Raw genomic sequence first — 56,896 nt, forward strand, 5'->3', positions numbered from 1 at the left:
CACCCCCGCCGATCTCGCGCTGCTGCAATATACCGGCGGCACCACCGGGCGGCCCAAGGGGGCGATGCTGGGGCATGACCAGCTTTCGGTGAACGCCCAGCAGGTCGCCGCGATCAATCCTTTCGGCGATCCGGCGGGCGAGGTGTTCATGGGGGCGCTGCCGTTCTTCCATGTCTTCGCCAACACCGCGCTGCTCAATCACGCGATGGTCACCGGCGCCTCGATCGCGATGGTGCCGCGGTTCGAGACCGCGCAGGTGCTCGCGACGATCCAGAAATACCGCTGCACCGGCTTTCCCGGCGTGCCGACGATGTTCCAGGCGATGCTCGATCACCCCGATCTGGCCAAGACCGATCTTTCCAGCCTCAAGGTCTGCATCTCCGGCGGTGCGCCGATGCCTGCGCCCGTGCACCTCAGGTTCGAGGAGGTCACCGGCGTGCGGGTGTGCGAGGGCTATGGCCTGACGGAGAGTTCGGGCGTGGTCTCGGCCAATCCCTATGAAGGCACCCGCAAGCGCGGCACCATCGGCCAGCTGGTGCCGGGGACCGAAGTGATCCTGCTCGACAAGGGCGACCCGTCGCAACTCGCTCCTGAAGGCGAGCCGGGCGAGCTGGCCGTGTGCGGCCCGCAGATCATGCGCGGTTACTGGCAGCGCCCCGAAAGCGATGCCGAGACCTTCGTCGAGCGCGATGGCAAGCGTTACCTGCGCACCGGCGATGTGGCGCGGATCGACGCGGACGGCTTCCTCGAGATCGTCGACCGCATCAAGGACATGATCGCGGTGGGCGGCTTCAAGGTCTTCCCCAGCGTGGTCGAGGACGTGATCCTCGAACATCCGGCGGTGAAGGAGGCGCTGGTGATCGGCGTGCCGGAAGAATACCGCGGCGAGGTGCCACGCGCCTATGTCACGCTGAACGAAGGCGCCGCGGCCACGGCTGAGGAACTGGCGAGCTGGCTCAACGCCCGCATCGGCAAGCACGAACGGGTCGATCAGGTGGTGATCCGCGAAAGCCTGCCCAAGACGATGATTGGCAAGCTGGACCGCAAAACGCTGCGCGCAGAGGTGCTCTAGGTGTGCCCTTTAGGTCGCGCCAGACCCCCTCTAGACCCGGTTTAGGCCGCGTTTAGGCTGTGGCCGCCCAATGTTTCACGTGAAACATTGGCGGCAAAAGGCTTACTCGGCCGCCTCGACGCTGGTCGGCACGGCCTTGACCGGCTGGCGGGCGTTGGGGGCAAAGCGCCCGTCAACCTGCGCGCCCTGTTCGATGGTCAGCGCGTCATAATGCACATCGCCTTCGATCACCGCGCTCTTGAGGATCACCAGTTCCCGCGCGGTGATCGACCCCTTGACCTTGCCGGCAAGGCGGGCGCTTTCGGCCACCACCGCGCCATTGAGGCTGCTCTTCTCGCCCTGCACCAGCGCAGCGCACTTGATGTCGCCTTCGATCGTGCCGTCGATATGCAGATCGGCCGAGGCAGTGATGTTGCCGGTGATCACGACATCCGCGCCAATCACCGAAAAGGTCGAACCGGAAGCCATGCTGCTGCTCCTGTTAACGGGCCGGGGCGAGGGTTGCGGCGCGGTCTGGTCGCCCGCTGCGGACTTCCTTGAGAACATCGGGGGCGGCCTCCAGAAACGGGCGCGGATTGACCGCGCGATCATTGATGCGGACTTCGAAGTGCAGGTGCGGGCCGGTGGAACGCCCGGTGTTGCCGAGCCCGCCGATGGTCGCCCCGGCAGCGATCGGCTGGCCGACCTTCACCCCGATGCGCGACAAGTGGGCGTAGCGGGTCAACATTCCGTTACCGTGCGTGATCTCGATCGCCTGGCCATAGCCCGATTTCCATCCGGCAAAGGTCACGCGGCCATCGGCAGCGGCGAAGATCGGCGAACCTGTGGCGCCCTTGAAATCGATCCCGGCATGCATCGCCCCGCGCCCGTTGAAGGGATCGCGGCGATAGCCGAAGCCGGAGGTGATGTTCTCGACACTCGCGGGAACCACCTGCGGGATGCCGTCCAGCGCACGCTCCAGCACCGCCATGCGCGCAAGGCTGAGGCCGAGGCGCTCGAACCGCGGGTCGATGTCTTCGCCCTCGCCGAGAATCGCCTCGAACGGACCACCCATGGCCTCTTGCGTCTGGCGGCTGAGAAACTTGGGATCGAGGTTCAGCTTGCGCATCGCAGCCTCGGCACGGCGGGCGCGGGCATCGGCGAAGCGGGTGAGGCGTTCCACGAAAGCGAGCTGGCGGGCCTCGATCTCGGCGAGGCCGCGGGCTTGCGGGATCAGCGCGCTGACTTTCTTTACGGTCTCGCTGGCTTCGGCGGTGGAATCGGTAACGGTGCCGCTGGCCGCGCCTTCGGCGACCATGTCCTCGGGCAGCATCCGCGCCATTTCTTCAAGGAATTCCTGCCGTTCCTGCAGATCATCGACGACCTTGTCGAGATTGCCGCCATAGGCGTTGAGCCGTTCGCGCGCGGTGGCGACGCGGGCTTTTTCCTCGGCGAAAGAGGCGAGATCGGCCTCGGCACGATATTGCCCCCAGGCCATCACCGCGAGCGACACGAGCCACACCAGCGCCAGCGCAACCGCGCCTGCGGCGACGCGCATCTGGAGCTTCGAGGAGATCTTGATGAAGCGCACCTGACCATCGGCACGCATGAAGAACTCGCGGTCGGGGAACCACTGGCGCAGCCGGTCGCCCCACTTCAATGCGGTATTGGTGTCTGACAAGCGCGGCCCCGATGTATGTTATATTCGACCCCGCAGCGCCGGTATCAGCACCCCTGCCCCCGGTCGAATCCCGCTTTTGCCAGTGCAGGTGAAACGAAGCGGATTCGCGGTGAGTTGTGCAATCGTTCACAGGTGTTGCACTGCGGGGTTCTACCGAGGCCGGATTTACCGCCGCGCAGCAGCGAATCGCTTGCGCTGACAGCATCGGACAGCGGTGCTAAGGCGCGGGGCATGACTGCCTCCCATGCCCCTCTTGCGCCGGTCGATTCGGTCGATCCTGTCGCGCTCGTTAATGGTCTTGCCACGGCGGCGCGGCAGGCCCAGCGCCGCCTTGCAGGCCTGCCGGGCGAGGCCCGCGCGGGTGCGCTGCACCTTGCCGCACAGGCGCTGCGCGATGCCATTCCGGCAGTGATTGCCGCCAACGCGCAGGATCTTGCCGCAGGCGAGGCGCGGGGGCTTTCGGGCGCGATGCTCGACCGGCTGCGGCTCGATGAATCGCGCCTTTCGGCCATTGCCGATGCGGTTGATGCGGTGGCCGGTCTGCCCGATCCGACGGGGCAGGTGATCGATTCGTCCGAGCGGCCCAACGGCTTGAAACTCCGCCGGATTCGCGTGCCCATCGGGGTGATCGGGATCATCTATGAAAGCCGCCCGAACGTGACCGCCGATGCCGCCGCGCTGTGCGTGCGGGCCGGCAATGCAGCGCTGCTGCGCGGGGGGAGCGAGGCGGTGCATTCGAACCATGCCATCCACGCCGCGCTGACCCAAGGGCTGGTCGCGGGCGGGGTTCCGGCAGAGGCGGTGCAACTGATCCCGACGCAGGACCGCGCTGCGGTGGGCGCGATGCTGGCGGCAGCAGGGCTGATCGACATGATCGTGCCCCGCGGCGGCAAGAGCCTCGTCGCCCGCGTGCAGGCCGATGCCCGCGTGCCGGTGCTCGCCCACCTTGACGGCATCTGCCACACTTATGTCCACGCCGCCGCCGATCCCGACATGGCGGTGTCGCTCGCGCTCAATGCCAAGCTGCGCCGCACCGGCATCTGCGGCGCGATGGAGACGCTGCTGATCGATTCGGCGTTTCCGCAAGGCCCCGCGCTGGTCGCCGCGCTGCTCGACAAGGGCTGCGAGGTGCGCGGCGACGGGCGGGCGCAGGCGCTTGACCCCCGCGTGATTCCGGCGAGCGCGAATGACTGGGACACCGAATATCTCGATGCGATCCTGTCGGTCGCGGTGGTCGACGGGCTGGACGCGGCGCTGGCGCATATCGCCCGCCATTCCTCGGCCCATACCGACGTGATCGTCACCGCCGATGCTGCCGTTGCCGAACGCTTCCTTGCCGAAGTCGACAGCGCCATCGTGATGCACAACGCCTCCTCGCAATTCGCCGACGGGGGCGAATTCGGCCTCGGCGCGGAGATCGGCATTGCCACCGGACGCCTGCACGCCCGCGGCCCCGTCGCGCTTGAAGGGCTGACGACCTACAAGTGGCAGGTGCGCGGGCAGGGGCAGGCGCGGCCCTGACAGCCTTGAATTTGCCCGCCACCTATACCGGCCTCCTGGGCGGCAGTTTCAACCCCGCGCACGGCGGGCACCGGCGCATCAGCCTGTTTGCGGCCTCGGCGCTCGGGCTGGACGAGGTGTGGTGGCTGGTCTCCCCCGGCAATCCGCTGAAGCCGAAGGCGGGCATGGCACCGCTCGCCGCCCGGCTGCGATCCGCGCAGATCGAGGCCCGCCGCGCGCCGATCGTGCCCACCGCGATCGAGCGTGCGCTGGGCACCCGCTACACCGTCGATACCCTCGCAAAGCTCGTGCGGCGCTATCCGAAGCGGCGGTTCGTGTGGCTGATGGGAGCCGATAACCTCGCCGAATTCCACCGCTGGAAAGACTGGCGCCGGATCGCCCGGACAATGCCGATTGCGGTTATCGCCCGCCCCGGCTATGATGCAGGCGCCATGACGAGCCCCGCCATGGCCTGGTTCAGGCGCTATCGTGTGCCTGCTGCCAGTATTCGGAAACGGGGGCAATGGAGCGCACCGGCCCTGGTGTTATTGCGTTTCGATCCGGATCACCGCTCGGCCACGGCCATCCGCCGTGCCAATGCCGGGTGGGCCGAAGCTTTGCTTGGCCCGGATGGAAATGTGCCGGTTCGTGATCAGCTGACATTCCGCAGCATCCGCCCGGGCGAGCCCGCATGAGGCGCTGTCGCAGCGCTTCGGCACGCCCGCCCGCCGGACTGCGTGCTGCCGCTTTCCATCGCCCCGAAGTCTGGAGATACCCGATTGCCGATTACCGAGGCATTTGTTGCATCCATTCCGCTCGCTCCGGCCCAGGCCGCGGCGAATGCGGCCCAATCGCTTGTGCGCACTGAGATGGGCAGCGACACGCTGCACCAGCTGGTGCTCAAGCAGCTTGATGACGATCAGGCGCAGGAAATCGTCACGATTCCGCTCGAAGGCAAAAGCTCGATCGCCGATCACATGGTGATCGCCAGCGGCCGTTCGACGCGGCAGGTCGCCTCGATGGCGCAGAAGCTGGCCGAAGAGATCAAGAAAGCCGGGTTCGGCCATGCGCGGGTCGAAGGCCTGCCCGCTGCCGACTGGGTGCTGATCGACGCCGGCGACGTGGTGGTGCACCTGTTCCGCCCCGAAGTGCGCAGCTTCTACAACCTTGAACGCATGTGGTCGTTCGAGGGGTCGGAAACGTCGATGGCCGGCAGGAATTAGTTTGTTTTGCGCTCGCCCCTCCGGGCGAGCGTCCTCAGTGATTTTTGTGTTCCGCAGCCCATCCGGGCTGCGAAATCCTCGCTCACGCGGCCTGAAGGCCGCATCGCTGCGGGCGGCCGGTCGGCCTTGCGGGCCTGCGGCCCGTTCCAGTCCGTTTCATCGGGGTTGTTCCTATCCTCCTCCACATCATCGCGCGCGGGAAGATTGGCCGGTCGCCGGAGGGCGAGCTGGTGGAGCGTTATGCCAAGCGCCTGACCTGGCCCTGCAAGATCACCGAATGGCCCGATACCGGCGCGGGCAAGGTGGGTGAGGCGCTCACCCCCTGCCGCACCGTGCTGCTCGATGAACGCGGCAAGGCCATGACGTCAGAGGATTTCGCCGCCCTGCTCGGTCGCTGGCGCGATGACGGCGTGCGCGAGACGCGCTTCATGCTCGGCGCGGCGGACGGGCATTCCGAGGCGGAGCGCGCCTCGGCCGATCTGCTGCTCGCCTTCGGCCCTGCCACCTGGCCGCACATGCTCGCCCGCGCCATGCTGCTGGAGCAGCTCTACCGTGCCACCACGATTCTTGCAGGCCACCCCTATCATCGGGCAGGATAGCTGCCGATGAACCGTGCGATCAGCCTTGCCGTCATTGCCGCATCCGTAACGGCGGGCCTGCTCGCCGTGCTGCCCGTCGTCCGGGCGCAGAGCGCGGTGCAGCTGATCGAGCCGGACGAGGCCGAAGCCGCGCTCGCCCGCGCCACCCGCGAAAGCCGCCGCGCCGAAGCCCGTGCCGCCCGCCTCACCGGCGAGGCCGAAGCCGCCACCGAAGCCGCGCAGCGCACCGCCAGCGAAGCCGCCGCGCTCGCCGCCCGGATCCAGCAGGCCGAAGCCGATATCGAAGCCGCCCGCGCCCGCTATTCCATCGCCCGCAGCCAGCGCGCCGCGCTTGCCGCCCGGCTGGCGGAAAAGCAGGAGCCGACAGCGCGGCTCGCCGCAGCCTTGCAGACCGCCGCCCGCCGCCCGCTGGCCCTGTCCGCCTTGCAGCCCGGCTCGCTGAAAGATGTGGTGCACGTGCGCGCCGTGCTCGACAGCGCGGTGCCGCAGATCCGCCAGCGCACCGCCGTGCTGCGCAGCGAACTCGACCGCGGTCGGGCGCTGGAGCAGCAGGCGGCCGCCTCGCTCGACCAGCTGCGTGAGAGCGAAGGGGCCTTGCGCGAACGCCGCCAGAGCCTCGCCGCGCTGGAAACCCGCCAGCGCATTGCCTCGCGCACGGCCCGCGGGGCGGCGCTGCGCGAGGCCGAGCGGGCGCTGGCACTGGCCGAGGAAGCCCGCGATCTCGACGGGCTGGTCGACCGGCTCGACGAGGTGGCCGCCCTGCGCCGCGATCTGGCGGCCTTTCCGGGGCCGGTGCTGCGTCCGGCAGACCTTTCTGCCGATCTGCCTGCTATCCCCGATGGCATACCCTCGCCCGCCGCCAGCGCGCCGCCGCCGCGTGATTTCCAGCTGCCGGTGCAGGGACGCACCCTTGTGGGGTTCGGGGCGAAGCGCGACAGCGGGCTGGCCAGCACCGGGCTGACGCTGGCACCGGTCAAGGGCGCGCAGGTTGTGGCGCCCGGGCGCGGACGGATCGCCTTTGCCGGGGCCTATCGCGGCTTCGGACGAATCGTGATTATCGAGCACGATGGCGGCTGGACCAGCCTCGTCACCGGCCTTGCGCGGGTCGATGCCGCGGTCGGCGACAGCGTAATCGGCGGCAGCCCGGTGGGCATCGCCGATGGCGGCGAACTGCCCGTGACAATCGAATTGCGCCGTGCCGGAGAGCCGGTCAACCCGCTGCAATTCCTGCGCTAAGTCGCACGCAGCCGGTGAAAAACCGGCGGATTCTGTCGCAGCATGGCACGCGTTGCGTTGCCGTCACCTCTCATCTGGCGTTCAGCCTTGCGAACCTATACACTCGGCCCCCGAAGGAGCCTCTCGCACCCATGAAAATCGCCGCTCTCCTACGCAGCGCCGCTCTTGTCACCGCTGTCGCGCTGATCCCAGCCACCACCGCCACCATGGCGCAGGTCGATGGCCGCGCCGGCCCCGAATTTGCCAAGCTGTTCGCGGTGTTCCAGCGGGTGAAGGCCAGCTATGTCGAGCCGGTCGAGGATGAAAAGCTGATCCGCGGCGCGATCGACGGGATGCTGGCGGCGCTCGATCCGCATTCGGCCTATCTCGACGGGGGCGATTTGCAGCGCCTCGAAACCATGATCGACGGGCAATATTCGGGTCTTGGCCTCTCGGTCGTGCTGGAAGACGGCGCGGTGAAGGTGATTTCCCCGTTCAAGGGCAGCCCTGCCGATGGCGCGGGGATCAAGGCGGGCGATTTCATCACGCACCTCGATGGCAAGTTGATCTATGGCGGCAGCCTTGATGATGCCGTGGCGCAGATGCGCGGGCCTTCGGGCACGTCGATCCGGCTGACCATTTTCCGCCCCGGGCGCGACGAGCCGCTCGAAGTCGATGTCACCCGCGGCGTGATCGAGCTTGAGCCGGTGACCTATGAGCTGGCGGCTGGCGGGATCGGGATGATTTCGGTCAACGAATTCTCGGCCAATGTCGGCGCGGATGTCTATGCTGCCTGGCAGGCGATCAAGAAGCAGGCGCCGGGCGGGCGGGTGAACGGGCTGGTGCTCGACCTGCGCAACAATCCGGGCGGGAGCCTCGATGAATCGGTGGCGCTGTCCGACCTGTTCCTCAGCGATGGCCGGATCGTCAGCCAGCGCGGGCGGGCACGGGGCGAAACGATGCTCTACGATGCCGAATCGGTCTATCGCGGCGACATGGCCGAAGGTGTGCCGATGATCGTGCTGATCAACGCGGGCTCGGCCTCGGCCAGCGAGATTGTCGCCGGAGCGTTGCAGGATCACCGCCGCGCGCTGATCATGGGCGAACGCAGCTTCGGCAAGGGTTCGGTGCAGTCGCTACTGCCGCTCGGCACCGATGCCGCGCTGAAGCTGACGACGGCGCGCTATTTCACGCCCTCGGGCAAATCGGTGCAGGAAGGCGGGATCAAGCCCGACATTGCCGTGCCGCAGATTTCCGACCCCGATTTCCTCCTCCGCGCCAAGTATCAGACCCGCGAAAGCGACCTGCGCGGCCACCTGATCAACGAGCTCGGGATCAAGGACGAGGAAATGGAAGCGGACAAGATCGCCGATCCGCGCTTCCAGCTGACCGCGGCCCAGCTGGAGGAACAGGGCGTCAAGGACTTCCAGCTGCACTACGCGATGGAAACCCTGCGCCGCACCACCCGCAGCACGGTGGCGCTGCGCCCGGCGAAGCGCTAGGGCATCAGCCATGGATAATCCGGCCAAGGCGCGGTGGCTTGCCGTGCTCGTCCCTGCTGGCTTGCTCGGCGGGGCCTATATCGCGCAATATGTGTTCGGCCTGCCGCCGTGCGAAATGTGCTGGTGGCAGCGCTATCCGCATTTCGCCGCACTCGGCATCGGGGTGCTGGCGTTTTTCCTGAAGCCGCCGCAGGTGTGGACCGCGCTGGCGGGGCTGGCGATCCTCACCTCCGGCCTGATCGGCGGGTTTCATGCCGGCGTCGAATATGGCTGGTGGGAAGGGATTACCGGCTGTTCCACCCTGCCGTCCAATATCGACGTGATGGACCCGGCCGCCGCACCGCTGATCCGCTGCGATGTCGCCCCCTGGACGCTGTTCGGCGTTTCGCTGGCGGGGTTCAATTTCCTGATTTCGGGCATCGCCGGTGCAGCCATTGTGGCGCTGTCCGCGTATAGGAAGTAAGCCGCAGGCGAAGGAGCAGACGATGCAGCGCGAAGAACTCCACCGCATGATCCGCGTCGATCAGGCCGGCGAATTCGGTGCGACGCGGATTTATGAAGGCCAGCTTGCCGTGATGGGCGATCGCGGGCCGCATTCCGCCGAAATCCGCCACATGGCCGCGCAAGAGGCAGAGCACCGCGCCAAGTTCGATGCCCTGCTGGCCAAGCGCGGCGTGCGCCCCACGGCGCTGCATCCGTTCTGGTCGGTCGCGGGATACGCGCTGGGCGCGGGCACGGCATTGCTCGGCCCCGAAGCCGCGATGGCCTGCACCGCGGCGGTCGAGACCGAGATCGACAAGCACTATTCCGAACAGCTCGAAAAGCTGGCGGAAAGCGGGGCCGATCCCGAACTCGCCGAAATGATCGAGGCCTTCCGCGAGGATGAGCGCGAACACCGCGACGCGGCACTCGCCAACGGCGCCGAACGCGCACCCGCATATCCGCTGCTGTCCGGCGCCATCCGCCTCGGCTGCCGGATCGCGATCAAGGTGAGTGAGAGGATTTAGTTTTTCGCACCCGCCTCCGCGGGTGCGTCCTCGGCGCTATTCCTTCGCTTCGCTACGGGCGCCTGCGGGCGGCCTTGCAGGTGTGCTTCGCACGTCTGCGCCTTCAGCTTCGACTCCGCCCTTGCGGTCGCTGCGCGACCGGGGCCTACCTCCATAACTTCCCTCACAAACTCCAATACACCAGTTCGCCCGGCAGCGCGTCGCGATCGAGCGCGCTCTTGACGTCCACCAGCACCCCGCCTTCGCGCACCCGCGCCACCAGATCGGCGGGGTTGGCGAGGAAATGGCTGTGGCTGACCGCCAGCACCAGCGCATCGAGCTGGGTCAGGTCTTCGGGCGGACTGAGGGTGATGCCGTATTCGCGCTGCGCCTCGCCGGCGTCGGCCAGCGGATCGCTGACCAGCGCATCAATGCCATATTCGCGCAGTTCGGCGAGGATGTCGGGCACCTTGGAATTGCGGATATCGGGCACGTCTTCCTTGAAGGTCAGTCCCATGACGCCAACCCGCGCACGGCAGGGCGACACGCCATTGCCGATCAGCAGCTTCACCACCTTCTGCGCGATCGCCTGCCCCATGCTGTCATTGATCCGCCGTCCGGCAAGGATCACTTCGGGCCGGTAGCCGAGCCTTTCCGCCGCTGCCGTCAGGTAGAACGGATCGACCCCGATGCAGTGCCCGCCAACGAGGCCGGGGGTGAAGGGCAGGAAGTTCCACTTCGTCCCCGCTGCGGCGAGCACATCACGCGTGGGAATATCCATCCGGTCGAAGATCAGCGCGATTTCGTTCATCAGCGCGATGTTGAGATCGCGCTGGGTGTTCTCGATCACCTTGGCAGCCTCGGCCACCCTGATCGAGGGCGCCTCGTGCAGCCCCGCATCGACAATCGCGCCGTAGACGCTGCGCATCCGGGCGATGGCAGCGGGGCTATCGGCGGCGATGATCTTGATGATCGTCTCCAGCCGGTGGACATGATCACCCGGATTGATCCGTTCCGGACTGTAGCCGAGTGCAAAGTCGCGTCCCTGTTCCAGGCCTGAATGCGCCGCCAGCCACGGCCCGCAGATATCTTCGGTCACGCCCGGGAAAACGGTCGATTCGAACACCACCAGCGCGCCCTTCGACAGGCGCGGGCCGATGGTTGCGCAGGCCTTCTCCAACGGTGTGAGGTCGGGGCGGCGCTCGTCGGTGATCGGGGTCGGCACGGTGACGATGATCATGCCGGCGCCTTCCAGCACCGCCGGATCATCCGAGACGGCAAGGCCGCATGACGTCAGCCGTTCGCCGGCGATTTCGCGGGTGCTGTCGTGGCCGGCCTGCAATTCGGCCACGCGGGCAGCGGAAATATCGAACCCGGTCACTTTTACGCCCGCGCCGCCCAGCCTTTCGGCCAGCGCCACCGCGACCGGCAGGCCGACATAGCCAAGTCCCACAACTGCAATCATTTTATCCATGCGCGTCCGCGTAGCAGCGCAGGACTCAATTTTTCGCTAACCATGCGCTGTGTGCTTGCAGGCCGGGCTTCACCCGCGGTTCAGCCCTGCGGGCCTAGACAAGCTGGTCGAAGACAGGGCATGGCATTGCCATCCGCCGCGCCCGCAAAAGGATCACCCGCGATGAAGCACCTGCTCGCCCCCGCAACCGCCCTGCTCGCCGCGCTTGCTGCCGCCAGCCCCGCTGCTGCACAGAGCGCCAACGAGAAGATCAACATGGTGATCGCCTATGATGCGTCCGAATGCCCGGTCGCCAAGGAAGGCGAAGTGGTGGTCTGCGAAATTCTGGTCGAGGCCGAGCGGTATCGCATCCCCTCCAACCTGCGTTACAGCGACAATCCGCAGAACAAGGCCTGGGCGAACCGGGTCGAGGAAATCAAGTATGTCGGCGATTTCGGCGCGATGAGCTGCTCGCCCGCGGGCGCGGGCGGCTTCACCGGCTGCACCCAGAAGTTCGTCGAGGCCGCCTACAAGGACCGCGCCGAGGCGGACAATGTGCGTTTTGCCAAGCTGATCGAGGCCGCCCGCGCCGAACGTCTCTCCACCATCGATGCCGAGGCTGCTGCCGAACAGGAGCGGGTCGAGATGATCGAGCGCGAATACATGCAGCGGCTCGAGAAGGAACGTCAGGCCGAACTTCCGGGCGAAGGCGCGCTGCCTCCGCCCAAGTAAGCCCGCCTATACGCCGTAGTAATCCCGGTACCACGCCACAAACCGCGCCACGCCCTCGCGGAACGGGGTTTGCGGCGCATATCCGGTCAGCGAGTGGAGCAGCGAGGCATCGGCCCATGTCGCGGGCACATCGCCCGGCTGGATCGGCATGAAGTTCTTCACCGCCGCGCGCCCGCATTCGGCCTCGATCGCCTCGACGAAATCCATCAGCCGCACCTTGTCGCCATTGCCGATATTGACCACCCGGAACGGCGCGACGGGCGAAAGACTGTCTCCGGGTGCAATGTCCTCCGGGGTTTCGGGCCGCACCGGCGCGGCGTCGACCAGCAGGCGGATGCCACGCACAAGATCGGTCACATAGGTGAAATCGCGGTACATCTCGCCGTCATTGTAGATGTCGATCGGGGTGCCTTCGAGGATGCCGCGGGTGAACTTGAACAGCGCCATGTCCGGCCGCCCCCACGGGCCATAGACCGTGAAGAAGCGGAACATCGTGGTCGGCAGGTTCCAGAGGTGGGCATAGGAATGCGCCATCGCCTCGTTGGCCTTTTTGGTGGCGGCGTAGAGCGTCAGCGGCGTATCGACCTTCTGCCCTTCGTCGAACGGCATCTCGGTGTTCGCGCCATAGACTGACGATGTGGACGCCATCAGCAGATGATCCACGCCCAACTCGCGGGCGCATTCCATCACGTTGAAGGTGCCGATCAGATTGGCGTCGATATAGGCGCGCGGGTTTTCGAGGCTGTAGCGCACCCCCGCCTGCGCCGCGAGGTGGACGATCACATCGGGCTTCTCCGCCAGCGCGAGGGCATGGAGGCGTTCGAAATCCTCCAGCATTCCCTCGGTGCAGGTGAAATGGGGGTGTTGCAGCAGCATCTGGTGGCGGCGCTGCTTGATCCGCACGTCGTAATAGTCGGTCATCCCGTCATAGCCGATGACGCGGAAGCCCTCCTCCAGCAGCAGCTGCGAGAGGTGGAAGCCGATGAATCCGGCCGAGCCGGTGACAAGAACGGTGCGCATCGGGCCCTATTGCTGGCCAATGGCTGGCGATGCAATCGGATTGGCGCGGGCCGATTGCCGGGCGCGGGCACTTTTTGCTTGTCTGTCCAGCGATCTGCGTGGATTGCAGGCGCAACAGAGCAGCGGCGGGCCAGACGGGCCTGTGCACTCGGCGGCAACAGGCATGGGCAATCCGGCGATTCATCCCCAGCATCCCCGACGATCCGGCAACGTGCTGCGGCGCGGGCGGCTGGTCGTGCCGGTGCTGGCGGCGCTGATTGCGGGAACGCTGGCGCAGGCGCAGACGGCCACCAATCAGCCGGCCTATGGCCCGGTCGCAGGGCCGGACAGCACCGAACCCGTGCAGGCCGTGCCGCAGGGCATTCCCCCGGCGCTCGCGCAGCTTGCCGATCAGGCGCTGGATGACAACCCGCAGGTCATCGCCAGCCGCGCCGCGCTGGCGGTGTCCGAGGCCGATCTCGATGCGGCACGCTGGCTGCGCTATCCCAGCCTTCAGGCCGAGGCGCTGGCCGCGACGCGGGGCTCGAACGTTGCCGATCGTGACGGGCTGGCGATCAATGTCGCGCTGGAACAGCCGCTGTGGGCGGGCGGGGCGATCGACAGCCAGATCGAATCCGCTCGCGGCTTGCGCGATGCCAGTGCCGAAGGCCTGCGCGAGGCGCGGTTCGGCCTGCTTTCGGGATTGATCGAGGCATGGTTCGGCGCGCTGCGGGCTGACGAGCGCGCCCGTGCGCTGGAAGCGGGGCTCGCCGATCACCGCGCGCTGGTCGCCTCGATCGAGCGGCGGGTGGCGCAGGAAGTCTCGCCGCTCGCCGATCTTACGCTGGCGCGTTCGCGCACCACCCAGCTGGAAATCGAACTGGCGGCAGTGATCGAGGCGGGCGACAATGCCCGGCTTCGCCTGCGCGAGCTGGCGGGCGTCGTGCCGGATGCGATTGCCCTGCCGGACGCGGCGATCTTCGCTTCGGTCCCGCCCGAGGGATTGGCCTATGACGAAATGGCCGCCTGCGCGCCCGCTTTCGGGCGCCTGAAGCACGAAATCGCTTCCGCCGAAGCCGATGTGCGCGGGGCCAAGGGGGCGCTGTGGCCGCGGCTGCTGCTTCAGCTGTCGCAGAACGAGATCACCGGAGCGCGTGCGGCATTGGTGGTACGCGCCCAGACCGGCAATGGCCTGTCGCGCTTTTCCGCGGTCGACCGGGCCGAAGCGCGGGTCGATCAGACAATCGCCCGGCTTGGCGCTGCCGACCGCGAGTTGCGGGCGCGGCTTGCCAATGAATATGTCGCCTTGCGCTCCAACCGCGCTCAGGCCGAGGCGGGAGCCTATGCCAGCAGCGCGGCGGCCGATTTGCAGGCCAGCTACCAGCGCCAGTTCGTCGCCGGGCGGCGCAGCTGGCTGGATGTGCTCAACGCCGCCCGCGAAGTCACCTCGGCGCGGATCGGCGAGAGCGATGCACGGGTGAATGCGGCGGCCAGCGCGACGCGCATCCTGGCCCTGTCTTGCCGCTGGCGTCCGGCGGGGCTTTAGAGCAAGTAGGCGCTGATGGGGTCCGAACTTCTTGCCGCGATCGAACGCTATGCCGATGCGTCGGGCCGCGCCTTGCCGCCCGGCTGGGCGAGCGGTTGCGATGCCGATGCCCTGCCCGAAGGCGTGGCGGCGCTCGAGGCCTTGCGCTCGGCGCTCGGCTGGGAGCCTCCGCAGGCGTTGGCGGGCCGCCCGCGTCCGGACGAATTTCCCGCGCTGGTGCACGATGCCGCGCAGGGCTGGCAGGTCGCCCAGCAATGGATCGGCGAGGATGAATTCGCGCTCGCAGGCGGTGGCAGCCTTGCCTTCAGCGCCTATGACCAGAGCTTCTACCGGCTCGACTGGCCCGACCCGTCGGGCGAGCGCGAAGCCAGCGCCTTCCGGATCTTCGTCCGCGCCATCGCCCGCCGCAAGAGCCCGCTGCTGCTGGCGGGGCTGGCGACGGTGTTCGCCAATATCCTGACGCTGGCCGTGTCGCTCTATGCGATGCAGCTTTATGACCGGGTGATCCCGCTCGCGAGCTTTTCGACGCTGGCGGTGCTGACCGTGGGCGTGCTGTTCGCGCTGCTGCTCGATCTGGCGCTGCGGGCCTTGCGCGGCGTGCTGATCGAGGCCGAGGCGCAGGCGATCGACCGCGAGGTTTCCGAGTTCTTCTTCGCCCGTACGCAGGCGATCCGGCTGGATGCGCGGCCCGGCGGGATCGGGACGATGGCAGCGCAGATCCAGGGGCAGGAACAGATCCGGCAGGTGATGTCGGCCAGCTCGCTGTTCGTGATGACCGATCTGCCGTTTGCGCTGCTGTTTATCGTCGTGGTGCTGGGCATCGGCGGGCCGCTGGCGCTGGTGCCGGTGATCAGCTTCCCGATCGCCATCGGCATGGCGCTGCTGTTCGCCCGGATCATCCGCACCAGTGCCGAACGCGCGCAGGTGACCGGCACGCGCAAGAACGGCTTGCTGGTCGAGATGCTCGATGCCTCGGAGACGCTGAAGGCCAATCTCGGCGGCTGGCACATGCTGGCGCGCTGGAACCGGCTGATCCGCGAGATCCATTTCTACGACGACCCGGTGAAGCGCGCCTCGGCCGTTTCGGGTGCGCTGTTTTCGACCATGCAGCAGGTCACCTATACGGCCGTGCTGGCCTTCGGGGCCTATCTCGCGGCGACGGGAGAGATCACCACCGGCGCGTTGCTGGCCTGTTCGATCATCGTCGGGCGCATCAACGGGCCGCTGATCGCGCAGTTGCCCGGCCTGATCGTGCAATGGGGCTATGCCCGCTCCTCGTTGAAGGGGCTGGACATGCTGATGCAATATCCGGTCGAGAAAACCGCCTCGCGCGGGGGGCTGCGGCCGGGGCGGCTGGCGGGGCCGCTGGTGCTCAGCGATGTGCGCTTTGCCTATCGCGGGGGGCCGGATGTGCTTTCGGTCGATCGGCTGCGGATCAATCCGGGCGAGAAGGTGGCGATTCTCGGCGGGGTCGGTGCGGGCAAGTCGACGCTGCTGCGGCTGCTGGCGGGGCTTTACTCCCCCACCGGCGGCACGATCACGCTGGGCGGGCTCGATCTGTCGCAGATCGCCGAGGAAACGGTGCGCCGCAATGTCGGCTATCTTTCGCAATCTGCGCGGCTGGTGCGCGGCACCTTGCGCGAAAGCCTGACGATGGGGCTGGGCGCTGTCAGCGATGACGAATTGATCCGCGTCGGTCAGGCCACCGGACTGGAGGCGCTGTTTGCGGGCGGCCAGCGCGGGCTCGATGCCGAGTTGCAGGAAGGCGGCGCAGGGCTTTCGGGCGGGCAGCGGGCGTTGGTGGCGCTCAACCGCCTGATCCACGCCGCACCGGCGATCTGGCTGCTCGACGAGCCCACCGCCGCGCTTGATGCGGCGAGCGAGAAGGCGGTGCTCGACACGCTCGACGCCAGTTTCGGCAAGGATGCCATCGTCGTCATGGCGACCCACAAGCTGCCGCTGATCGAACGCTTTGACCGGGTGATGGTGATGGCCCGCGGGACGGTTGTCAGCAATGAAACGAAAGAGGAATTCCTGCGCAAGATCAGGGATATGTCAGCGCAGGCACGGCCCGCTGGCGAGGGGCTGGTGAGCACCCGGATCAACGCGGGGGGCACTCCATGAACCGCATCATGCGCCCGTCAGGGCTGATCATCGTATCGATCTGCGCCGCGATCCTCGGTTTTATCGGCTGGTCCTTGTGGGCCGAGCTTGACCAGGTCGCCCGTGCGCCGGGTCGGGTGGTCCCGTTTGCGCGGGTGCAGGTGGTGCAGAGCGAACAGGACGGCGCGATTGCCCGCATCGCGGTGCGCGAAGGGGCGCGGGTCAAGGCGGGCGATTTGCTGATCGCGCTCGATACCGTGCAGCTCGAAGCTGCCGTGCGAGAGGCGCGGGTCAAGGTGGCCGCGCTGGAAAGCCGGATGGCGCGCATCAGTGCCGAATTGTACCAGCGCCCGCTCAGCTTCCCCGCATCGCTGGCGGATTTCCCCGAATTCACCGCCAACCAGCGCCAGCTGTTCACCCAGCGCCGCGCCAGCATCGATGGCGAGATTGCCACCCTGCGCAATCTGGCGCGGCTGCAGCAGCAGGAGCTCGATCTCAACCTGCCGCTGCTCGATACCGGCGATGTCGCCCGGTCCGAGATCATCGCCATGCGCCAGCGCGTGGTCGAGACCGAGGGGCGCATCTCGAACCTGCGGGCGCAATATGTGCGCGATTTGCAGGACGAGTTCACCTCGACCGAGGAACAGCTTGCCGCCGCCCGCGAACAGCTGGCCCGCGCCGAGGACAGTCTCGCCGCCGCATCGCTCACCGCGCCGACGGACGGGATCGTCAAGAACGTGCGCATCACCACCATCGGCGGCGTTGTGCGGGCGGGCGAGGAGGTGCTCCAGATCGTGCCCGCCGGGCAGAAGCTGATCGTCGAATCCCGCGTATCCCCGCGCGACATCGCCTTTGTGAAGGTCGGCCAGACAGCGCGGGTCAATTTCGATGCCTATGATAGTGCAATCTATGGCTCGGCCACGGGCAAGGTGGTGTTCGTCAGCCCCGACACCATCGTCGAAACCGCACAGGACGGCTCGTCCGAGGCCTATTACCGCGTCAATCTCGAAGTCGACCTCGCCACGATGGTAAAAGGGGCAGGCAGCGTCGCGGTCGATCTGCAACCGGGGATGACGACCAGCGCCGAAATCCTGACCGGCAAATCGACCGTGTGGAATTACCTTACCAAGCCGATTTTCAAGACCGTGTCCGAGAGCATGCAGGAGCAATAGGGCACGACGATTTTATACTATCCCAACCGCTTGAATGCCATTAAAAATGCTGGGGGGCCGCCAGGGAATCTCTCTGGTCAATACCAGAGGAATGACGATGGCGACGATTAACGGCACCCCCGGCGATGACGTGATCACCGGCACGCCCGAAGGTGACACCATTAATGGCGGCGATGGCAATGATACCATTACCGACAGCGGCCCGGGTGTCACGGTCATCAACGGCGATGCGGGCAATGACACGATCCGCTACCGCGATTTCGCCAATGGCCTGCTGAACGCCAACATCACCATTAACGGCGGCACCGGCAACGACACGGTGTTCTTCGACAGCCTGCATCTGGACGCGGCGAGCCGGGTCACGATCACGCTGGGCGATGGCAATGATGTGCTGCACATCGGCACGGCCACGCGGTTTGACGACCGGCCGTTCTGGTTCAGTTACGGCTATAGCCGCCCGTTCAGCATCAACCTTGGCACGGGGTCCGATGCGCTGGTGCTGGGCTATTATCTCGGCCGCGCCATCGGCTCGGCCTTCGAGGATTTCGACATCGGCGGCGCAGGCGTGCTGCGGGTGACAGGCTTCTCCGCCGGTGCCAGCGGCGATGTGATCAATCTTGGCGACATGATGTTCGGCCTATTCCCCGATTTCGACGCGGGGCTGTGGGATGGCACGCGCAATCCCTTCGCGGGCGGGTTCCTGCGGTTGGTGCAGGTCGGCAACGACGTGGTGCTGCGGTTCGACAGCAACGGCCTCGCAGACACCAGTCCGGCGATCGAGCGCGAAATCCTGCGGCTGGTCAATGTGCAGGCGTCAAACCTCGTGGCGGCCAATTTCGGCGGTTATGATCCGTCCGGCGCGGCACTGGCTTCGGTGACGCTCGACGGCACGGCGGGCAACGACGTGCTGCGGGGGACGGCGGCGCGCAACACCATCAACGGGCTGGGCGGGGATGACATCATCATCGGTTCGGCCACGCCCGATATCATCGACGGCGGGATCGGCAATGACACGATCTCCGGCGGGTTCGGCGACGACACCATCAATGGCGGTGACGGCAATGATGTGATCGATGGCGGCGCGGGCAATGACACCATCAATGGCGGCGCGGGCAACGACACCATCGACGGCGGCATCGGCGATGACGTGATCGATGGCGGCGATGGTGACGATATCATCACCGACAATCTCGGCGACGACATCATTCGCGGCGGTGCGGGCAATGACCGCATCACCAGCGATCGCCCGGCCTTCCCCTGGCTCGACCAGCAGACCGAGCCGCGCGGCGCCGAAACCGTGGTGATCGTGGCGGGTGACGGCAATGACGAGGTGATCTTCCGCGTCAACGGCGGGCAGGTCGGCTTCAACCTGTTCGAATCGCCCACCACGCTGACAGTCGATCTGGGCGCGGGCGATGATGCCTTCACCTTCGGCGGGCTGGGCACCTTTGCCACCATCACCACCGGCACGGGCCGCGACCGGATCACGATCGAGACGTTCGGCTTTGCCATCACCATCACCGATTTCCAGACCGGCACCAATGGCGATGTGGTCAATCTGGTGCCGTTTGTCGGCCCCTATATCGAATTCGATTTCTCGGTGAATCCCTTCTCCACCGGCGTGCTGCAACTGCAACAGAACGGCACTTCGGTGGAATTGTGGTTCGATCAGGACGGCACCAGCGGCTTTGCCCCGCGCGAATTGCTGATCACCTTCCAGAACACCACACTGTCCGCGTTCAACGCGAGCAATTTCCTGGGCCTGTCGCCCGATGGCTCACCGGTGCCGCCCACCACAGTCACCGGCACCAGCGGCGATGATACGCTGCTGGGCACGCTTGGCCCTGACGCGCTCAACGGGCTGGGCGGCAACGACATTCTGCTTGGCTTCGAAGGCAACGACATTCTCGACGGCGGTGACGGGAATGACCGGCTCGAAGGCGGATCGGGCAATGACCGGCTGATCGGCGGCGCGGGTGACGATACGCTGATCATCACCAATGGCTCGGACACCGCGCTCGGCGGCGCGGGCCGCGATCTGATCATCCATGATGGTGTGACCGGCAGCATGGACACGATCATCATCGATGCCGGGGCCGATGATGACACGGTCGAACTGCGTTCGCTGCTGTTCTTCCAGGATGGCTCGCACCGGCACGATGTCAGCCTCGGCGACGGGAACGACCGGCTGCTGGTCACCAATATCGGCACCCGCGGCCTTAACGCCAGCCTTGGCGCGGGCAGCGATTATGTCTGGCTCAGCCCGGCGCTGGCAGGCGCGCTGGTGCAGGGCAACATGGTCATCACCGACTTCCAGGCCGGTGCGGGCGGCGATGTGCTCGATCTGGCCGATTACGCCAATATCTTCTTCGAAGGGCAGCCGGGCGCGGTGCGGCTGTTGCAGGTCGGCAATGATGTGGTGGTGCAGATGCGCCGTCCGATTGCCAGCCTCTATGAAGGCATTCTGGTGCTCGAGAATGTGCTCGCCACCGATTTCGTGTTTTCGAACCTCAACATCGCCTTCACCACCGCGACGGTCTCCGCCAATCCGACGCAGGTGCAGCCCTCGCTCGTGCCCGAACCGGTGCTGCCCACGGTCACCACCGCAGTGCCGCAGACGCTTTATCGCACCACGCCGGTCACGGTCGGCGCGAACGAGGTCTATTACGCCTTCGATGCGACCTTCGTGCCCGGAGAGTTCCGCAATCTCGGCGTGTTCCTCGTCGCGGGCGATGCTGCCTTCGTCAACAACGGCACCATCTGGAACGAGATGTGGACCGCGCCCTTCGTGTCCGACACAATGGGCGTGTTTGCAGGCGGCAGCTTTGAAAACAACGGGCTGATCTACACCGAAGTGCAGGCCGGCATTGCGCTGGGCGCGGGCTATATCGGTGGCAACGGGATCAACCGCGGCGACATTATCGCCCGGACCGGACTGGAAGGCCCGGCCATCGCGATCCGCACCGAAGCGCAGATCAACTTCGAGAATCTCGGCCTGCTCGCCGCGCAAAGCTATGCCAGCGAGGCGATCGGGGTCGAATTCATCAACGGCGGCCAGTTCATCAACCGCGCAGGCGGCGAGATCATTGTTGAAGGCATCGAGGCGATCGGCGTGCGCTTCGGCCGTGGCCTGCGTTTCCGCGACGGCTTCGAAATCGTCAACCAAGGGCTGATCCGCGCAATCTCGCTCGATCCCGATCAATTGTCGGTCGGGCTCGATCTGTCGCATCTTTTGATCGAAACGATGCGGGTGCAGAACAGCGGCACGATCATCGCCGATCTCGCGATCGTCACCAACCCGTTCTTCGTCGCCCCGCCGCAGCTGGCGCGTGAGGAAATCACCAACACCGCCACGGGCCGGATCGAAGGGATCATCGCCCTGTCGCTCGGCGATGACCTGCTGGTCAATCAGGGCACCATCGTCGGCGATGTCTATATGGGCTTTGGCGCCGATGTGGTCGATATGACCGGCGGGCGCTGGAGCGGCGACATCATCAGCCTCGATTTCGGGAATGACCGGTTTCTCGGATCGCTCGACGCCGATTTCGTCAGCGGCGGCTTCGGCGATGACGAGCTGCGCGGGGCGGAAGGCAATGATCTGCTGATCGGCAACCGCGGCGACGATATCCTGATCGGCGGTGCGGGCAATGACGGGCTCTATGGCGAATACGGCAACGACACGCTGACGCTGCAAGGCGGCGACCGCGCGTTCGGCGGCACGCAGGACGATACCTTCATCCTCACCGATTACACTTTTGCCGAAGCACGGGGCGAGCAGGGCTTCGATACGCTGGTGCTGGCTCAGGCGGCGGCGCGGATCTTCGATCTGTCAGCCGCGCTGGCGAGCGGGCGGCTGTCCGGATTCGAGCGGATCGAGCTGGGCGGGTCACACGGCCTGGTGGTGCGTGCCGGCGATGTGGCCGGGCTGAGCGATGTCAACAACACGCTGGTCGTCAGCGAGACGGCGGCGGGGGCCTCGGTCAGGCTGCTCGGCAGCTGGGCGACAGGGGCGCAGCAGCAGTTGGGCGGGCAGACGTTCAATACCTACACCCTCGGCAACGAGACCGTGCTGGTGCTGTCCGCAATCGAGGTGACGGTGGGCGGTTCGGCCCCGGCCAATGCACGCGGGCTGGATGCGGTGGCGGGCGGGGCAGCCGCACCGCGTGCCGGCGACAGCCCCGGCACGGCCCGCGATCTTCCGGTCACCGTTGCCAACGGCTTCCCGATCTTCGAGGATTTCGTGGTCGCCCCGTGGGACATCTGGACGTCGGACAACGGCAATCTCGTCTTCATCCCGCAGCCGGGGTTCAATACCGACCTCGAAAACTTCGGTGTGATCATCAGCGAAACGCTGGTTCCTGACGCCGGCGGTGCCGCGGCGATCCAGCTGGAAAGCCGCAACAACCTGCTCAACGAAGGCTATGTCGGCGCCATCGCCAACCAGATCGGCAATGCGATTACGGTGCTTGTGATCGGCATCGGGCGGGTGGCGAACAACAATCTGATCGAGGCGATTGCCGATCAGGGCCGCGCCATTGCGGTGGTGACAGGAACCTCCGAAACTTTCGATCTGCCCGCGCTGGTCAATACCGGCGAGATTTACGCCGAATCGACGGCGGGTGAAGCGATTGCGGTCTATGATCGCAATGCCGATTCGATCACGAATTCAGGCAATATCCTCGCACTCGGCGCGACCGCGGCCACCGCGGTGCTGGTCGACCAGTCGAACACCATCTTCACCAACACCGGCAATGTCATCGCCCGGACTTCCAACGAGGCGGCAAACGCGATTGCCTTCGACATCTTTTTCAGCGGTCAGCTTGAAGTGATCAACAGCGGTAGGATCGATGGCAGCGATTTTGCCTTCCGTGCGATCAATATCAGCAATCCGAGCTTTGTGACTGTCACCAACAACGGCGATATCTTCGGCGACTTCCTGCTGACCGGCAGCGCCAACACGATCACCAACGCCGGTTATATCGAGGGTGACATCACCTTCGGCAATTTCGCCGATGTCTATGATGGTGCGGGCGGCACGCATAACGGGGTGGTGCGCGGCGGCGGCGGCAATGACCAGTTGCGCGGCACCGAAGGCACAGACCGCTTGTTCGGCGATAGCGGCGCAGACACCTTGCTCGGGCGGGGCGGCGTCGATTTCCTCACCGGCGGCCTTGGCAATGACGTGATCAACGGCGGCAGCAACGTCGATACCGCGATCGTGCGCGGCCTGCGTTCGCAATATACCGTGACCCAGACCTCGACCGGCGTGTTCCGCGTGGTCGGGCCGGACGGTACCGATACGCTGACTGCAATCGAATTCCTGCAATTCGACGACCAGACCATCCGCCTGCTGCCGGGCACGGGGGTGAGCGTCAATTTCAACACCGCCGATCCCTCGATTTACCAGACCGCCATGAACGCGATCCGCGATTTCGACGGGAACGCGCTCGGCGGCAACGGATCGTGGCTGCGCATCGGGCAGGCCGACGTGAATGGCGATGGCGACATCGACCAGATCCTTGTGAACCGCGCTATCGGACGCTTTGCCACCGTCGGCACCGCGCCGGACGGGCTGGTTTACTTCGCCGACCACGGCTGGGCGGGCGAGACGCGCGTGGCCGGCATCTATATCGATCCGCTGGTGGCGGCAGGGATCGTGCAGGCGGGCGGCCCGAATGACAGCCAGCGCCGCTTCCAGAACGATCTCCAGATCGAGAACATCAACCGCGTGCTGGGTGCCGACGACTACGATAATGACGGGCTGCAGGAGGTCTACTTCGCCCTCACTGACGGCACGGCGTTCCTTCGGGCGATCATGGAGTTCGACGGGAACATCCGTTACGCCAACTACCAGAGCCAGCAGGAGGTCATCGATTACCTCACCGCCAACGGCTTCGGGCCGGAGACCTATGCGGGATGGTTCGGCAATGGCAGCAGCAGCGGCGAGGCGGCGCTGGGCGCGGATCAATCGCTCACGGCACAGGACGCAGGCGGACGCGGGGCGATAGGCGCACCGGCGGCAGATATTCTCGCAGGTCTCGGCGACCCCGCGCTTGCCCCGCACAACCAACTCACCGGCCGGTTCATGGAGCAAACCTATCGCGCCGAATTCGTCTGACACGGGGTTCTACGTTCCGCGTTAATCCCTAATCGAGGCGCAGGCCCTTGAATTCAGCGGCTTTCCAAGCCAACGAAGCGTCAGGGTGGCGTTTTGCGGCCATGGGGCAGTAGTGTCTGCGGAGTAACCACATGACAGGCCGGATACTCCCGTGATGGCAAGCCCCCCCTCCCAGGACCGCCGTGCAAGTCCCGCCAGCGTCGCCCGCGCGCCGGTTCTGCTCGACGTTACCCGCCTTGTCGCACTGGCGTGGAGCGGTCGGCAACCGACCGGAATCGACCGGGTGTGCAGCGCCTATCTGCGCCATTTCCGGGGTCGGGCGCGGGCCGTTGTCCAGCATCGCGGGCTCATCCGCGTGCTTGACGAGTGCGCCTCTGCCGATCTGTGCAGTCTGCTGGAACAGCCGCGCAACGGGGTGCGCGCCGGGCTGGTCCGGCTGCTGTCACGGGCTCTGGTCAATGCTCCTTCGCCACACGGCGCGTGGGAGGGCACGGCTTACCTCAACCCCGGGCACACCGATTTCGATTTGCCCGCGCATCATGCATGGGTCCGCCAGAGCGGCATCCGCCCGTTCTTTCTCCTGCACGACCTGATCCCTGTCCTGCATCCGGAATTTTCCCGCCCGCACGCGGTCAGCCGTCATCTCGGCCGGGTGCGCGGGGCGCTGGCGCACGCGGCGGGCATCATCGTGACCAGCCATGCGGTGAGCCGCGAGCTTGAAGCCTTTGCCGCTGCGCAAGGCCTGCCGCTGCCGCCGCTCGCCGTTGCGCCCATTGCCGGGGCGGATTTCGGCGGCGCCGCACCCGCACCCGCACCCGCTCCCGCTCCCGCCGCGGCCATGCCGTTTTTCCTCGTGCTCGGCACAATCGAGCCGCGCAAGAACCACCGCCTGTTGTTCAACGTCTGGCAACGCCTTGTCCGCCGTTATGGTGACGCCACCCCGCGCCTGATCATCGCGGGGCAGACCGGGCCGCTGACCGGCAAGCTTCTCGCTCCGCTGACATCGCCCGACTTGTGCGGCACCATCGAACACCGCGCCGCATGCAGCGACAGCGAGATCGCTGCGTTGCTGCATCACGCCGCGGCCTTGCTGGTGCCCAGTCTGGCGGAGGGATTCGGTCTGCCGGTCGTTGAGGCCTTGCAGGCGGGAACGCCGGTGATTGCCAGCGACCTTCCGGTGTTCCGCGAAATCGGGCAGGGGCATGCGCAACTGATCGCTCCGGATGACCATGACGGCTGGGAACAGGCGATTGCCAGTGCGGTTGCCCATAGTGAAACCGCCCGACACGCGGTAACGGGGTTCCGGCCGCCGCGCTGGGATGCGCATTTTGCGGTTGTGGACCAGTTTGTCACCGCCCCTGCCGGGACGGGGCAATTCCCGAGCGAAAGAGTACTTGCCGCGTGATGACCCGATTGAAATCCACGGCCGGCTTTGCCTTGCTGACAGTGATCATCCCGACGCTGATGGCGATGGTCTATTACGGACTGCTGGCCGAAGACGTCTATATCTCGGAATCGCGGATCGTGGTGCGGCATCCGACGCAGGGGCCGCAATCGCCGCTCGACCTGGCGCTCGACCAGACCGGGTTTGGCGCGGCCAATGAAGGCAACAACACCGTCATCGCCTATCTGCAATCCCGCGCCGCGATCACCGAGGCGAACGGGGATGGCAAGCTTAAGGCGGCCTATTCCGGAGCGGACCTGTTCTGGTTCGACCGTTTTGGCCTGTTCGGCGATAGCGACGAGGAGTTCTACCGCTATTTCCAGAAGCAGCTCGAGGTCGAGGAAGGCGCGACCACGCAGGTTCTCACGATCCGGGTGCGGGCCTTCGATCCCAAACAGGCGCAGGCGATCAATGCCCGTCTGGTCGAGCGCTCGGAAGCGCTGGTCAACAGCCTGTCGGAACGCTCGCAGGCGGACATGATCGCGATTGCCGAAGGCGAGGTCGAGGAGGCCGCGCAAAAGGCACGCACCGCCGCAGTCGAGCTGGCGCGCTATCGCAACACCAGCGGGATCGTCGATCCGGTGCAGGAATCCGAAGTCGGCCTGCAGATGATCTCGAAATTGCAGGATGAACTGATCGCCGCGCAAACCCGCCTGCGCCAGTTGCAGACCTATACCCCCGATGCCTCGCAGATCCCGTTCCTGAAAACGCAGGTGCGCGACCTTCAGGCCGAAATCGACGCGGCGCGGCGCAATCTGACCGGCGGGCGATCCTCGCTGTCCTCGGCGCTGACCCGCTATCAGGAATTGCAGGTCGAAAGCGAATTCGCCGAAAAGCAGCTCGCTGCGACCCGTGCGGCCCTGCAGGAGGCCCGCGCCGAGGCGCGGCGCAAGCAGGCCTATCTCGAAAAGATCGCTGCCCCCAGCCTGCCCGATTATCCTGTGGAGCCGCGCCGCATCCGCAGCATCTTTGCCGCGCTGGTGCTCGGCCTGCTGGCGTGGGGCGTGCTGTCGATGCTGGTGATCGGCGTGCGCGAGCATCGCGACTGATGGCGAGCACCGCGCCTTCCGGCGAGGCTTCGCTGTGGGATGCCCTGCGCATCCAGCGGCGCGTGGTCGATGCCCTGCTGCGGCGCGAGATGCTGACGCGCTATGGTCGCCACAATATCGGCTTCCTGTGGCTGTTCGTCGAACCGATGATTTTCACCATCGGGGTGACGATCCTGTGGACCGCGACCAAATCGGTGCATGGCAGCGATCTGCCGATCTCGTCCTTCGCGCTGACCGGCTATTCCAGCGTGCTGCTGTGGCGCAATATGCCCGGCCGCTGCATCGGGGCGCTGCAAAACAACCTCGCGCTGATGTATCACCGCAATATCAAGGTGTTCGATATCTACATCGCGCGCCTGCTGATCGAATTTGGCGGGGCGACCATATCCTTTGCTGCGCTCTCGGTGCTGTTCATCGCGATCGAGTGGATGGAGCCGCCCGAGGATTTCCTGAAGGTGGCGGCGGGCTGGCTGCTGCTGGCGTGGTTCGGCAGCGCGCTGGCGATCATGCTCGGCGCGCTTTCGCACCGCAGCGAGCTGGTCGACAAGCTGTGGCACCCCTTCTCCTACCTGCTGTTTCCGCTGTCGGGTGCAGCCTTCATTGTCGCCGCCCTGCCGCAGTTCGCGCAGGATATCGTTCTGTGGATCCCGACGGTGCACGGTATCGAATTCGTGCGCGAAGGCTTTTTCGGCGATCGCGCGCGGGCAACCTATGATCTTGGCTACGTCATCCCGTTCAATCTGGTGCTGACGCTGGCGGCGCTGATTGCGGTGCGTTACGTGTCGCGCCGGGTGGTGCCGGGATGATCCGCGTGCGCGATCTCAAGAAGGTCTACAAGACCCGCTTCGGCGAAAACCTCGTGTTCGAAGACCTCAGCTTCGATCTCGCGATGGGGGAGCGGCTTGGCATTCTCGGCCGGAACGGTGCCGGCAAATCGACTCTGGTGCGCCTGATCAGCGGGGCCGAACGGCCGACTGCGGGCACGATCGAGAGCGATATCTCGATTTCCTGGCCGCTCGCCTTTTCGGGCGCGTTCCAGCACCAGCTGACGGGCATCGACAACATCCGCTTCATCAGCCGCATCTACGATCAGGATTTCGCCAAGAACCTCGCTTTCGTCGAGGAATTTGCCGAGCTTGGGCCTTACTTGCGCGAACCGGTGATCACCTATTCTTCAGGCATGAGGGCGCGGCTGGCTTTCGCGATTTCGATGATCATCGAATTCGACTGCTTCCTGATCGACGAAATCAGCGCGGTCGGCGATGCCCGCTTCCACGACCGCTGCAATTTCGAACTGTTCGAACGCCGCGCCGACCGGGCGATGATCATCATCTCGCACGATGCCGCCTATGTGCGCGATCACTGCAACCGCTGGGGCGTGCTGCATGACGGCAAGCTGGAGCTCTATGACGATTTCGAAGTCGCCTACGCCGATTTCAAGGAACTGATCGGCTGGAAGCCGCCTCCGGGCTGGCCCCATGTCGAAGTGGCAACCGCATAATCAGGGTCGAATTTATGCTCAAATCACTCCTTTCGAGGCTCCGTTACGGCGCGCCGCCGCCGATCCCGGTGGCTGACGTGACCGATCATGCCATGCCCGAACCGACGCTGTGGGCGCCGGTCTCGCAGGCCTGCACCCAGGGGCAGATGGAGGAACCGCACTATTCCTACTGGTGCGGCCAGATCCGCGAGCTGCCGCGAATGCACCGCAAGCAGTGGGAGTTCTGCTACATCCTGCAAGCGCTCAAGACCCGCGAAATGCTGGTGCCGGGCAAGCGCGCACTGGGTTTCGGCGTGGGGCTGGAGCCGCTGGCGGCGATCTTTGCCGATCGCGGGGTATCGGTTCTGGCGACCGATCTCGAACCCGAAGGCGCGCACGAGGCGGGGTGGGTCAAGACCGCGCAACATGCCCGCAACAAGGCCTCGCTCAATGATCGCAACATCTGCGATCCGGCGAAATTCGACGAGCTGGTCGATTTCCGCTTCATGGACATGAACGCGATCGACCCCGATCTGGAAGGCCAGTTCGATTTCGTATGGTCGGCCTGCGCTTTCGAACACCTCGGCTCGATCATGCACGGGCTCGAATTCGTGCTGAATTCGGTCAAGTGCCTGAAGCCCGGCGGGGTGGCGGTGCACACCACCGAATTCAACTGTTCCTCAGATGCCGACACGCTCGACAATGCCAGCACCGTGCTGTTCCGGAAGCGCGATTTCCTGCTGCTGGAACGCCGGCTGAAGCTGATCGGCGCGGACATGGAGTTCAACTTCAACCTTGGCCAGCAACCGCTCGATCTGCATGTCGACACGCCGCCTTACAGCGTGGACGAGCATCTCAAGCTGCAGATCATGCGCTGGTCGGTGACGTCCTTCGGCCTGATCATCCGCAAGCTGTAAGGGCCGCCCCGCGTGAGCAGAATCCTGATCGACGGGTACAATCTCGGCCTCGAAAAGGGCACCGGGGTGGCGACCTATGCCCGCAATCTCAGCTACGAGATCGCCAATCTCGGGCACGAGGTCGACGTGCTTTATGGCAATAATGCCACCGCCACGCGCAACGACCTTCTGCGCGAGATCTATTTCTTCGATTCGGCGGTCGATGAACGGATCAAGTGGCTGGAAATGCTCGATCGCGCCTATCAGGCGTTGCAGGGGCCGCTGGCGGTGGGTGCCCGGCAGATACCGGTGACCGGCAAGGTCATCACCCGCACCTTCCAGTCGCGCCTGCCGAAGTTCGACCGGCTCTACAACGCCCCCGATGCCTTCGCACGGGCGCAGGCGGTCTACCGGTTGTGGAAGCTGCCGCTGTCGATCCGTCTGCCGGAAAAGCCCGATCTGGCGCACTGGACCTACCCGCTGCCGATCAGGGTGCGCGGGCGGCCCAATATCTACACCTTGCACGATGTCGTGCCGCTGCGGTTGCCCTACACCACGCTCGACCAGAAGCGGCATTACTTCCGGCTGCTGAAGAAGCTCGGCAAGTCCGCCGATCACATCGTCACCGTCTCGGAAAGCTCGAAGCAGGATCTGGTCGAACTCATCGGCATTCCGGCGGACAAGATCACCAACACCTATCAATCGGTCAGCATTCCCGACAAGTACCGCTTCAAACCCGAAGATCAGGTCGCCCGCGAGGTGGAGGGGCTGACCGGGTTCGATTACAAGGGCTATTTCCTGTTCTGGGGTTCGCTCGAGCCCAAGAAGAACATTGGGCGGTTGATCGAGGCCTATCTGTCATCGCAGGTCGAAACCCCGCTGGTGATCGTCGGCGCGCAGGCGTGGAAATCGGAACAGGAACTGAAGCTGCTGGGCGAGACCGGCACGGTCTATGGCAGCCTCGAACGCCGCCGCGGCGCGCGCAAGCGGATCATCCAGATGCCCTATGCGCCCTTTCCGCTGCTGGTGAGCCTGATCCGTGGGGCCAAGGTGGCGATGTTCCCCTCGCTCTACGAAGGCTTCGGCCTGCCGGTGCTGGAGGCGATGCTGCTCGGCACGCCGGTGATCTGTTCGAACACCTCCTCCCTGCCCGAAGTCGCGGGCGATGCCGCCTTGATGGTCGATCCCTATGATACCCAGGCGATCACGCAGGCGATCCGGACAATGGATGCCGATGCGGCCCTGCGCGATCACTACATCGCACTGGGGCACCAACAGGCCGCCCGTTACAGCCCCGAAATCTATCGCGAACGTCTGAAAGCCGTCTATGACCGCTACCTCTGATGTTCCGAAGCGCAGGATGATTGCCATGCCGCAGACTGCCTCCCTCCGCCGCAGCGCCGGCGCGCTCGCCGCCCTGCTGTGTCTCGGCACGGTGACGGCGTGCAACAGCCTTGGCGGCGCGGGCCCATCGACCGGAGCGATCCGCGATGCGCAGGCGAACGGGCAGACCTATGCCAGCGAAGCGATCCAGGTGATCCCGCTGGGGGGCGAGATCGTCTCGGGACTCAACACCTTCGAAAAGGCCGCCAGCTTCGCCCGCCTGTTCGGTGATTCCGGCGTCTCTGCCACAGTCATCGCGCCCGGCGACACGATCGACATCGCCATCTGGGAAGCACCGCCGGCGGTGCTGTTCGGGGCTGCCCCTGCCGACCAGCAGCTTGGCGGCGGCATCGATGTGGCCACCAACTCGCCGATCCCGCGCCAGCAGGTGGACGAGGATGGCATGATCGGCATCCCCTTTGTCGGGCGGATCAAGGTGCTGGGCCTGCGTCCCGAACAGGTGGAGGCGATCATCACCTCGCGGCTGCGGCGGCGGGCGAACGATCCGCAGGCGGTGGTCCGCCTCGTGCAGAACGAAACGCGCACCGCGACCATCCTCGGCGAGGTTGGCGCGAGCCGCCAGATTGGCCTGTCCGCACGGGGCGAGCGTTTGCTCGATGCGATTGCGGTGGCGGGCGGAACGAAGCAGCCGATCGAACAATCGACCGTGCAGCTTGCCCGCGGCACGCAGCGGGCGGTGATGCCGCTCGAACAAGTGATCAACGATCCGCAGCAGAACGTGCGTCTCAGCCCCGGCGATGTGGTGACCGTGCAGCACCAGCCGTTCAGCTTTGTCGCTCTGGGAGCGGTGGCGCGCAATGCCGAAGTGCCGTTCGAGGGCGGCGGGATCACGCTGGCCGAGGCGCTGGGCCGGGCAGGCGGGCTGAACGACCGCCGCGCCGATGTGAAGGGCGTGTTCGTCTTCCGTCTGGAAGACCGCGCCGCGCTGCCTGCACTGGCAGGGGCGACGGTCCAGACCACGGCCGAAGGACGCGTGCCGGTGGTCTATACCTTGCGCATGACCGACGCGGCGAGCCTGTTCCTGATGCAGGATTTCCGGATGCGCGATGGCGATGTGCTCTACATCTCGACCGCGCCGGGGGTCGAGCTGGAGCGGTTCCTGCAGACGATTTCGAGCACGGCCTTCTCGATCGTGGCGACCGGAAACGCGCTGAGCACCCAGTAGCGGTGCTTCAGGCCGCTTGCGGGCGCAGGCGGGCTGCGCTGTCGAGCGTGAAAGGCACGTCGCGCTCGGCCAGTTGATGCATACGGGGATCGTCCACATCGATCCACCAGTGTCCGGTCACATTCACGGTATCGGCAGTGCCGCGGTCTGCAAGGCGCTGCATGCCTTCGGACAGGCTGCCTGCCGCGCCTTCGCCGATGACTTCGGTGATGGCGCGAGCAAGATCCGGGGTGGCGATAAAGGCGCCGCAATCAACCGCATCGTAACGGGTCAGATGCTTGCCGATCCGGGCGATCCGGCCACTGGCGCGGCACCGCACCCAGGTGGCATCATCGGGATCGATCAGCGGGCCGGTGACATTGCGGTCCACCGCGAGCGACGCACCGGTGCTGCGACCCATGTCCCGCGCCAGAACTTGCAGCAGGCCGGCGGCGAACATGTGATCGGCCATCATCAGCAGGTAATTGCCATCGATCCGCGCCGCGCCCGCCAGCACCGAATGACCATTGGGGCGCGACCAGTCTGCCACCCGGCACGCTTCAAGGCTGATCCCGCAGCGATAGGCGATGCCTGGCAGGCGGCTTTCGATCTCGTCGCCGCGGTGGCCGGTGACGACGACCGCATGGGTGATCCCGGCAAGCGCCGCCTGCCGCACCGACCATTCGAGCAGCGACACGCCGGCAACCGGCACCAGCGGCTTGGGCGCGCCCAGCGCGGCGATGCGGCTGCCGTAACCTGCGGCAAGGATCAGTGCGTTCATGGGGCGGGACGACCGGGGCTGGGGGTGGGCGGGAGAGGGCGGCGGATCGGAAAGCTTACTCGGCGGCATCCCGCTGCGGCAGGGCGCGCGCGTCGAGCATGGCGACAGAGGCATCCTCGGCCATCTGCTGGACCGGGTGTTTGCAGTAATAGGCGGATTCGGCGAGCAGGGCGCCACCTTCCCCGCGATCGCGCGCCAGCTTGCAGAAGCGGATCGCGTCCATCACGCAGGCGGCGGCATTGGGGCTGTCTTCGACCGACAGGCGCAGTTCGAGGTTGACCGGAACCCCGCCCCACTGCGTCCCTTCGAGCCTCAGGAAGCAGATCTTGTTGTCTTTCTGCCAGGGCACATATTCGGACGGGCCGATGCGGATGTTCTCGTCCGCCAGCCGCTCGGCCAGCGCGGCCTGCACCGCTTCGGTCTTGGAAATCTTCTTGTGCACGAGCCGCTCGCGGTCGAGCATGTTCATGAAATCCGTGTTGCCGCCGGTGTTGAGCTGATAGGTCCGCTCGACCGTGACGCCGCGGGTGGAAAACAGGCTGGAAAGCGTGCGGTGGATGATGGTTGCCCCGACCTGCGCCTTGATGTCGTCCCCTACGATCGGCAGGCCGCGCTGGCGGAACCGCGCTTCCCACTCTGCATCGCTGGCGATGAACACCGGAATGGCATTGACCACCCCGACCCCCGCTTCAAGCGCGCATTCCATGTAGAAGGCGCTTGCTTCCTGCGAGCCAACGGGGAGGAAGTTCACCAGAACATCGACCCGTTCGGCCAGCAAGGCATCGACGATGTCCTGTTTGTCCGGCTGCGGCAAAGCGGCAGGCTGGAAGCCGCGCTCGCCCGCGCCGGTCATGTGCGGCGCGACGCCATCAAGAATGCGGCCCATGATCACCATCGCGGGCGAGGGCGGGATATCGGCTTCGAACACCTGCGTGTTGTTAGGCGCGGCAAAGATCGCCTCGGTCAGCGGCAGGCCGACCTTGCGGCGGTCGATATCGATCCCCAGCACGAAGTCGACATCGCCTGCGTGGTATGGCCCCACGGCGCTGTGGATCAGGCCTTCGGAAGACCCTGTCCGCCGGTAAAAGGCGCCACCTTGCACCAGAGAGCTGGCACAATTACCCACGCCTATGATCGCGACCCGTACGCGGTTCATCGGGCTTCCTTCATCATTGTTCTCGACCCATCATGGGAAACCAACCGACTGTCAACCCTAACGAATTTTGCGCCACAACCCTTCGGCGCGCGGCTGTTTACCTTGCCATTCGCGCCAAATGACTGGAAAGACGATGCGAATTGGAAGGATAAAATCCGTGATATTCCGTCGTTTGCCGGAGCGGACTCCGCATTGTCACTTGGGCGCGTTTCGAAGCTGCCGTCGCCCGCGGGGTGCCTCGGTCCTGCTGCGGCGGGACGCAGGAATTTCCCGATGAACCGAAGCCCCTTGGCGAGCATCGGCCGGTGAACCGCGCGCAATCCGGCAGGCCTGCCCGGATCGCGGTCGATTGCCGCTATATCGGCCCGAATCCGAGCGGGATCGGCGAGATGGTGTCGGCACTGGTCACGCATCTGCCGCAGCTGGCCCCCGATTGCGAATTCACCCTGTTACGCTCGTCCGGCCTGAACAGGCGGTTAAGCGATGCGCCCAATGTCCGCGAGATCACGGTCCGCAGCCCGGCCAATGGCCCGGTCACGCTTTTGCACCTGCCGCTTGCAGTCAATCTGCAAGGGATCGATTTGTTTCACGCCCCTGCCAATATCCTGCCGGGCGGGTTGGCGATGCCGGCCATCACGACGGTGCATGACGTGATGTGGCTGACCGATCCCGATCTGTGCAATCCATCGGCATGGGGCCGGGTCGAGCGGGCCTTCTACGGCCATGGCCTGCGCCGCGCCATTGCCCGTTCGGCGGCAGTGGCGACGGTGAGCGAGGCGAGTCGCACGGCGATCGAAGCGCTGGCGCCGCAGGCGGCGGGGCGGGTGTTCGTCACCCGGTCAGGCGTTGCGCCCGATTTCCGCCCGGTTCCACCTGACCCCGGACTGCTCGCCCGCCATGGCATCGCGGCGGGCAGGCGCTATGTGCTCGTGGTCGGGCAGGGCGCGCCGTACAAGAACCACGCAGGCGCGCTGCGGGCCTTTGCGCTGGCCTGCGGCGGGATGGAGGATGTCGATCTGGTCGTGGTGCAGCGGCGCGGGCGGAGCGGCGCCGAGATCGGTCGGCTGGCCCGCGAACTCGGGCTGGCCGGGCGAGTGCACGTGCTGCCGGCAATCGACCGCGGCGCGCTGGTGCAGCTCTATTCAGGGGCAGCAGCGCTGCTCCACCCGTCCTTCATCGAAGGCTTCGGCAATCCGCTGGCCGAGGCGATGGCCTGCGGCTGTCCCGTCGTGACCAGCGACCGGTCAGCCATGCCAGAGGTCACCGGCGGCGCGGCGCTGCTTGCCGATCCGCATGATCCGGGCGCGGTGGCGGTGCAGCTGCGCAAGGTGATCGGCGATTCCGTGCTGGCCTCGGACCTGCGCGAGCGCGGGCTGAAGCGTGCCGCCGCGCTCGACTGGCGCGCCTTTGCCGCGGCCAATCTGGCGCTTTACCGCCGCGTGCTGGCTGCAGGCACCTGATCCAGCACGTTCCCGAAAATCCGCCGCACGCGCCACAGCGAGGCCGCCAGCATCCCGCCCAGCACCACCACCTCGAACAGGAAATACCACTGCGGCCTGCCCGCCAGCATCGCCGCGCCGACCGCGAGGGTGCGGTAATTGGCGCTGAGCAGGGTCATGCCGCCGAGAAACTCCCCGCCATGCCGCAACATCCCGTCACGAAGCGCGGGCTCGCCCGCCCGTGCCGTGATCGCTGCACCATGCGGCACGATCAGGCCGGTGAGCCACAGGTAATAGGCGACAAAGGGATGCCTGCGCCCGCTCGATGTGGTCACCGGAGCCTCGCTCGCCATCCACGGGGTTGCGTAAACCGCCAGCTGGTATTGCCGCCGCACGCCTTCGTAATGCGCTGCCTGCACCACGCGGCTGGCCCCTGCGGCCCACATCAGCGCCCACCCCGCGCTGCCGATTTGGGCTGCGGCGATGGCACCCATCGTCACATAGAGCACGATATGGCCGAGATAGTCGCAAATCCCGTCGACCAGCTCGCCATGCGGGGAACTGCGCCCGGTCAACCGCGCCAGATCGCCGTCAGCCCCGTCGAGCACGTGCCAGAACATGTGGAGCGCGAGACCGGCCACCACGCCCCACGGCCATGGCATTCCCGCATAGGCCAGCGCCGCCAGCATGATCGCCGCCGCGCCTGCTGCCGATACCATGTCGGGGGTAACCCTTGTGGGCGCAAGCCGCAGCGCAAGCCGCCAAGACAGAGGGTGATAGATGCGCGCGTTGAGCCAGTCCTCCAGCTCCGCCGGGCGCTGCGGCCGGTCAGGCGCGGGTTCGGGGGGCTGCGGCGTCACCTGCCCTCCATAATCGCCCCGGTTTTACAGCGCAATTCCGAGCCGTTACGGGGAGGCATGGCACAACCTGTCACCGTCCGCTTTGCCTCGGCACGCACCGCCAACCGGCTGGTGGCCGGCATCCCTGCCGCCGCCCGACTGGCGCGGGTGGCAGGCGAGGCGCAGCCGGGTGCGCCGCTGGTGCTGGTGCTGGGCGATGGCGGTGCGCTCGCCCCTTTGACGCGCGCGGAAATCGCCCGTCTGGCGCCCGGTGTGACGGTGGAAACCGCCGCGGCGACAGACGCTCCGTCGCTCCCTGCCGAGCATCTGCCCGACGCTGCCACCCTTGCGGAATGGCTCGCAGGCGGCCAGTCGCCCGCCCCGCTGCCCGATCCCGAAGCGGCCCTGCGCGCTGCCGGTCGGCGGATTCTCAAGGCGACCGCCAAGCCGGGGGACGGCATCGTCTCGCGCCATCTCAACCGGCCCCTGTCGCAGGCGGCCTCGGCGCTGCTGCTGCGCATGGCATGGGTTCGCCCCGGCCATGCCACCGTGCTGACCGCGCTGGTGGCGCTGGCGATGCTCGCCTGCCTGCTGACCGGAACGGTTGCGGGCCTGATTGCCGGTGCGGTGCTGTTCCACCTCGCCTCGGTCGTTGACGGGATCGACGGCGAGATCGCCCGCGCCACCTTGCGCACTTCGGCGAGCGGCGCGGCGTGGGACAGCGGGATCGATGCCGCCACCAATCTCGGCTTTCTCGCTGGCGTGATCGCCAATCTGTGGCTGCGCGGCGAGACCGCCCCGGCGCTGACCGGGCTCGCGGGGCTGGGCACGCTGGCGCTGGGCATGGGGCTGCTTGGCCTGCACGCCCGCGCGCGGGGCGAGCCGCTGCATTTCGACGGGGCCAAGCGGCTGCTCGGCACACGTGAGACCGCGCTGACCCGCTGGCTGCGCTACATCACGATGCGCGATTTCTACTGCCTGTTTCTGGCGGTGATGATCGCACTCGGCCTGACCGCCGCCGCGCTCGCGATTTTTGCGGTGGCGGCGGCTGGCTGGCTGGTGACAGTGATCGCGCTGCTGTGGCGCGCCCGGACCTCAGCCTAGCGCGATATCGGGCGCGTCTTCCTGCTTCATGCCGACCACATGATAGCCCGCATCGACATGATGCGTCTCGCCGGTGACGCCCGATGCCAGGTCCGAGAGCAGATAGAGCGCCGATCCGCCGACATCGTCGATCGTGACGTTGCGGCGCAGCGGGGCGTTGTATTCGTTCCATTTGAGGATGTAGCGGAAATCGCCGATCCCGCTTGCCGCCAGCGTCTTGATCGGCCCGGCGCTGATCGCGTTGACGCGGATGTTGCGGGGGCCGAGATCATTGGCGAGATACTTCACCGAAGTCTCCAGCGCCGCCTTGGCCACGCCCATCACATTGTAATGCGGCACCACCTTTTCCGCGCCGTAATAGCTCAGCGTCAGGATCGAACCCCCGCTTTCGGGCATCATCGCCGCCGCGCGCTGCGTGATCGCCACCAGCGAATAGGCCGAAATGTTCATCGTCATCAGGAAGTTGTCGAGGCTGGTATCGACATAGTGTCCGCGCAGTTCGTTCTTGTCGGAAAAGCCGATCGCGTGGACCACGAAATCCAGCGTGTCCCAGCGTTCCTTCAGCGTGGCGAAGGCGGCATCGAGCGATTCCATGCTGGAAACGTCGCATTCGAAGGTGAAATCGCTGCCCAGCTGTTCGGCAAGCGGGATCACGCGCTTGGCCAGTGCCTCGCCCTGATAGGAAAAGGCCAGCTCCGCCCCATGCTCGGCGAGCTTCTTCGCGATGCCCCAGGCGATCGACTTGTCATTGGCGAGGCCCATGATCAGGCCGCGCTTTCCCGCCATCAATCCGTTCATTCGACTACTCCTCGCTCACCCCTTCGGGGTCCGCCTGCTGCTGCGTCAGCGCCAGCGCCGCGTTCAATTCCGCGCCGATAACGAGGCCCAGCCCGACAAGCCAGAAAAACAGCAATGTCACCATGCTTCCGGCGAGGGAACCATAGGTGAGATCATAGGTGAAAAAGCGCCGCAGCACCACCGGCAGGGCCGCCGCGACCGCGATCCACCACAGCATCGTGAACAGCGCGCCGGGCCATACCAGGGTGCCGGACTTGCGGAATTGCAAGGGGGTGAGCGACTTGAACAGCACGAACAGCGACACCGCCAGCCCCAGCGCAGGAAGCAGCCGTGACAGGCTAAGCGTGTCGATCGCCTCGGCCAGTTGCGGAAAGGCGGCAAGGATCACCTGCTGCGCTGTGCCGATCACCACCTGCGCGAACAGCGACAGCATCAGCAGCACCACCGCGCCGAGAATCAGCCCGACCGAGCCGAGCCGGTATCGCCAGAACGCCTGCACCGGCGCAGTGCCATAGGCGCGGCGCAGGATGTCGCGGATGGTTTCGATCAGGCTCGACACCGTCCACAGCCCGACCGCCGCCCCCAGCCACAGCAGCCAGCCGGAGCGGGCGTAGATCACATCCTCGGCCACCGGCACGATCACCGCTTCGACCGACGACGGCAAGGCGCCCGCCACCGCGCCGATCATCGCCTCCGCATTGGCCCGCCCCCCGATCAGATCGAACAGCGCCGCGCCAAGGATGAAGAACGGGAAGATCGCCAGCATCGACAGATAGGCAAGGTTGCCCGCGTGGATGAAGCCATCGTTGAAGGTGCCGGAAGCCGCGCGGCGGATCACCTGCATGGCGTGGCTGGCAGAGGCGGCGCGGATCACCGGCAAGAGGCACCCGAGCCCGGCCCGTCAGAGGCCGAACTTCTCCCGCGGGCGGGCGACATCGACCCAGCCTTCGAGCCGCTGTTCGAGCGCGGAAAGATCGGCCGGCAGCTGGATTTCGAGCGTCACCAGCTGATCGCCGCGTTCGGGCTTGCCGTCCACGACCTTGCCGTTCTTGCGGGTCCAGCCCTTGCCGCCCAGCCGCAGCACTGTGCCGCTGGAACTGCCCGGCTTGATCGTCAGCATCACCGCGCCATCGACCGTGGGGCACTTCACCTTGGCGCCGCGCACGGCCTCGTCGAGGGTGATCGGCAGGTCCATGCGGATATTGTCGCCCTCGCGCCGGAAGAAGGGGTGGGTGCCCACCTCCACCATCACGATCCCGTCGCCATTGCCGCCGGTGCCGGGGTGCCCCTTGTCCTTGAGGCGCATCATCGTGCCGTCCTCGACGCCTGCGGGCAGTTTCAGGTTGATCGCCTTGCCATCGGCCAGCGTGATGCGCTGGTCGCGCCCTGCGGCAGCTTCGACGAAGGGCACGGCGAGCCGGTACTGGATATCCGCGCCGCGCCGGGGCGGGGGCGGAGGGGGCTGGCGGCCGAACCCGCGCTTGGGCCCGCCCTGCTGGCGCGCCCGCCCGCCGAACAGCCCTTCGAACAGATCGCCGAGATCGACCTCGTCCCCGCCGAACCCGCCGAAATCGCCGCCGGGCGCGCCGCCGGGGCCAGCGCCATAGGTGCCGCCGCGGCCATAGCCGGGCCGTGCGCCCATGCCGGCAAAGGGATTGGCAGGATTGCCCTCCCCGTCGATCTCGCCGCGATCATACTGCGCCCGCTTCGCCTTGTCCGACAGCAGATCATAGGCGCGGGTGACGTCTGAAAATTTCTCCGCCGCCTTGGGATTGTCCTTGTTGCGATCGGGGTGCAGCTCCTTGGCAAGCTTGCGATACGCGCTCTTGATGTCCGCTTCGGACGCCGTGCGGGGCACGCCAAGGGTGATGTAAGGATCGCGCATAGCGTGTTAGCTAGGTGCAACAGTCGCCTTGCGCAAGCGTGCGCTGGGTGCAAGTCGCCGCCGAAATTGCAGGGGCTGCACTTTCGCAAGGCGCAATGCCTGCCTATGTCCCGCTCCGGTTCACCAAGGACACCCTATCATGAGCAATGCCACCCCCCTCGACGATGCCCAGTTGGCCGATAGCGTTCTGCCCGCCGGTGCCGATCCCTTCGTGCTGTTCGATGAGTGGTTTGCTGCCGCACAAGTTGCCGAGCCGAACGATCCCAATGCCATGGCGCTCGCCACTGCCACGCCCGATGCGGCGCCTGCGGTGCGGATGGTGCTGCTGAAGGGGCACGGCAAGGGCGAGATTGACGGCGGCGGCTTCACCTTCTTCACCAATGCCGAAAGCCGCAAAGGCCAACATATCCGCGCCAACATGCAGGCCGCGCTGCTGTTACACTGGAAGAGCCTGCGCCGCCAGATCCGCATCGAAGGCCCGCTGACCGAAGTCAGCCCCGAACGCGCCGACGCCTATTTCCACTCGCGCCCTTACAAGAGCCAGGTCGGCAGCGCCGCGTCCGACCAGTCGCGTCCCCTGCCCGAGCGGGCCGAATACCTCGCCCGTGTGCAGGAAATCTGGGCCGCGCACGAGGCGCAAGGCAAGGTCCCGCGCCCGCCGCACTGGACCGGTTTCACCCTCTCGCCCCGCCGGATCGAGTTCTGGATCGACCGCGACAACCGCCTGCACGACCGCCGCGAGTTTCTGCGCGCCAGCGCGGATGCACCGTGGTCCGACACGCTGCTCTACCCCTGAGGAAGCCTCCGATGCCGCAGACAATCCCGTACTGGCATGTCGATGCCTTCAGCGCCCGCCCCTTTGGCGGCAATCAGGCGGCGGTCATGGTGCTTGAGGAATGGCTGCCCGATGAAGTGCTGGTGGCGATCGGCGCGGAAAACCTGTTCGCCGAAACCGCCTTTGTCGTGCGCGATCACACGGGCGAGGCCGACTGGGAGCTGCGCTGGTGCACACCGACCTATGAAATCGCGCTGTGCGGCCATGCCACGCTGGCGAGCGGGCATGTGCTGTTGCAGCGGGACGGCGGAGAAAGGATTACCTTCCGCACGCGGCTGTCGGGCGTGCTTGAGGTGGTGCGGGCGGGTGACGGCTATGAACTCGCGCTTCCCGCGATTCTCACCGAGGCCGATACCGCGGCCAACCACGCCGAAGCGATCCGCCTGCTCGGCGCGGAGCCGCTGGAGGTGTTCCGCTCGGCGCTGGGCTACAACATCTACCTCTATGAAAACGAGGCAGCGGTGCGGGGTCTTGCGCCCGATATTCGCGGGCTGGAGACGCTCGGCAAAGACCAGTTCATCGTCACCGCACCGGGGGCCCGCACCGACATCGTCAGCCGCGTGTTCGTGCCCGGTGGCGGGGTGGACGAGGACTCCGTCACCGGCTCGGCCCACGCGGCGCTGACCCCCTATTGGGCGCGGCGGCTGGGGCGCGAGGCCTTCACCGCGCATCAGGCGAGCACGCGGGGCGGCGATCTGGCGCTGCGGATCGACGGGAGCAAGGCATGGCTCGGCGGGCCATGCGTCACCGTGGTCGAGGGTGCGTTCTACTTGTAGCATTCTTCGGTCGCGCAGCGACCGCAAGGGCGACCGCCCGCCCGCAGCGGGCGCAGCTTGCTGCGCGCATAGCGAGGACCGCACGCCGGATGGCGTGCGGAACATCAAGAATCCGGATACAATTCCAGAATATCCGCTGCTTGGCTCAACATCGGCGGGCGCTGTGTGCTGTCCGAGTGGCCGAGCCGCACCAGCGTCACGCGCTGCTTTGGCGAGACCAGCACATATTGCCCCATATGGCCGATCAGGCTGAACAGGCTTTGCGGGGCGCGGTCGGGGAATAGCGGGTGTTCGGCCGGTTCGGCGCCGGGGATCGGGCGGTTGAGCCAGGTCTGGAAGCCGTAATGCGGGCTGGCGGGAGACGGCTTCACCATCGCTTCGACCCAGCGCTGCGGCACCAGTTGCTCGCCGCCCGGAGCGCGGCCGTTGCGGCGCAGGAACTCGCCGAATTTGGCCCAGTCGCGTGCGGTGGCGTGCATCAGACTGCCGCCGATCAGGGTGCCGCTCGCGTCGAATTCGGGCACCATGCTGGTCATGCCGAGCGGGCCGAACAGGCGGACTTGCAGATAGTCCGCCACGGCCCTGCGCCGCACATCGGGCTTTGTGCTGGTGGTCAGGGCGCGGGCGGCGATGTCGGCGAGGATCACCGTTGTGTTCGACGAATACTCGAACATCTTGCCGGGTTCGGCCTCCAGCGGCTGCTCGCCAGCCCAGCGCGCCATGTTGTCGCGCCCGTCGAGGAACAGCATCCTGACTTCCGAGGATTCATAGGGCGGATCGCCCGCCTCGGTGTGGCGCAGCCCGCTGCGCATCTGGAGCAGGTGCCGCAGCGTGATTTCCGCCCGCGGATCGCCGGGGCGCTGCCACAGCGGCACCGGGGCCGGATCGTCGAGCGCCAGCTTGCCATCGGCCACCAGCATCCCGATCAGCACCGCGGTGACCGTCTTCGCCATCGACCAGCTGACAAAGCGCGTGTCCTTGTCATACCCCGGACCATAACGCTCGGCGGCGAGTTCGCCGTTTGCCATCACCACCACGGCGCGGGTTTCGCCCAGCCCTTCCATGGTGAACAGATCGTCGATCTGGCGGGCGAGCTGGTCCCTGGGGGCACCGGCCTTGTCGGTGACAGCGGCAAGGGCGCTTTCGTCCAGCGGTGTTTCGGCGGGAGGCGCCGCGCCGCAAGCGGCCAGCACCAGCAGGGCTGGCGCGAGCAGGGCAGCACGGTTATGGGCATGGGGCGACCGGATCATCGCACCCCCAATCCCCGAAGCAAAAGAGCTTGGCAATGGCGAAATCGTCTCCCTCCGCAACCGCCGCAGGCCGTCCGCGTTACGGGCTTTGGCTGCTGGCGATCATCGCGCTGGCGCTGGGCGGGACGGCGTGGGCCTTCCGCGAGCCGATCAACGGCTATGGCAGCATCGCTTCGGCCTATTCGGCGCGGGTGGCGTGTTCGTGCCGCTTTGTCGCTGGGCGCGATCTGGACGATTGCACCAAGGACAAGCTGGCCGGCATGGAGGCGGTCACGCTGGTCGAGGATGCCGAGACCAAAAGCGTCACCGCCCGCTTCCCGCTGGTGGCCGAGGCCACCGCGACCTACCGCGAAGGCTATGGCTGCGTGCTGGAGAAGTGGGAGGGGTAAGGGCACCAATGTTTCACGTGAAACATTGGTCCGAACGGGCCTGAACAGGGCCTAAAAGGGGTCTAGAGCGACCTGGACGGGGTCTAAACCGGCCTAACCCGCCACCTTTTCGGTCGAATCGATCCACCCGCCGCCGATCACCCGGTCGCCGGCATAGATCACCGCCGCCTGCCCCGGCGCGACGCCGAATTCGGGCTCGGCAAAGCGGATCGTGACCGGCGCGCCATGCCCCAGCGCCCCTTCGAGCGTCACCGGCACAGGCCTCGCCAGACTGCGCACCTTGGCGGTCAGCGGTTCATCGCCCAGCGGCCCGATGCGGTTGGTTTCGGTGAGGTGCGCCGCGCTCACGGCCAGCATCCGCTTCGGCCCGACCCGCACCTCGCGGCTCGGCGCGTCGAGGCCGATCACATAAAGCGGCTCGGGCTGGCCGCCGATCTCCAGACCCTTTCGCTGGCCGACAGTGAAGTGGACGATGCCCTTGTGTGTCCCCAGCACCGCGCCGGTGGCGGCGTGGACGATGTTGCCGGGGGCCGCGCCTTCGGGCCGCACCTTGGTGACGATCTTCGCGTAGTTCCCGTCGGGCACGAAGCAGATGTCCTGCGAATCCGGCTTGGCCGCGTTCCTGAGGCCCGCCGCTTCCGCCAGCTCGCGCACCTGCGGCTTGGGCATCCCGCCCAGCGGAAAGCGCAGGTAATCGAGCTGGGCTTCGGTGGTGCCATAGAGGAAGTAGGACTGGTCCCGCGCCGGATCGAAGGCGCGGTAAAGCTGCGGGCCGTCTGCCGTCATCACCCGCCGGACATAGTGCCCCGTGGCAAGGCAATCCGCCCCCAACTCGCGCGCCATGCGGAACAGGTCGGTGAATTTCGGCCCCATGTTGCAGCGGATGCAGGGCACCGGCGTGCGCCCGGCGAGATATTCGTCGGCAAACTGTTCGACCACCTCTTCGCGGAAGGCGCTTTCATGGTCGAAGACGTAATGCGCGATTCCCAGCCGGTCGGCCACGGCGCGGGCATCGCGGATATCGTCACCCGCGCAGCACGCGCCCTTGCGTCCCGTCGCCGCGCCGTAATCATAAAGCTGGAGCGTGATGCCGATCACCTCTGCCCCGCTGGCATGGGCAAGGGCTGCCACCACCGAGGAATCGACCCCGCCGCTCATCGCCACGACGATCCGGCAATCGGCGGGGCTGCGCGGCAGATCGAACAGCGCGGCGGCATCGGGCCCGGTGATCGGGCCGGCGTTGGGGAGGGCAAGGGTCGTCATGGAAGTGCGCTGCCTATAGCGATCCGCGACGCATTTCGCCAGCGCCCAGCGTGCCTTCCGGTTGCCCGCCCGGCCAGCACTATTCCTAAGCGCGGGTAAATGGCAGTTTTACCCGATCTTGACGCACTGCCCCTATGAACCGTGGTCATGTTCGAGAAAGCGAGTCCCGTTTCACCCCTGTCCCGCGCCATGGCGGGCGGTCTGCGTGCCGGCCCGGCAGCGGGGGCAGAGCGATTCGACGGGCGGGCGGATCACAGGGCAGCGCGCCGTGCAGGCGAGGCTCTGCGGGCGGTCGAATGGAGCGAGCTGACCGCCCGGCTCAACGCCGCGCGCGATCTGCGGCTGCTGATGCGCAACGAAGCGCAGGCCCCGATCGAGGCTGTGGCCGCCAGCTTCGGCGATGCCGCCGCCAGCTATTTCGCGCTGATCGATGATGACGAACGTGACGTTAACCTTGATGCTTTAGGGCAATCTAAAGTCTTCGATGGCAGGGTCGTATCCAACGAAGCAAACCGTCCGGGTGATGCAGCAGACCAGAACGCTGGCGCAGCCCGGGGCGATGCGAGAGACATGCAATGATTGAGAACCAGGATATCCGCCCCGCACAGGTAATCGGCCCCCTCGGGGAGCCGCTGACCCTTGCCGACCTGCCTTCTCCCGCGACCAAGCGCTGGGTGGTGCGGCGCAAGGCCGAGGTGGTGGCTGCCGTGAACGGCGGGCTGCTCACGCTCGACGAGGCGCTGGCGCGTTACGGCCTGACGCTGGAGGAGTTCGCCTCGTGGCAGCGCGCGGTCGACCGGTCGGGGATGCACGGCCTGCGCGTGACGAAAATCCAGCATTATCGCGACCTTTACGAACGCCAGCTGAAGTACTGACATTTGCACAAGGCGGGCTGCGGCCCGCCTCGCCTTATCCCGAATACGGCCCGCCCTGCCCGCAATCCGTTGCGGGCTTGCGGCGTTTCGGGGCACCCTGCATGGCTGAAAGCCCCTGCGGATGGTCCGCGGCGGCTGTGCTTGCGGGAGAAGCATAATGGGTTGGATTATCGCTCTGATCGTCGGCGGCGTTGCCGGCTGGCTTGCCAGTGTGATGATGAAGCGCGATGCCTCGATGGGCATCATCCTCAACATCGTGGTGGGCTGTGTCGGATCGGTCGTCGGCAACATGATCGCCGGGCCGATGCTGGGGATCAGCGGCAGCGTGCAGCAGTTCTCGCTCACCGGCCTGTTCGTGGCGGTGCTCGGCGCGGTGGTGCTGCTGGGGGTTTTCAACCTGATCCAGCGCGGCAAGGTGCGCTGACGCGGCCCGTCGCCGCGCCCTTGCGGGGAACCATTCCGGCGTGCCCTTCGTCTAGGCTTAAAGTCACCGGTCGATGGGCGCATTGCCCCGTCCCGCCCGACAATCTATCAGGCGTTGCACATGGTGACTTAGGCGGGTAATACACTCGGAGGCGCAAGGCGGCCCTGTCGGGGTCTGGTCTGCGCAAGGAAATGGCGATGAATTACGAAACGACGATCAGGGCTGACGCGGCAGACGGGGTGAGCACCGAATTCACCGATGCGCGTGGGCTTTCCGCTCCGGCGATTCCGCGCTGGCTGATCGTCGGCGGGCTTGGCCTGTTCGGGTTGCTGCTGGCGATCGCGCTGTGGTTCGCGATTGCCGGCGGCGGCGCGGCTCCGGCGGGGGACGACAATTCGCAGGCGCCCTCGGTCACGGTCGTGACTCCGGGCAAGACGACGGTGGCCGGCACGATCGAGGCCCCCGGCACGCTGGCGGCGCGGCGGCCGATGCCGGTCGGCGTGGTGGGCGAAGGCGGTCAGGTGCTGCGCGTCACCGTGGATGCGGGTGACTGGGTGCAGCAGGGTCAGGTGCTGGCGGTGATCGACCGTTCGGTGCAGGTGCGGCAGGCCGAGGCGCAGTCCGCCCAGATCGAGGTGGCCCGCGCCGATGCCAACCTGGCGCAGGCCAATCTCGACCGTGCGCTGCAACTGGTGGCCCGCGGCTTCGTGTCCAAGGCCGATGTCGACCGGCTGACCGCGACCCGCGACGCTGCCGCTGCGCGCGTCAGGGTGGCCGAAGCGCAGCTCGCCGAACAGCGCGCCCGCAATCAGCGGCTCAATATCTATGCTCCGGCCAGCGGTTACGTGCTGGCCCGCAATGTCGAACCCGGCCAGACCGTCGGCGCGGGCAGCCCGGCGCTGTTTACCATTGCCAGCGGCGGCGAGATGGAAATGCTCGCCCAGCTTTCCGAAGAACAGCTGGCCAAACTGTCGGTCGGCACCATGGCGAGCGTCACGCCGACCGGATCGGAGCAGAGCTTTTCGGGCCAGATCTGGCAGCTTGCGCCGGTGATCGATCAGGCGACCCGGCAGGGCACGGCGCGCATCGCGCTGCCCTTTGCCCGCGAACTGCGCCCCGGCGGCTTTGCCACGGCGCGCATCGCCAGCGGCAACTTCACCGCTATCCTGCTGCCCGAAAGCGCGGTGCTGGCCGATGCCGAGGGCAGCTTCGTCTATGTCGTGGGGGATGACAACAAGGCCATCCGCCGTCCGGTGAAAACCGGCGCGGTGACCGAAAACGGCATCGCCATCATCTCCGGCCTGTCGGGCACGGAAAAGGTGGTGCTGCGCGCTGGCGGCTTCCTCAATCCCGGCGAATCGGTGAACCCGCAGCCGCTCAAGAAGTAACCTCCATCTGCGGGCGCCCGGCGCCCGTAACTGACGGACGAGCCAGAACAGGCAGGAATATCATGGCACTTCGCGACATCTCGGCCTGGTCGATCCGCAATCCCGTGATCCCGCTGGTGTTCTTCACCGGCCTGCTGTTCGCCGGGATCGTGAGCTTCATGCGGATGGACGTGACCGACAATCCCGATGTCGAGTTTCCGGCAGTCAGCGTCACCATCGCCCAGCCCGGCGCGTCCCCGACCGAGATCGAGAACCAGATCACCCAGCGCGTGGAAAGCGCGCTGCGTTCGATCGCGGGGGTCAATTCGATCCAGTCGACCGCGCGCGAGGGCAGTTCCAACACCTTCGTCGAATTCGAGATCGGCACCAATCTGATCGAAGCGGTCAACGAGGTGGAAACCGCGATCGACGGCGTGCGCGGCTCCTTGCCCGACGGTATCCTCGAACCGCAGGTGCGCAAGGTCAACGTGGTGGGCGAGCCGATCGGCTATATCGCGGTCGAGGCCGACGACATGACGGTGGAGCAGCTCAGCTGGTTCATCGACGATACCGTCGCCAAGCGATTGCTGAAGATCGAAGGCATGGCCGAGGTCAACCGCTTCGGCGGGGTCGACCGGCAGATCGAGGTGATCCTCGATCCGGCGCGGATGCAATCGCTGGGGGTCACCGCCTCGCAGATCAACGCGGTGCTGCGGCAGGTCAACCTCGATGCGGCGGGCGGGCTTGCGGAGATCGGCGGCACCCGCCAGTCGCTGCGCGTGCTCGGCAATTCCGACACCGCCTATGCCCTGTCGCAAACGCAGATCCAGCTGGGCGGCGGACGCACCGTGCGGCTGGCCGATGTCGCCACCGTGCGCGACGGCTATTCCGAACGCACCTCGATCAGCGAGGTCAACGGCCAGGAAGTCGTGAACTTCGCCATGAGCCGCGCGCGCGGCGCATCCGACCTTACCGTCTATGACGCCGCACTGGCCGAGATGGACAAGATCGAGGCCGAGAACGAAGGCGTCAAGTTCATCAAGCTGTCGACCAACACCACCTACACCCGCCAGCAGTATGAATCCTCGATCTGGGCGCTGGTCGAAGGCGCGGTGCTGGCGGTGGTCGTGGTGTTCCTGTTCCTGCGCGACTGGCGGGCGACCTTCATCAGCGCGGTGGCGATCCCGCTGTCGGCGATCCCGACCTTCTTCTTCATGGATTACCTGGGGTTCAACCTGAACTTCCTCTCGCTCCTCGCCCTCGCGCTGGTGGCAGGGGTGCTGGTCGACGATGCGATCGTGGAGATCGAGAACATCGTGCGCCACATGCGCATGGGCAAGACCGCCTATCAGGCATCGATCGACGCCGCCGACGAAATCGGCCTGCCGGTGGTCGCCACCAGTTTCTGCATCGTCGCGGTGTTCCTGCCGGTGGGCCTGATGCCGGGCGTATCGGGCCAGTTCTTCCAGAACTTCGGCCTGACCGTGGTGGTCGCGGTGCTGATGAGCCTTGCCGTGGCGCGCATGATCACGCCGCTGATGGCGGCCTATTTCCTCAAGGCCAAGGGCCATGCCGAACATGGCGAAGGCCCGATGGTGCAGGCCTATATGCAGGTGCTGGCGTGGACGCTCGACACCGGCAAGATGGCCGCCCGGCGCTTCGGGCTGGAAGGGCCGCATAATCGCATGGCCTATGTCTTTGGCCTGCTGCTGACAGTGATCGCCTTGCTGGTGGTGCCCGCGCTGACCCTGTTCGAACTGTTCAGCGGATCGGTTTCGGCTGCGATCGCCGCCGGAGCAGGCGCCGCGCCGCCGTGGAAGGGCCTGATCGGGCTGGACGTGCACAAGCAGATCGCCACCGCCGTATCGAGCGACACCAATGCGATGGCGCACATGGTGGTGTCCAAGATCTTCGAAATCGTGATCGTGCTGACCACCTCGTTCCTGTCGTTCCTGTCGGGCCTGCTGGTGTTCAGGGGCATCGAGGGGATTTCACCGCTGCTGCGGTCGGATAATCCGCTGGCGAAGGTCGGAAGCATCGCGCTCGGCATTCTCGGTGTGCTCGCCGCCGCTTTGGCAGGCAATGCGATTGTCGGCGGCATTTTTGCCGCGATCACCGGCACCCCTGACGAAGCGCAGGCCGGACAGGACGCCGCGGCCGCCGCCGGCGCGTTCGATCTCGCCGCGCTTTCGGGCATGGAGCTGCTGGGGGCGGTGCTGGCGCTGGGCGGCGCGGTGGCCGCCGGCGCGCTCGGCTATCTGGGCGTGCGCAAGGTCGCCCGCAATCCGCTCGCGGTCAACTGGATGACGGCGCGGTTCTACGATCACCGCGTGTGGATGCTCGGGGTGGGGTGGTTCTCGTTCCTGATGACGATCATGCTGTTCGGGCAGACTCCGCCGCAGTTCCAGCCCACGGTCGATGACGAGAACAGCCGCGTCGAAATCGAGATGGTGCCGGGCACCACGCTCGCTGAAACCAAGCGGGTGGTGAACGGCGTGGCCGAGCGCCTGCGGCAGGAGCCGGAAGTCGAACGCCTGCTCGAACGCATCCGGCTGGGCGAAACCTCCTCGATCTTCGTCAAGTTGCGCGAGGACCGCGCGCGCACCTCGATCGAGTTCGAACGCGAACTGGCGCCCGAGCTGGCACGCTTCCCCGACGCACGGGTGCGGTTCCAGTCGCAGAGCGGCGGCTTCGGTTCGGGCCGCGACATGACGGTGATGCTGGCAGGGTCCGATCCCGTCCTGCTCGATCAGACCGCGACCCGGCTGGTCGAGGAAATGAAGGGGCTGAAAACCCTCGTCGCGCCGCGGATCAGTGCCGATCTCAACCGGCCCGAAATCATCATCACCCCGCGTGACAAGATCGCAGCCGAACTGGGCGTCACCACCGCCGCCCTGTCGCAGACGATCCGCATCGCCACGCTGGGCGAGATCGAACAGAACGCGGCGCGTTTCTCGCTGTCGGATCGCCAGATCCCGATCGTGGTGCGCCTGTCGCAGGAATCGCGCACCGATTTCCGCACCATCGAAAACCTGCCCGTGCCGACCGCCAACGGCGGCTCCGTGCCGCTGAGCCGCGTCGCCGACATCACCTTCGGTTCCGGCCCGACCGCGATCCAGCGCTACAACCAGAACCGCCGCGTGCTGGTGGGGGCCGATCTTGCCGCAGGCGTGCTCAAGGGCGAGGCGCAGGCCCAGATCGATGCCCTGCCGGTGCTGCAGGAACTGCCGACCGGCGTGATCCGCGACGTGGTGGGCGAGGATGCCTGGCAGGCGGAGCTGATCCAGAACCTGATCATCGCGATCATCTCGGGCGTGCTGCTGGTGTTCGCGGTGCTGGTGCTGCTCTACAAGCGCCTCATGAGCCCGCTGGTCAACATGACCTCGCTGGCGCTGGCGCCGCTGGGCGGGGTGCTGCTGATCTGGCTGTTCGGGCAGGCGCAATCGATGCCGGTCTATATCGGCATTCTGTTGCTGCTCGGTATCGTGTCGAAGAACTCGATCCTGCTGATCGACTTCGCGATCGAGGAAATGAACAAGGGCGTGCCCAAGCTGGAGGCGATCATGGATGCCGGGCACAAGCGCGCCCAGCCGATCGTGATGACCACCGTGGCGATGACCGCGGGGATGGTGCCGGTGGCGCTGTCGCTGACCGGCGACGGGGCATGGCGCCAGCCGATGGGGATCGTGGTGATCGGCGGGCTGGTGCTTTCGACCCTGCTGACCCTGCTGATCGTGCCCGCGGGCTTCAGCCTCGCCGACGGGTTCGAAAAGCGCGCAGGCCCGTGGCTGCGTTCGCGCCTGCTGACCTACAAGCCCGGAGACGACACGCGCCCGCATGGCGAGGGTGAACCCGATCTGCCCTTCCCCGGCCTGCCCGGCGGGGCCAAGCCCACCCCGGCGCGGCGCCTGCCCCCGGCGGGCGAACCGGCCGAGTGACAGGTAAGGGCGTGACGACCGCGCCCGAACCGCGCTAAGGCAGGCGCATGGTGACCCGATCCCTGAGGCCTCTGACGTTCCACGGACAGCCGCTGACGGCTGATCGCGCGCGGCGGATGCGCTGGACGGCCACCGGCATGCTGGCCGCCATGGCGGTGGTGTTCATCGCCACCCACGGGCTGGTCGCCGCGCACCCGGCGTGGGGCTATGTCAACGCCTTTGCCGAAGCGGCGATGGTGGGCGGCCTCGCAGACTGGTTCGCGGTGACCGCGCTGTTCCGCCACCCGCTCGGCCTGCCGATCCCGCACACCGCGATCATCCCCGAAAACAAGGACCGCATCGCCGACACCATGGCGGCCTTCCTGCGCGAGAACTTCCTCACGCCGGCGGTGGTCGCACGGCGCATGGCGGGGATGAACATTGCCAAGGCGGCGGGCGAGTTTCTCGCCGCTTCGCCTGAGCGCGGCCCGAACGGCGAAGGCGTGGATGAACGCTCGCGTATCACCTCCGGCGCGGCAGAGCTGCTCGCCGAGGTGCTCGAATCGCTCGATCCCGACCGGCTCGGCAATCAGGTGCGCGCCGGGCTGGCGGGCCAGATCGCCAAGCTCGACCTCGCGCCGCTCGCGGGCCGGATGATCGAGACCACCATGGCCGACAAGCGCCACCAGCCGCTGATTGACGGGTTCGTGCGCTGGGCGGGCCTCACCATCGAGGACAACGAGGAAACCCTGCGCGACATCATCCACCAGCGCGTGGCCGGCGTGCTGCGCTGGACCGGGCTGGACAAGACGATCTCCTCCAGCGTGCTCGACGGGCTCTACAAGCTGCTGGCCGAGGTGCTGGTGAACCCCGATCACCCCTTGCGCGGCAAGGTCGAGGAAGGGCTCGCCAAGCTCGGGCAGGATTTGCAGCACGATCCCGAAACCCGCGCCAGAGTGGAGGAGATGAAGCGCGATCTGATCGCCAACCCCGCGGTGGCGGTATGGTGGACAGGGGTGTGGGAACGCATCCGCCAGTCGCTGATCCGCCGCGCCCGCGACCCCGAAAGCGGGATGGGCGAGGAAATGCGCAACATGCTGTCGGAACTGGGGCAGGCGCTCCAGCAGGACGAACGCTTGCAGCTTCAGATCAACCGCTTCGCCCGCCGCACCATGGTCGGCGTCGCCACCCGCTATGGCGACCAGATCGTGCGGCTGGTGTCAGAGACGGTGCGCCGCTGGGACGCGCAGACCATCACCGACCGCGTGGAAGGTGCGGTGGGCCGCGACCTCCAGTTCATCCGCATCAACGGCACGCTGGTGGGCGGGCTGGTGGGGATGACGCTGCACTTCATCACAACGGTGCTGTGACGCGCACACCCTAGCCGCCGCGATAGGTGATCGAAGTGGCGTAGAACGACCGGAACGGCTGGCCCGCGGCGTCCCGCGCCGGTTCGAACAGAGCGTTCTTCATCACCTTGCAGGCCGGCGATTCCAGCAGATCGGTTTCGGTGGCCTTGAGCATCGTGCAGCTTTCCACCGTGCCTTCCGCACTCACGATCACGCGCATCCGCATGACCCCCTGTTCGCCTTCGCTCCACGCCTCGCGCGGGTAATTCTCCATGATCCGCTTCACCAGACCGGCCTGATTGGTCCAGCGCGGACGGCTGATCGCCGAAGCGTGGCGTTCGGGATCGAGCCCCCATTCGCGCAGCAGATCGAGCGAGCACTGGTTCAGCACGGTAAAGGCGCTCTTCAGCGCACCGGTTTCCAGCCGCACCACGCGCCCGCCTTGCTTCAGTTCGAGAAATTCGACCTTCTGCCCGAACGCCGGGTCCATCTGCGGCATCCCGGCAGGGGCCCGTGCGTCGCCCTCCTCGCCCTCCGCCTGCGTCTCGTCGGGCCGGATGGTGGGGAAGATTACGCCCGTGCCGAAGCCTTCGACCGTGCCGGCGAAGGGCGTTCTTTCCACCGGCTCCTGCCCGGCGAAGAACCGCACCCCGGTCCGTTCGAGGCTGCGGAACTTGCGGAAGGCCGGCCCCGCCACGGTCAACCCCGCCTCGCGCGCGGGCCAGTATTGCTGGAACGAGAGGAAGTGCTGATCCTCCCCCTCGCCGAACAGGCGGTTGAGGCGGCACTTGTCCTCGGCGAAATCGACGTTCCACGGGCTGCTGGGCTTCAGCACCACCGGCTCCGCCCCCTGCACAGGAGCGGCGAGTGTGATGGAAAGGGCGGCAAGGGCGAGAATGGTGCGGCGCATGGGAATTCCTCGGGGCAGGGCCGGATGGCGGGTTAGTTGTTCAGCTTGTAGGTGATGCGGGTCGAATAGAACGCCGCGACCGGCGCGCCGCTGGCGTCGCGCGCCGGATCGAACCGCGCATGGCGCAGCAATTGCAGGCAGGCGGTCTCGTTGAAGGACGCAGGGCCGCTATAGCCGGTCACCTCGCAGAACGAGGCGCGGCCTTCCTTGTTGACCGTCAGCCGCACCGCGACCGTGCCCTGCTGTTCGGCGCGCAGCAGGTGGGCGGGGTAGTTTTCCTGGATCTTCGCCGCCCAGCTGGCCGCATCGACCGTGGTGACGCCCTTGGCTGCGCCGCCTTCGACCAGAGGTTTGCGCGCCAGCTGCTTGCTGAGTTCGGTGGTGCAGACGAACAGCCTGTCCGCCATCGGGAACACCCCGTCCAGCTCCAGCGTCAGTGGATCGATCAGTGCGCCCGACAATTCCAGCGCGGTGATCGCGGCGTAGCGTTTCTTGAGCGTTTCGATCGACGCGAATTCGGCGACCGACGCCTCGGCAAAATCGACGCTTTCCTCGCCCTGCACCGTCGCCGGAGCCTCGCCTTCCGGCTGTTCGGCCGCCTGCGACACCGGCTGCACCCCGAACAGGCCGAGCACGGGCCGCCCCTTGCTCGATGTGGCGGTGATGAAATTGCGGTCCACCGGCTCCCCCGGCGCAAAGCCTACGCGCACATAGGCACCATAGGGGCTGCGCACCGGACGCCCGATCACGGTGATGTTCATCCCCGGCCCCGGCCCGCCCTTGTCGAGCCACAGCGTGGTTTCATTCTCGCCCTCGCCGAAAGTGCGCGTCATGCGGCACTTGTCGTCATATTGGAGCAGCTTCCAGTCGGAGGAAGGCTTGAGCCGGATCGGCGCGGCCGATGCAGGGGTGACCCCTGCGACCAGCGCGGCGGCGCCTGCGATGACAAGAAATGGTCGTGCGAACATCAAAAAACCCCCGACAAGCGCGCAGCTTGCCGGAGGTTCTTTGCAATCTCAAGTCCTTGCGTGGTCAGCGCTTCACAGCGCGCCGGTCAGCTCCGGAACGGCGGTGTAGAGATCGGCGACGAGGCCGATATCCGCGACCTGGAAGATCGGGGCATCCTCGTCCTTGTTGATGGCGATGATGACCTTCGAGTCCTTCATCCCGGCAAGGTGCTGGATCGCGCCCGAAATGCCGATGGCGAAGTAGACTTCCGGCGCGACGATCTTGCCGGTCTGGCCGACCTGATAGTCGTTGGGGACATAGCCCGCGTCGACCGCCGCACGGCTCGCGCCGATGGCCGCGCCGAGCTTGTCGGCGAGCGGCGTGATGGTCGCTTCGAAGGTTTCTGCATCCTTCAGCGCGCGGCCACCCGAAACGATGATCTTGGCGCTGGTCAGTTCCGGACGCTCGCTCTTGGCGATTTCCGAGCTGACGAAGCTGGAGGTGCCGGCATCGCCCGCACCGCTGACAGCTTCGACCGCAGCCGAACCACCTTCGGTCGCCGCCTTTTCGAAGGCGGTGCCGCGCACGGTGATCACCAACTTGGCATCGGTCGATTCGACCGTGGCGATGGCGTTGCCGGCATAGATCGGGCGGGTGAAGGTCTTGGGGCCTTCGACCGACAGGATTTCCGAAACCTGCATCACATCGAGATGCGCAGCGACACGCGGGGCGATGTTCTTGCCGCTGGTGGTGGCGGGCGCGAGGAAGGCGTCGTGATCGGCCATCAGGCTGGCCGCGAGTGGCGCGACGTTTTCGGCAAGGCCGTTGGCGTAGGCGGCGTCATCCGCGACGTGGACCTTGGCCACGCCCGCGATCTTCGCCGCCGCTTCGGCGACACCGCCGCAATTGTGACCGGCGACCAGCAGGTGCACTTCACCCAGCTTGCCCGCAGCAGTGACCACCGCGAGCGTCGCGTCGTTCACCTTGGTGTTGTCATGTTCGACGAGAACCAGAGTCTTCATCTGATAGTCCTTTCAAATCCCTGTCCCGTTCGCCTCGAGCGTAGTCGAGAGGCCGGTGCGGTGTGTCTCGACTTCGCTCGACACGAACGGCACCCGGGAAAAACCAGTGGCTTACGCGATGCCGAGCGCCTTGACCTTCTCGACCAGCGCGGCGACGTCGGCGACCTTTTCACCTGCCTGACGCACCGGCGGCTCGGCGACCTTGAGGGTCTTGAGGCGCGGGGTCAGGTCGACGCCGTAATCGGCAGCGGTCTTGGTCGCGAGCGGCTTCTGCTTGGCCTTCATGATGTTGGGCAGCGAAGCATAGCGCGGCTCGTTGAGGCGCAGGTCGGTGGTGACGATCGCGGGAAGGCTGAGCTTCACGGTCTGAAGGCCGCCATCGACTTCGCGCTTCACGACGACGGAGTCGCCGTCGACTTCGACGGTGTTGGCGAAAGTCCCCTGCGGACGGCCCATCAGCGCGGCGAGCATCTGCCCGGTCTGGTTCGAATCGTCCGAAATCGACTGCTTGCCGAGGATGACGAGGCCGGGCTGCTCTTCGTCAGCAATGGCCTTCAGGATCTTGGCGACCGCCAGCGGCTCGACCTCTTCTTCGGTCTCGACGAGGATCGCGCGGTCGGCACCCATGGCGAGGGCGGTGCGCAGGGTTTCCTGCGCCTTGGCCGGGCCGACGGAAACCGCCACGATCTCGGTCGCCGCGCCCTTTTCCTTGAGGCGGATGGCTTCCTCGACCGCGATCTCGTCGAACGGGTTCATGCTCATCTTGACGTTGGCAAGGTCAACGCCCGTGCCATCGGCCTTGACCCGCGGCTTGACGTTGTAATCGATCACCCGCTTGACGGGGACGAGGATCTTCATGGGGTTCGTCCTTCCTCTCAAAGAATCACGTGACGCTGTCGCGCCCTTGGCCGCCCGCCTAGCTTGCGTTTACGTAAACGTCAAGCGGGTGGCTTGCGCTGATTACCGAACATGTGGCCCCCCTCGCGTTGCACCGGGGCAAGGTCAAGCCTTCAATTCGCCAGTGCTTTACCGGGGGGCGTGTCGAAGCTACGTCGGCAAGCGGGGAGGGATGCAGCAATGGCGATAAAGGCATGGGTGGCAGCGGCGGCTCTGGCGGCGGCAGCGCCGCTGGCCGCGCAGGAGACGCGGGTGGCGAGCGAGGGTCAGGCCTCGCCGCCAGCCACGATCGCGGCGGCCGACTGGATGACCGGCACGTGGACCGGCGCGGGGATCGGCGGGGCCGAGGCGCACGAAAGCTGGCTGGCCGCCTCGGGCGACACCATGGTGGGCACCTTCGTGCAGGAAACTGCCACGGGCGGGATCATGTTCACCGAGCACATGTATCTGATGGAGCAGGACGGCAGTCTGGTGGTGAAGCTCAAGCACTTCAACCCCGACCTGACCGGCTGGGAAGAGAAGGACGGGATGGTCACCTTCCGCCTGATCGCGGCGCAGCCCTGCGCGCTCTATTTCAGCGCGTTGACCTATCGCTGTGACGGCGCAGGCGGGATGGTGGTGGCGGTGCGCATGAAGAGCGACGCGCACGAACCGCAGGAACTGGTGTTCCGCTTCCGGCGATTGCGCTGACGCCAAACAAAAACCCCCGCCGGCGCGAACCGGCGGGGGTTTTCAATACCTTTGCGCGGCGAAGGCTTACGCCGCCTTCTTCACTTCCGCGACGATCTTCTGCGCGGCATCGCCGAGGTTGTCGGCGGGCACGATCGCAAGGCCCGAATTGGCGAGGATCGCCTTGCCTTCGGCCACGTTGGTGCCTTCGAGACGCACGACCAGCGGAACCTGGAGGTTCACGTCCTTGGCCGCCTGCACGATCCCGTTGGCGATCACGTCGCACTTCATGATCCCGCCGAAGATGTTGACGAGGATGCCCTCGACCGCCGGATCCTTGAGGATGATCTTGAAGGCCGCCGTCACCTTCTCGGTGGTGGCGCCGCCGCCCACGTCGAGGAAGTTCGCCGGGAAGGCGCCGTTGAGCTTGATGATGTCCATCGTCGCCATCGCGAGGCCCGCGCCGTTCACCATGCAGCCGATGTTGCCATCAAGCTTGATGTAGGCGAGGTCGTATTCGCTGGCTTCGACTTCCGCCGGGTCTTCCTCGGTCTCGTCGCGCAGGGCTTCGATGTCGGGGTGGCGGTAGAGGGCGTTGCCGTCGAAGCTCATCTTGGCATCGAGCACCAGCAGCTTGCCGTCTTCGCTTTCGACCAGCGGGTTGATTTCGAGCATCTCGCAATCGGTGGCGAGGAAGGCGTCGTAA

At 66.3% G+C, this 56,896-nt stretch carries 50 protein-coding genes (2 of these 50 only partly in view); 33 read left to right on the forward strand and 17 right to left on the reverse strand.

Features of this window, described 5'->3' with window-relative positions; genetic code table 11:
• Window positions 1-1,072, forward strand: the 3' portion of a protein-coding gene (locus ACU0AG_RS08930; protein ID WP_482781926.1) for an AMP-binding protein. It extends 590 nt beyond the left edge of the window; only the last 1,072 of its 1,662 coding nucleotides appear in the window; the start codon falls outside the window, past its left edge; it ends in the stop codon at window positions 1,070-1,072.
• 102 nt (window positions 1,073-1,174) lie between these two features.
• Here the strand turns inward: ACU0AG_RS08930 and ACU0AG_RS08935 are convergent, their stop codons facing one another.
• Both ACU0AG_RS08935 and ACU0AG_RS08940 read right to left on the reverse strand, forming a co-directional pair.
• Window positions 1,175-1,540 (reverse strand): bactofilin family protein, encoded by a 366-nt coding sequence (locus ACU0AG_RS08935; RefSeq protein ID WP_482781927.1) that lies wholly within the window; start codon window positions 1,538-1,540, stop codon window positions 1,175-1,177.
• A 13-nt stretch (window positions 1,541-1,553) separates the two neighbouring features.
• On the reverse strand, window positions 1,554-2,732 hold the full coding sequence (locus ACU0AG_RS08940) for a peptidoglycan DD-metalloendopeptidase family protein (protein ID WP_482781928.1): 1,179 nt from the start codon (window positions 2,730-2,732) through the stop codon (window positions 1,554-1,556).
• Between the two features lie 231 nt (window positions 2,733-2,963).
• On the opposite strand from ACU0AG_RS08940, the gene ACU0AG_RS08945 reads away from it, so the two are divergent.
• The 8 genes from ACU0AG_RS08945 (at window position 2,964) to ACU0AG_RS08980 (ending at window position 9,778) form a co-directional block, all read left to right on the forward strand.
• Window positions 2,964-4,253: a glutamate-5-semialdehyde dehydrogenase gene (locus ACU0AG_RS08945; RefSeq protein WP_482781929.1), complete on the forward strand. Its 1,290-nt coding sequence runs from the start codon at window positions 2,964-2,966 to the stop codon at window positions 4,251-4,253.
• A gap of 11 nt (window positions 4,254-4,264) precedes the next feature.
• Window positions 4,265-4,927 (forward strand): nicotinate-nucleotide adenylyltransferase, encoded by a 663-nt coding sequence (locus ACU0AG_RS08950; protein ID WP_482781930.1) that lies wholly within the window; start codon window positions 4,265-4,267, stop codon window positions 4,925-4,927.
• Window positions 4,928-5,101: 174 nt separating this feature from the next.
• On the forward strand, window positions 5,102-5,455 hold the full coding sequence (rsfS, locus tag ACU0AG_RS08955) for a ribosome silencing factor (protein WP_482782051.1): 354 nt from the start codon (window positions 5,102-5,104) through the stop codon (window positions 5,453-5,455).
• A 173-nt stretch (window positions 5,456-5,628) separates the two neighbouring features.
• Complete coding sequence (locus ACU0AG_RS08960) at window positions 5,629-6,054, forward strand: 23S rRNA (pseudouridine(1915)-N(3))-methyltransferase RlmH (RefSeq protein WP_482782052.1); 426 nt, start codon at window positions 5,629-5,631, stop codon at window positions 6,052-6,054.
• A 6-nt stretch (window positions 6,055-6,060) separates the two neighbouring features.
• Window positions 6,061-7,290: a murein hydrolase activator EnvC family protein gene (locus ACU0AG_RS08965; protein WP_482781931.1), complete on the forward strand. Its 1,230-nt coding sequence runs from the start codon at window positions 6,061-6,063 to the stop codon at window positions 7,288-7,290.
• Between the two features lie 131 nt (window positions 7,291-7,421).
• On the forward strand, window positions 7,422-8,771 hold the full coding sequence (locus ACU0AG_RS08970; protein ID WP_482781932.1) for a S41 family peptidase: 1,350 nt from the start codon (window positions 7,422-7,424) through the stop codon (window positions 8,769-8,771).
• Window positions 8,772-8,781: 10 nt separating this feature from the next.
• On the forward strand, window positions 8,782-9,234 hold the full coding sequence (locus tag ACU0AG_RS08975) for a disulfide bond formation protein B (protein WP_482781933.1): 453 nt from the start codon (window positions 8,782-8,784) through the stop codon (window positions 9,232-9,234).
• A gap of 22 nt (window positions 9,235-9,256) precedes the next feature.
• Window positions 9,257-9,778: a demethoxyubiquinone hydroxylase family protein gene (locus ACU0AG_RS08980; RefSeq protein WP_482781934.1), complete on the forward strand. Its 522-nt coding sequence runs from the start codon at window positions 9,257-9,259 to the stop codon at window positions 9,776-9,778.
• A 163-nt stretch (window positions 9,779-9,941) separates the two neighbouring features.
• On the opposite strand, the gene ACU0AG_RS08985 is transcribed toward ACU0AG_RS08980, so the two are convergent.
• The gene (locus ACU0AG_RS08985) at window positions 9,942-11,231 is read right to left on the reverse strand and encodes a nucleotide sugar dehydrogenase (protein ID WP_482781935.1); all 1,290 of its coding nucleotides are present in this window, start codon (window positions 11,229-11,231) and stop codon (window positions 9,942-9,944) included.
• Window positions 11,232-11,393: 162 nt separating this feature from the next.
• On the opposite strand from ACU0AG_RS08985, the gene ACU0AG_RS08990 reads away from it, so the two are divergent.
• A complete protein-coding gene (locus tag ACU0AG_RS08990; RefSeq protein WP_482781936.1) occupies window positions 11,394-11,942 on the forward strand; it encodes a hypothetical protein in 549 nt (182 codons plus the stop codon).
• A 6-nt stretch (window positions 11,943-11,948) separates the two neighbouring features.
• On the opposite strand, the gene ACU0AG_RS08995 is transcribed toward ACU0AG_RS08990, so the two are convergent.
• A complete protein-coding gene (locus ACU0AG_RS08995; protein ID WP_482781937.1) occupies window positions 11,949-12,962 on the reverse strand; it encodes an NAD-dependent epimerase/dehydratase family protein in 1,014 nt (337 codons plus the stop codon).
• Between the two features lie 163 nt (window positions 12,963-13,125).
• Here ACU0AG_RS08995 and ACU0AG_RS09000 point away from each other — a divergent pair, with 163 nt between their 5' ends.
• The 11 genes from ACU0AG_RS09000 to ACU0AG_RS09050 all read left to right on the forward strand — a co-directional run bounded on the left by ACU0AG_RS09000 (window position 13,126) and on the right by ACU0AG_RS09050 (window position 31,318).
• Entirely contained in the window at window positions 13,126-14,487 is a 1,362-nt protein-coding gene (locus tag ACU0AG_RS09000; RefSeq protein ID WP_482781938.1) for a TolC family protein, read from the forward strand.
• A 15-nt stretch (window positions 14,488-14,502) separates the two neighbouring features.
• Window positions 14,503-16,611 (forward strand): ATP-binding cassette domain-containing protein, encoded by a 2,109-nt coding sequence (locus tag ACU0AG_RS09005; protein ID WP_482781939.1) that lies wholly within the window; start codon window positions 14,503-14,505, stop codon window positions 16,609-16,611.
• On the forward strand, window positions 16,608-17,762 hold the full coding sequence (locus ACU0AG_RS09010) for a beta-barrel domain-containing protein (protein WP_482781940.1): 1,155 nt from the start codon (window positions 16,608-16,610) through the stop codon (window positions 17,760-17,762). Before ACU0AG_RS09005 ends, ACU0AG_RS09010 begins: the two co-directional genes overlap by 4 nt.
• A 97-nt stretch (window positions 17,763-17,859) precedes the next feature.
• Window positions 17,860-23,880, forward strand: a complete 6,021-nt coding sequence (locus ACU0AG_RS09015) for a calcium-binding protein (RefSeq protein ID WP_482781941.1) — start codon at window positions 17,860-17,862, stop codon at window positions 23,878-23,880.
• 154 nt (window positions 23,881-24,034) lie between these two features.
• Window positions 24,035-25,285, forward strand: a complete 1,251-nt coding sequence (locus ACU0AG_RS09020; protein WP_482781942.1) for a glycosyltransferase — start codon at window positions 24,035-24,037, stop codon at window positions 25,283-25,285.
• An 8-nt stretch (window positions 25,286-25,293) separates the two neighbouring features.
• The gene (locus ACU0AG_RS09025; protein WP_482781943.1) at window positions 25,294-26,373 is read left to right on the forward strand and encodes a KpsE/RkpR family capsule polysaccharide export protein; all 1,080 of its coding nucleotides are present in this window, start codon (window positions 25,294-25,296) and stop codon (window positions 26,371-26,373) included.
• The gene (locus tag ACU0AG_RS09030; RefSeq protein ID WP_482781944.1) at window positions 26,373-27,179 is read left to right on the forward strand and encodes an ABC transporter permease; all 807 of its coding nucleotides are present in this window, start codon (window positions 26,373-26,375) and stop codon (window positions 27,177-27,179) included. The genes ACU0AG_RS09025 and ACU0AG_RS09030 overlap by 1 nt, the downstream gene beginning before the upstream one ends.
• The gene (locus ACU0AG_RS09035; protein ID WP_482781945.1) at window positions 27,176-27,874 is read left to right on the forward strand and encodes an ABC transporter ATP-binding protein; all 699 of its coding nucleotides are present in this window, start codon (window positions 27,176-27,178) and stop codon (window positions 27,872-27,874) included. Before ACU0AG_RS09030 ends, ACU0AG_RS09035 begins: the two co-directional genes overlap by 4 nt.
• A gap of 14 nt (window positions 27,875-27,888) precedes the next feature.
• Window positions 27,889-28,770 (forward strand): SAM-dependent methyltransferase, encoded by an 882-nt coding sequence (locus ACU0AG_RS09040; protein WP_482781946.1) that lies wholly within the window; start codon window positions 27,889-27,891, stop codon window positions 28,768-28,770.
• A 12-nt stretch (window positions 28,771-28,782) separates the two neighbouring features.
• Complete coding sequence (locus ACU0AG_RS09045) at window positions 28,783-30,093, forward strand: glycosyltransferase family 4 protein (RefSeq protein ID WP_482781947.1); 1,311 nt, start codon at window positions 28,783-28,785, stop codon at window positions 30,091-30,093.
• Between the two features lie 25 nt (window positions 30,094-30,118).
• Entirely contained in the window at window positions 30,119-31,318 is a 1,200-nt protein-coding gene (locus tag ACU0AG_RS09050; RefSeq protein WP_482781948.1) for a polysaccharide biosynthesis/export family protein, read from the forward strand.
• Between the two features lie 7 nt (window positions 31,319-31,325).
• Here ACU0AG_RS09050 and ACU0AG_RS09055 read toward each other — a convergent pair whose 3' ends face one another.
• Both ACU0AG_RS09055 and ACU0AG_RS09060 read right to left on the reverse strand, forming a co-directional pair.
• On the reverse strand, window positions 31,326-32,078 hold the full coding sequence (locus ACU0AG_RS09055; RefSeq protein WP_482781949.1) for a phosphocholine cytidylyltransferase family protein: 753 nt from the start codon (window positions 32,076-32,078) through the stop codon (window positions 31,326-31,328).
• A 55-nt stretch (window positions 32,079-32,133) separates the two neighbouring features.
• Window positions 32,134-33,234 (reverse strand): inositol-3-phosphate synthase, encoded by a 1,101-nt coding sequence (locus ACU0AG_RS09060; RefSeq protein ID WP_482781950.1) that lies wholly within the window; start codon window positions 33,232-33,234, stop codon window positions 32,134-32,136.
• Between the two features lie 305 nt (window positions 33,235-33,539).
• Here ACU0AG_RS09060 and ACU0AG_RS09065 point away from each other — a divergent pair, with 305 nt between their 5' ends.
• Window positions 33,540-34,694, forward strand: coding sequence for a glycosyltransferase family 4 protein (locus ACU0AG_RS09065; RefSeq protein WP_482781951.1), 1,155 nt, complete (start codon window positions 33,540-33,542; stop codon window positions 34,692-34,694).
• On the opposite strand, the gene ACU0AG_RS09070 is transcribed toward ACU0AG_RS09065, so the two are convergent.
• On the reverse strand, window positions 34,664-35,533 hold the full coding sequence (locus ACU0AG_RS09070) for a CDP-alcohol phosphatidyltransferase family protein (RefSeq protein ID WP_482781952.1): 870 nt from the start codon (window positions 35,531-35,533) through the stop codon (window positions 34,664-34,666). The two genes, ACU0AG_RS09065 and ACU0AG_RS09070, sit on opposite strands and share 31 nt — an antisense overlap.
• Before the next feature lie 57 nt (window positions 35,534-35,590).
• Between ACU0AG_RS09070 and ACU0AG_RS09075 the strand changes: the two genes are divergently transcribed.
• Complete coding sequence (locus ACU0AG_RS09075) at window positions 35,591-36,616, forward strand: CDP-alcohol phosphatidyltransferase family protein (protein ID WP_482781953.1); 1,026 nt, start codon at window positions 35,591-35,593, stop codon at window positions 36,614-36,616.
• On the opposite strand, the gene fabI is transcribed toward ACU0AG_RS09075, so the two are convergent.
• The 3 genes from fabI to ACU0AG_RS09090 are packed head-to-tail and all read right to left on the reverse strand — an operon-like array spanning window position 36,608 to window position 39,299.
• Window positions 36,608-37,414, reverse strand: a complete 807-nt coding sequence (gene fabI, locus ACU0AG_RS09080) for an enoyl-ACP reductase FabI (protein WP_482781954.1) — start codon at window positions 37,412-37,414, stop codon at window positions 36,608-36,610. The genes ACU0AG_RS09075 and fabI overlap by 9 nt on opposite strands.
• A gap of 4 nt (window positions 37,415-37,418) precedes the next feature.
• Window positions 37,419-38,288, reverse strand: coding sequence for a YihY/virulence factor BrkB family protein (locus ACU0AG_RS09085; RefSeq protein WP_482781955.1), 870 nt, complete (start codon window positions 38,286-38,288; stop codon window positions 37,419-37,421).
• Window positions 38,289-38,315: 27 nt separating this feature from the next.
• On the reverse strand, window positions 38,316-39,299 hold the full coding sequence (locus ACU0AG_RS09090; RefSeq protein ID WP_482781956.1) for a DnaJ C-terminal domain-containing protein: 984 nt from the start codon (window positions 39,297-39,299) through the stop codon (window positions 38,316-38,318).
• 139 nt (window positions 39,300-39,438) lie between these two features.
• On the opposite strand from ACU0AG_RS09090, the gene pdxH reads away from it, so the two are divergent.
• Window positions 39,439-40,095 carry a pyridoxamine 5'-phosphate oxidase gene (pdxH, locus tag ACU0AG_RS09095; protein ID WP_482781957.1) on the forward strand — a complete coding sequence of 219 codons (657 nt, stop codon included), beginning with the start codon at window positions 39,439-39,441 and terminating at the stop codon, window positions 40,093-40,095.
• 11 nt (window positions 40,096-40,106) lie between these two features.
• A complete protein-coding gene (locus ACU0AG_RS09100) occupies window positions 40,107-40,910 on the forward strand; it encodes a PhzF family phenazine biosynthesis protein (protein WP_482781958.1) in 804 nt (267 codons plus the stop codon).
• Window positions 40,911-41,014: 104 nt separating this feature from the next.
• Here ACU0AG_RS09100 and ACU0AG_RS09105 read toward each other — a convergent pair whose 3' ends face one another.
• Window positions 41,015-42,160: a serine hydrolase domain-containing protein gene (locus tag ACU0AG_RS09105; RefSeq protein WP_482781959.1), complete on the reverse strand. Its 1,146-nt coding sequence runs from the start codon at window positions 42,158-42,160 to the stop codon at window positions 41,015-41,017.
• Between the two features lie 35 nt (window positions 42,161-42,195).
• Between ACU0AG_RS09105 and ACU0AG_RS09110 the strand changes: the two genes are divergently transcribed.
• Window positions 42,196-42,549: a hypothetical protein gene (locus tag ACU0AG_RS09110; protein ID WP_482781960.1), complete on the forward strand. Its 354-nt coding sequence runs from the start codon at window positions 42,196-42,198 to the stop codon at window positions 42,547-42,549.
• 93 nt (window positions 42,550-42,642) lie between these two features.
• Here ACU0AG_RS09110 and mnmA read toward each other — a convergent pair whose 3' ends face one another.
• Window positions 42,643-43,812, reverse strand: a complete 1,170-nt coding sequence (gene mnmA, locus ACU0AG_RS09115; RefSeq protein ID WP_482781961.1) for a tRNA 2-thiouridine(34) synthase MnmA — start codon at window positions 43,810-43,812, stop codon at window positions 42,643-42,645.
• A gap of 147 nt (window positions 43,813-43,959) precedes the next feature.
• On the opposite strand from mnmA, the gene ACU0AG_RS09120 reads away from it, so the two are divergent.
• From ACU0AG_RS09120 to ACU0AG_RS09145, 6 genes are all read left to right on the forward strand, one after another.
• Window positions 43,960-44,391, forward strand: a complete 432-nt coding sequence (locus ACU0AG_RS09120) for a hypothetical protein (protein ID WP_482781962.1) — start codon at window positions 43,960-43,962, stop codon at window positions 44,389-44,391.
• Window positions 44,388-44,687 carry a CtrA inhibitor SciP gene (sciP, locus tag ACU0AG_RS09125; protein WP_101791478.1) on the forward strand — a complete coding sequence of 100 codons (300 nt, stop codon included), beginning with the start codon at window positions 44,388-44,390 and terminating at the stop codon, window positions 44,685-44,687. The genes ACU0AG_RS09120 and sciP overlap by 4 nt, the downstream gene beginning before the upstream one ends.
• A 157-nt stretch (window positions 44,688-44,844) precedes the next feature.
• Entirely contained in the window at window positions 44,845-45,111 is a 267-nt protein-coding gene (locus tag ACU0AG_RS09130; protein ID WP_482781963.1) for a GlsB/YeaQ/YmgE family stress response membrane protein, read from the forward strand.
• 197 nt (window positions 45,112-45,308) lie between these two features.
• Window positions 45,309-46,499, forward strand: coding sequence for an efflux RND transporter periplasmic adaptor subunit (locus tag ACU0AG_RS09135; protein ID WP_482781964.1), 1,191 nt, complete (start codon window positions 45,309-45,311; stop codon window positions 46,497-46,499).
• A 62-nt stretch (window positions 46,500-46,561) separates the two neighbouring features.
• A complete protein-coding gene (locus ACU0AG_RS09140) occupies window positions 46,562-50,416 on the forward strand; it encodes an efflux RND transporter permease subunit (RefSeq protein WP_482781965.1) in 3,855 nt (1,284 codons plus the stop codon).
• A gap of 47 nt (window positions 50,417-50,463) precedes the next feature.
• Window positions 50,464-51,765 carry a DUF445 domain-containing protein gene (locus ACU0AG_RS09145; RefSeq protein WP_482781966.1) on the forward strand — a complete coding sequence of 434 codons (1,302 nt, stop codon included), beginning with the start codon at window positions 50,464-50,466 and terminating at the stop codon, window positions 51,763-51,765.
• Window positions 51,766-51,775: 10 nt separating this feature from the next.
• Here ACU0AG_RS09145 and ACU0AG_RS09150 read toward each other — a convergent pair whose 3' ends face one another.
• The 4 genes from ACU0AG_RS09150 to ACU0AG_RS09165 form a co-directional block, all read right to left on the reverse strand.
• The gene (locus ACU0AG_RS09150) at window positions 51,776-52,654 is read right to left on the reverse strand and encodes a TonB family protein (protein WP_482781967.1); all 879 of its coding nucleotides are present in this window, start codon (window positions 52,652-52,654) and stop codon (window positions 51,776-51,778) included.
• A gap of 32 nt (window positions 52,655-52,686) precedes the next feature.
• A complete protein-coding gene (locus ACU0AG_RS09155) occupies window positions 52,687-53,622 on the reverse strand; it encodes an energy transducer TonB (protein WP_482781968.1) in 936 nt (311 codons plus the stop codon).
• A gap of 72 nt (window positions 53,623-53,694) precedes the next feature.
• Window positions 53,695-54,624 (reverse strand): electron transfer flavoprotein subunit alpha/FixB family protein, encoded by a 930-nt coding sequence (locus tag ACU0AG_RS09160; protein ID WP_482781969.1) that lies wholly within the window; start codon window positions 54,622-54,624, stop codon window positions 53,695-53,697.
• Between the two features lie 111 nt (window positions 54,625-54,735).
• Window positions 54,736-55,482: an electron transfer flavoprotein subunit beta/FixA family protein gene (locus tag ACU0AG_RS09165; protein WP_482781970.1), complete on the reverse strand. Its 747-nt coding sequence runs from the start codon at window positions 55,480-55,482 to the stop codon at window positions 54,736-54,738.
• Between the two features lie 219 nt (window positions 55,483-55,701).
• Between ACU0AG_RS09165 and ACU0AG_RS09170 the strand changes: the two genes are divergently transcribed.
• Complete coding sequence (locus ACU0AG_RS09170; protein ID WP_482781971.1) at window positions 55,702-56,211, forward strand: DUF6265 family protein; 510 nt, start codon at window positions 55,702-55,704, stop codon at window positions 56,209-56,211.
• A gap of 66 nt (window positions 56,212-56,277) precedes the next feature.
• Here ACU0AG_RS09170 and sucC read toward each other — a convergent pair whose 3' ends face one another.
• Window positions 56,278-56,896 carry the 3' portion of an ADP-forming succinate--CoA ligase subunit beta gene (sucC, locus tag ACU0AG_RS09175; RefSeq protein WP_482781972.1) on the reverse strand. It continues 581 nt past the right edge of the window, so 619 of the gene's 1,200 nt are visible here — the last part of the coding sequence; its start codon lies off the right edge, out of view; its stop codon occupies window positions 56,278-56,280.

The sequence above is a fragment of the Erythrobacter sp. RANMB8 genome, assembly GCF_056848235.1.

Excerpts from the sequence above, each read along its gene's own strand:
- ACU0AG_RS09120 (WP_482781962.1), top strand. The coding sequence starts at position 43,960 with ATGTTCGAGAAAGCGAGTCCCGTTTCACCCCTGTCCCGCGCCATGGCG.
- sciP (WP_101791478.1), top strand. The coding sequence starts at position 44,388 with ATGATTGAGAACCAGGATATCCGCCCCGCACAGGTAATCGGCCCCCTC.
- ACU0AG_RS08945 (WP_482781929.1), top strand. The coding sequence starts at position 2,964 with ATGACTGCCTCCCATGCCCCTCTTGCGCCGGTCGATTCGGTCGATCCT.
- ACU0AG_RS09015 (WP_482781941.1), top strand. The coding sequence starts at position 17,860 with ATGGCGACGATTAACGGCACCCCCGGCGATGACGTGATCACCGGCACG.
- ACU0AG_RS09170 (WP_482781971.1), top strand. The coding sequence starts at position 55,702 with ATGGCGATAAAGGCATGGGTGGCAGCGGCGGCTCTGGCGGCGGCAGCG.
- ACU0AG_RS09030 (WP_482781944.1), top strand. The coding sequence starts at position 26,373 with ATGGCGAGCACCGCGCCTTCCGGCGAGGCTTCGCTGTGGGATGCCCTG.
- ACU0AG_RS09075 (WP_482781953.1), top strand. The coding sequence starts at position 35,591 with ATGGCACAACCTGTCACCGTCCGCTTTGCCTCGGCACGCACCGCCAAC.
- ACU0AG_RS08995 (WP_482781937.1), bottom strand. The coding sequence starts at position 12,962 with ATGCGCACCGTTCTTGTCACCGGCTCGGCCGGATTCATCGGCTTCCAC.
- ACU0AG_RS09055 (WP_482781949.1), bottom strand. The coding sequence starts at position 32,078 with ATGAACGCACTGATCCTTGCCGCAGGTTACGGCAGCCGCATCGCCGCG.
- ACU0AG_RS09130 (WP_482781963.1), top strand. The coding sequence starts at position 44,845 with ATGGGTTGGATTATCGCTCTGATCGTCGGCGGCGTTGCCGGCTGGCTT.
- ACU0AG_RS08970 (WP_482781932.1), top strand. The coding sequence starts at position 7,422 with ATGAAAATCGCCGCTCTCCTACGCAGCGCCGCTCTTGTCACCGCTGTC.
- ACU0AG_RS09000 (WP_482781938.1), top strand. The coding sequence starts at position 13,126 with ATGGGCAATCCGGCGATTCATCCCCAGCATCCCCGACGATCCGGCAAC.
- ACU0AG_RS09020 (WP_482781942.1), top strand. The coding sequence starts at position 24,035 with ATGGCAAGCCCCCCCTCCCAGGACCGCCGTGCAAGTCCCGCCAGCGTC.
- ACU0AG_RS09110 (WP_482781960.1), top strand. The coding sequence starts at position 42,196 with ATGGCGAAATCGTCTCCCTCCGCAACCGCCGCAGGCCGTCCGCGTTAC.
- ACU0AG_RS08935 (WP_482781927.1), bottom strand. The coding sequence starts at position 1,540 with ATGGCTTCCGGTTCGACCTTTTCGGTGATTGGCGCGGATGTCGTGATC.
- ACU0AG_RS09100 (WP_482781958.1), top strand. The coding sequence starts at position 40,107 with ATGCCGCAGACAATCCCGTACTGGCATGTCGATGCCTTCAGCGCCCGC.
- ACU0AG_RS09010 (WP_482781940.1), top strand. The coding sequence starts at position 16,608 with ATGAACCGCATCATGCGCCCGTCAGGGCTGATCATCGTATCGATCTGC.
- pdxH (WP_482781957.1), top strand. The coding sequence starts at position 39,439 with ATGAGCAATGCCACCCCCCTCGACGATGCCCAGTTGGCCGATAGCGTT.
- ACU0AG_RS08990 (WP_482781936.1), top strand. The coding sequence starts at position 11,394 with ATGAAGCACCTGCTCGCCCCCGCAACCGCCCTGCTCGCCGCGCTTGCT.
- ACU0AG_RS09160 (WP_482781969.1), bottom strand. The coding sequence starts at position 54,624 with ATGAAGACTCTGGTTCTCGTCGAACATGACAACACCAAGGTGAACGAC.
- ACU0AG_RS08985 (WP_482781935.1), bottom strand. The coding sequence starts at position 11,231 with ATGGATAAAATGATTGCAGTTGTGGGACTTGGCTATGTCGGCCTGCCG.
- ACU0AG_RS09040 (WP_482781946.1), top strand. The coding sequence starts at position 27,889 with ATGCTCAAATCACTCCTTTCGAGGCTCCGTTACGGCGCGCCGCCGCCG.
- mnmA (WP_482781961.1), bottom strand. The coding sequence starts at position 43,812 with ATGACGACCCTTGCCCTCCCCAACGCCGGCCCGATCACCGGGCCCGAT.
- ACU0AG_RS09035 (WP_482781945.1), top strand. The coding sequence starts at position 27,176 with ATGATCCGCGTGCGCGATCTCAAGAAGGTCTACAAGACCCGCTTCGGC.
- ACU0AG_RS09005 (WP_482781939.1), top strand. The coding sequence starts at position 14,503 with ATGGGGTCCGAACTTCTTGCCGCGATCGAACGCTATGCCGATGCGTCG.
- rsfS (WP_482782051.1), top strand. The coding sequence starts at position 5,102 with ATGGGCAGCGACACGCTGCACCAGCTGGTGCTCAAGCAGCTTGATGAC.
- ACU0AG_RS09105 (WP_482781959.1), bottom strand. The coding sequence starts at position 42,160 with ATGATCCGGTCGCCCCATGCCCATAACCGTGCTGCCCTGCTCGCGCCA.
- ACU0AG_RS09140 (WP_482781965.1), top strand. The coding sequence starts at position 46,562 with ATGGCACTTCGCGACATCTCGGCCTGGTCGATCCGCAATCCCGTGATC.
- ACU0AG_RS09060 (WP_482781950.1), bottom strand. The coding sequence starts at position 33,234 with ATGAACCGCGTACGGGTCGCGATCATAGGCGTGGGTAATTGTGCCAGC.
- ACU0AG_RS09135 (WP_482781964.1), top strand. The coding sequence starts at position 45,309 with ATGAATTACGAAACGACGATCAGGGCTGACGCGGCAGACGGGGTGAGC.
- ACU0AG_RS09050 (WP_482781948.1), top strand. The coding sequence starts at position 30,119 with ATGCCGCAGACTGCCTCCCTCCGCCGCAGCGCCGGCGCGCTCGCCGCC.
- ACU0AG_RS08965 (WP_482781931.1), top strand. The coding sequence starts at position 6,061 with ATGAACCGTGCGATCAGCCTTGCCGTCATTGCCGCATCCGTAACGGCG.
- ACU0AG_RS08980 (WP_482781934.1), top strand. The coding sequence starts at position 9,257 with ATGCAGCGCGAAGAACTCCACCGCATGATCCGCGTCGATCAGGCCGGC.
- ACU0AG_RS08975 (WP_482781933.1), top strand. The coding sequence starts at position 8,782 with ATGGATAATCCGGCCAAGGCGCGGTGGCTTGCCGTGCTCGTCCCTGCT.
- ACU0AG_RS09150 (WP_482781967.1), bottom strand. The coding sequence starts at position 52,654 with ATGCGCCGCACCATTCTCGCCCTTGCCGCCCTTTCCATCACACTCGCC.
- fabI (WP_482781954.1), bottom strand. The coding sequence starts at position 37,414 with ATGAACGGATTGATGGCGGGAAAGCGCGGCCTGATCATGGGCCTCGCC.
- ACU0AG_RS09155 (WP_482781968.1), bottom strand. The coding sequence starts at position 53,622 with ATGTTCGCACGACCATTTCTTGTCATCGCAGGCGCCGCCGCGCTGGTC.
- ACU0AG_RS09090 (WP_482781956.1), bottom strand. The coding sequence starts at position 39,299 with ATGCGCGATCCTTACATCACCCTTGGCGTGCCCCGCACGGCGTCCGAA.
- ACU0AG_RS09165 (WP_482781970.1), bottom strand. The coding sequence starts at position 55,482 with ATGAAGATCCTCGTCCCCGTCAAGCGGGTGATCGATTACAACGTCAAG.
- ACU0AG_RS09145 (WP_482781966.1), top strand. The coding sequence starts at position 50,464 with ATGGTGACCCGATCCCTGAGGCCTCTGACGTTCCACGGACAGCCGCTG.